The sequence below is a fragment of the uncultured Nitrospira sp. genome (genome assembly GCA_902500695.1).
Lineage (GTDB): Bacteria > Nitrospirota > Nitrospiria > Nitrospirales > UBA8639 > Nitrospira_E.
Genome location: CABVRQ010000009.1, coordinates 1 through 57,671 on the forward strand (window position 1 = coordinate 1; position 57,671 = coordinate 57,671).

Here is a 57,671-nt window from a genome sequence, read left to right on the forward strand (position 1 = left end):
GGGACTTTGGGCCCACCGGAAATATCCTCGTAGGAGAGAATGTGGCGGTGACCTTTCCCGTCATCCTGGATGATCAGTTCCAGAGGCAGATCATTCGAAAGGTTTAACAGTTTTTCCCACTGTTCGGAATCCCGGGGTTGGACGGCTAACATGGCATCCCCGGGAACGAACTTCCATTCGGTTTCGAATAACGGTCTAGCATCCGATCGTTCTTTCCAATTCAACCAAAGTGTTTCGCGGTCCTTTTCGATATAACGCACAGTGCCCCGGACACCCGTGGGTTCAGAGAAATTGGTAATACCTTTTATGAAGGTATCCATCGGGTGAGGTTCGGTTTCGAGCTGAGCATGGGAAATGAAGGCGGTGAAGCTCAATCCCAAACATGCGGCAAAGCTGAAGCAGAGAAGTCTGGAAAACAGTGAGACCGGTGATGTCTGCATGGCTAACCTCACAGGTGAGAGGAAGAATTACATTCTAGGCGATATAATTTAATCATAAGCAGAGACGATTCACAAATGGGAGAATTTTGTGTTTGATTTGAACTGGGATTTTGCTCGAACACGAAGAAGGTTGGATTTAGTAAGAAACGATGCTTGATCATTTTTGATTATGGAATACCAATATGAAATCCAGTCTAGAGTTGAAGCCCTTGCTCAAATTGCAATGACATTTAATTCCGAGACGTCCTCTTTTCTCCTAGATGAGATTTATTTTTCTCTTTGGGATAGGGGTCCGTTTAACGGTAGTAATTTCTGGTTAGCCAAGGTAATTGTTAAGGCAGGAAATAAAAATGAGGCATTTGATTGCTTTAATAAAAAAATGGCAAGAGTGATACCTCAAATAGCTTTTATTTCTCAATGCTACACTGAGTTTGCTTGTCAGCCTTTTTTGGTGAAGAGATTGGACAAAAGTTTTGCCTTTTTTAGATATGTCCAAGAGTCCGAAGGGGTAGGCTTGATGTTCGGAGATAGGGAGAAAAAGGCATTGGAAATACTTCTCATTGATAAGGTAATCCCTGGTGCATTTTATTCCTATTGGAATGATGCAGTTAATACCTTTGGTTATTCCTCTAAAATCCTTTTGCTTTGTGCTGCGTTGGATGCATTGGGTAAAGCCGGTCTATCCAGAGAAGATAAGAAATATAAGGAAAAATTTTACCAGAAAATCGAAGAAATTATCGGTCTAGAACTAAAGCAGGACTTGTGGGGAACCAAAGTGGATCCCAATTCTGGTTTGCGACAAAGATTGGTCCATGGAGACTATCTGGGCCAAGATGATGTTGAGAAGAATTATGCCGACCTGTTGCACAAAAGGATTATCAAGTATTTTAATGAGACAATATTAAAAGAAAAGTTGTTGGAAGAGGATGTTGTTGACCCCCTAAGAAATATTTTGGGTCACAAGGAAGCGTACCAAAATTATATTAGATCTAAGGGAAATAAATCTTTGGATTTAAGAGAGGTTCTATCCGAATTAGAAAAAGTTGGAATAAATTATTTAGAAGATTATGAATGGATGGATAATACTAAATTAACTGAAAACTATTGAGTGCACTTTGCGAGTTTTCTTCCCTAGCATGGAACGAATTTAATTGATTTGGTAAGAATCAAAAAATCTTCATGGATGAAAAGTTCCTTATGTTACTACCCAGCCGTACGCGTGGTGGCTGGGGGATGGGCCTTCTTCCAGGTAGGCGATTTTGATGTGGCTGAGATAATCCTTCGGGACATCCTTCCGTTTGGCTTCGACGTTCACTTTAAATAGTTTAGCCGCATTGAGCCCAAAGACTTTGGATTTGAGATCTTTGGTTAAGGCCGGATAGTGATATTGTTCCTGGAGTTCATCGGGAATCTGAAACCGCCGGAAGGCTTCGATCTGCCATTGAGGTGTGCCATACCAAATGGAATCCGTTCCCCAGAGAAGATGATCTTCACCGAATGCCAGCAGAATTTGTCCGAGCAGGTGGGCACAGACGACCGGTTCGGTGATGACCAGTTGCCCGAAGGTCGAACCCAATTCCATGTACACATTGTTGAGCTTCGGTTGCTTCTGTTTTAAACGGCAAAATTCACTGGTCCAGGGAATCTCACCTTTTTTGGCTTCATCAAGATTAATGCGGGAGGTGCCAAGAAATCCGGAATGGTAAATCAAGAAATTCAGTTTGGGGAAATCTTTCGCAGCCTGGAGGATGTCGCGTGGATGGTTGTATTCGGGCACGTGGCCGAGCGGCAGGCCTTTGTGCGCGCAAATATTGTTGATGCTGAGGGCCTGCGCTTTTTCAAGCATGGGGTAGGCGATTTTTTCATCGCTCAGCCACCAGCCGTGCTCGAAGCCTTTCGGCGGCGAGCCGGTATAACATTTCCAGGCATCCACCTTGAACGTCTCCGCTTGCTGATCCATGTAATCAAGATCGACCTTGCCTAACTGGGGCATGACCAGCCCATGCGCGAGCATTCGCTGGGAAGCGGTGAGACGGTTGATGGCATCACGGATATGCGTCATTTCTTTCGGGGGGACGACGGCTTCCCATGGATAGGGTCCAGGCGGGGTGCTGATGAGGCCGATAGACGTGTCGCTATCCAGAAAGACTTCTTTGATGTAGTTTTCCAGACTCAGGTCTTCCATCGTTCCACGATCGCCGGAGAGCTTGGGATTCAGGCCCATTTCTTTGGCCTGGCGGCGCAATCCCAGGAGTCCGTCTTTCCAGCCCGGCTGTTTGAAGGAGGAACTGACGTAATGCGTTTGGACATCGAAGATAAACGGCGCCGCCCCCTTGCGTTCCTGAACCGCCTGGAGTTCTGCCGCTTCAACATCAAGCACATCAAAGAATTTTCCAAAGACCTGGTTCATGGCCAAAAAAGCCAGAGCCATTCCACCCGTGGTTTTGAGGAAATCCCGCCGATTTATGCCGAGATGGCTACTCAGCCGTTTGCTGCTTTGGTCGATTAGCCACTCGACCTGTTGTTGTTTGATGGACTGTGGAGGCGGGAGAAATTCTTCGCTGGAGACGACCTGAGTGGGAACCGGTGAGGTCGAGGTGTGTCCTTGCTGGATATGGCTGGATGTTCGACGGCTCATAGGCCAATTGTGCGCTATCTGCGCTACCGAGGGCAACAGTGGAGGAGCAAGATGAATAGCGATCCAGGATTTATTTTGAACCGAATTCAAACATCTTAATTAACGGCTTTTCCTCGTGTTCAATCATATCATAGTCCGATGGTTTACCGGACTTGTATCGAGGGAACAGTTCAATGGTTCGTCGGGAGGAGGATGTTTCCGATTCTGTTGCTTGTGGCGCACGCCAGTCTAATGAAGGAGCAGGTGGTGGCAATCGCCACTCCTGTTTCTCCTCCTGGGGAATCCTCCAATTGTTCGATTCCAGGAGTTTTTCCGAGAGAGGAGATCGGTAGGAGCCTTCATCCGGAAGAGACAGATGCGTGCCGGATTTTTCAAGCTCGGCCGCTGCGAGCAGTGCCGGAAGAAGGAGAAGCAACCCCATCAATCCTAGAGAGGAAGTGGGCTGCCCATCTCCAAAAATTGGTTCTGCGGTCGTCATGGGTTCGTGCCCACATCCTTCCTCCACTCGATTCCCTCGAACCAGTATTCGTGAATGGAGCGCAGCCAGGTATCGGCGTTATGGCTGATAATCCATGCGTTAAGGAAGTTAATGAAGTCAGGATCCCCTTTGCGGACGGCAAAGGCCTCTTTTGTCTCGAGCAACGGTTTAGATAAGGGTTCATCCACGGTATCAGGATTATCCAGGGCAACAAATGTGGTAATGGGTTCATGTTCGATGTACCCATGAACCTTTCCACTCGTGACGGCCTGTATGGCCTCCTCACTGGAGGAAAAGGTTTTGATTGTGGCCTCCGGGAACACACGATGGGCAAGGTCTTCGCTAATTGATTTGGTTACTGCTGAAATGATTACTTCCGATCGATTGAGGTCTTTTGGTCCATTAAAGGCTTTCGTTAATGGAATATTGGTGACCAATCCGATCCCGGATGAATTATAGGGCTGACTGAAAGCTACTTTCAGGGCACGTTGGGGAGTAATCACCATGCCTGCTGAGATAATATCAATATCCCCATTCAAAAGGGCCTGCATGATTTTCTCCCATTTGAAGAGATGAAATTCCGGTTGTACCCCGAGGTCCTTTGCCAATTGCCTGGCCACGTCTATTTCAAATCCGACCATTTCGCCATCTTTATTCTTGAAGGTCCAAGGGGTAAATAATGCGATGCCGACTCGTAAGGTTCCCTTCTCCAGAACGCCTTGCAATGCGCTGGATTGGCCTCCAGGAGATGGGCTTGAACGGGATTTTGATGCGACCTCTGCTTGGGCCATGGACAGAAGGACCAAGCCTCCGAAAAGGACTGATGTGAAACATTTGAGAAAGATACGAGTGGACCGATGGGATGTGTTCATAGTTCCGCCATGTTTGTGGTTCGCGTTTAGGAAAGAAGGCACTGTACCATAGGGCTCTTATCCCTGAAAGTAGGTGGATATCAGTTGTAATGTTAAGGAAAGGCAGAAAAAGTATTGATTGCTGGAGGGATCGATGAAATTTAGAGAGTCGATGATCTCGACATTTTTGCTGGTGTTCATCTGTTCGGTCAATGTCGTTGCGGCCGAGCCTGCGCTTCAACCATGGACGAAGAATCCCTGGTATTGGAGTGATCATGGAGAGCCTGTGCTGTTGTTAGGAGGGAGCGATGACGACAGTCTGTTTCAATGGCCGGAAGAAGATCTTCTGGCCCAGCTCGATAGGTTGGTAGCCGCAGGTGGTAATGTTATCCGGAACACGATGAGCAGTCGACAGGATCGGGGTTTTGAGGTCTTCCCGTTTAAACAGGTGAAGGATGGCCAGTATGATTTAGATCAGTGGAATGACGAGTACTGGACACGATTCGAACGGATGCTTCAAGAAACGGCCAAGCGCGGCATCATGGTGCAGATCGAGATTTGGGACCCTTGGGACTATATGGGCGACACCTGGAATCTTCAGCCGTATAACCCGCGCAATAATATTACCTACACATTTCAGGAATCGGGATTCGTCGAACGTTATCCTGATCCAGCCTATCACAACAAGCAACCGTTCTTCTTTACCACGCCCGGGCAGCGAAACAACCATGTGGTCCTGCATTATCAAAAGCGATTTGTGGATAAGATGCTGGAATATACCTTGCGATACCATCATGTGCTCTATTGCATGGACAACGAAACAAATGGTGAGGAAGAATGGGGTCGTTATTGGGCAACATACATCAAGCATCAAGCCGAAAAGGAAGGCAGAAAGATTTTTGTCACGGAAATGTGGGGGGACTGGGATATTACCACTGAAGAGCATAGGCGGACGTTCGATCATTTGGATGTCTATGATTTCGTCGACGTGTCGCAGAACAATCACCAGACTGGACAAAAGCATTGGGACCAATTTCTCCTAGCCCGAAATTACCTGGCGAAGCATCCGCGACCGATCAATATCACAAAGATCTATGGTGCGACCGGCCAGCGATTCGGCAACGACCAGGACGGGATCGAACGCTTCTGGCGGAATCTGTTGGGCGGGGCGGCGTCTATTCGTTTCCATCGTCCCACGGCAGGACTGGGACTTCATGACAAGGCCGTAGCCAGTATTCGCGGGGCAAGAAAGCTGGAGTCGCAGATTCCATTGTGGACCCTGGAACCCGCAGATGATCTGCTCACCGATCACAAGCCGAATCACGTCTATCTGTCAGCCCACAGGGGCCATGCCTTTGCCTTGTACCTACCGGTTGGCGGTGGAGTGCGAATCGATTTGTCCAGCACGAAAAAGCCGTTGGTGGTCCGTTGGATTGACATTGCCACAGGAGAATGGGGACCCGAACAACAGATTCAAGGCGGCGGGCAGGTGTACCTGACGTCTCCCGGATCCGGAAATTGGGCGGCGGCAATCACTGTGCAACGTTCTGAGTGAACTGACTGAGCAAGCTGACTGAGGATACTATTTCCCGAGCGGAGATCTTCATTTTTTACCATGCAGCACACTTGTAGGACATGATTGCAGCCATTTTAAAAGAGAGGGCAGAGATGAAACGGGCATTAGCGATATTGGGAACAGGCTCCGATGTGGGAAAAAGTCTGGTCACGGCCGGCTTATGTCGGCTGTTGCATCGGGCCGGAGTCAGAGTGGCGCCGTTTAAAGCACAAAACATGTCGCTGAATTCTTTCGTCACGATGGATGGAGGAGAGATGGGGCGGGCCCAAGTGCTTCAGGCTCAAGCCTGTGGGTTGGCTCCGCATGTGGACATGAATCCGATTCTGTTGAAGCCGGAAGCCGACGCCAAATCTCAAGTGATTGTTCAAGGAAAAGTCTGGCGAAGTCAGAATGCCCGGGATTATTTCGAGCGGAAATCGCAACTGTTTGAATTTGTGAAGGCGAGTTATGACCGGCTGTCCAAGCAGTATGACGTGATGGTGATTGAAGGGGCGGGCAGTGCTGCTGAAATGAATCTTCGGGATCGGGATATTGTGAATTGGCCGGTGGTTGAGATGGCTGATGCGGCGGTGGTGTTGGCGGCCGATATTGATCGGGGGGGCGTGTTTGCGCAGGTCATTGGCACAATGGATTTGCTGAACCCGGAAGAACGGCAGCGGGTGATCGGGGTCGTCATTAATAAATTTCGAGGGGATCTGACGTTGTTTGAAGATGGTGTCACATTTATAGAAGAACGCACGGGCGTTCCGGTATTAGGCGTATTGCCGTATCTACGAAATCTGGAATTGGATCAGGAGGACAGTGTGGATATTGATCGATTTCGAAAGACGCCTTTTGAAGACGATACCGTCAATATCGCCGTCGTGTTGCTGCCTCATATGAGTAACTTTACGGATTTCAATCAACTTGCTGCGGAACCGGATGTGGCGTTTCGCTATGTGGCTTCGCCCCAAGAACTGGATGGGGCGGATGCTATTGTTCTACCGGGAAGTAAAACAACGATTGCCGATTTGGAATATCTCCGGAAGGTTGGGTTCGAAGAATCGCTGATGACACATGTCAAATGCGGAAGCGAAATTATTGGTGTCTGTGGTGGATTCCAGATGTTAGGGAAAGAAATTACGGATCCACAGCATGTTGAAACTGGTGGTTCGTCGAAAGGGTTCGGGTTACTGGAAGTCGAGACGGAATTGCTTGCTCACAAGAAAACGGAGCAAGTCCGTGCCCGCTCCTTACGGGATTCCTGGGGCCATGAATGTCTGGTTGAAGGGTATGAAATTCATATGGGGGCCACGAAGGGTGCGAAGGACATTCCATCGTGCTTTGGGATTCTTCCTAACCAGGAGAAGCCTTCACTAGAAAAGAAAGACGTACGCTTGGATGGGGCGATGAGTCCGGACGGGCGCGTCTGGGGAACCTACATTCATGGGGTCTTTGATCAACCGGAATTTCGCCGTCGATGGTTGAATCGGGTGCGATTCCGTAAGGGCCTCGCGCCACTTGATTTGGAAATATCAACGGAGGTTTCAAAGCGGATGTCGCAGGCATTGGATCGCTGGGCAGACCATCTAGAAGGCCATCTTGATGTGGGTCGTATTTTCTCGACATTGGGGTTAGGCGGTTCCGCTCCAGATTGGCACCAAAAATCGAAATAAAGAGGCGTTGATTTTTTCAAGAGCCTGCCATATTCAGATCTGATCCGAGTGTGGAGTATGTTATATACCGATGAGAGAGGATCAAAAGTTTTTATGGAAAACTGCGGAGCCGGGGTTGGGCAATCCTAAATCGGCCTGGTCTGGACGGCCAGGGGCATGGTGGGCATTGGCCAAAGAGGTGTGGGCCGCCTCATGCGAGGACGATGTGTTTGGACGGGCCGCGCAGCTCGGGTTTTATTTTTTGTTGGGGTTATTTCCCGCCCTGTTGGGGGTGACGGCGCTCATCGGTATGTTGCCCAAACAGGTGGTTTTGCCCACTGTCATGCCCTACGCGCAGGAAGTTCTTCCTGCCGAATCCCTGATTCTTGTTGAGCGTTATGTCGAACAGATGGTCCAGGGCAGTGGGGGGAGACTGTTTTCCTTGAGTCTCCTAGGCTCTCTTTGGGCGGCTTCCTGGGGCATGATGGCCATTATCAACACCTTAAATGCAGTCTATGGGGTGAGGGAAACTCGACCGCTTTGGAAAGTCGGCCTGACTGCTGTGTTGCTGACGATAGGTGCTGCGGTCTTTTTTATCACCTCGTTAATCTTGATCCTGGCCGGTGGGCATGTGAGTCAATGGGTGGCAGAGGTGACCGGGTCTGTATGGTGGTTGACGCTTGGCTGGCCACTGTTGCAGTGGCCGGTCATCGTTCTTCTCATGTTGGTGGCTAATAACCTGGTCTATTATTGGGCGCCGAACAGTGATCATGAATGGCAGTGGATGAAACCGGGGTCCGTACTCGCCGTATTTCTCTGGATTATTCTCTCCCTGGGGCTTAAGTTTTATGTGGAGAATTTCATCAATTACAATGCTGTCTATGGACCCATTACGGGAGTGATTATCCTGATGATGTGGCTGTATGTCGGCGGGTTGACCCTCTTGCTAGGAGGAGAGCTTAATTTCATCCTCAAACGTCCTCACATCATGGATGAATCTGATTCGTCAGAACTTTGAATGGGAGTGTTGAAAAATGCCGCCAGCGGCGTTCTCGCCCCTTGGCCGTGCTCACGTACTCCTCCGTACGCTCCGCTCGTCCAAGCGGCTGCGGCCTTGCTGGACGGGCCTTTTTGAACACTCCACTATTTTCCCTGGTGAGCTTCGTTGACTCCCTAAGGTGATGAAGCGGGGAATTTTTACAATATTCAACAGTTCCTTGAATGGTGAATCTGTGCATATTTGCATGAAGCATGTCCCGCGCCTCCTCTGCCAATTTCACTAGGGAATGTCCTGATACTGCGTGAGCCGGGGAGCTTCGTTTATGGTGTGGGTGAATGGCGAAGGCCGGTTGGTGAGGTATCTTTTGGAACAGGTAACCCCGTGCCGGCCAACAATACCTGAAAAGCCATTTCTTGACAAAGCGGCTACGTCCCTCCTACATTCTCCAAAAACATACACGGAAAGAATGATGGGAAACGGGTGCAATTCCCGCGCGGTCCCGCCGCTGTAACTGAGGACGAACCCCGCCAGAGCCACTGTCCGGATCTGATTGTAAAATTCGGATGGGAAGGCGCGGAAAGTAGGTTATTTACTCAGGAGCCAGAATACCTCATTCCTTCCAAGACCAATGTTCCCTCGTGGGCTGGGGAAGTGGTGAGGATGAAGAATCGGGTGCAATCCTCAAGGTTGAGTAAGCCTTGGGGATTTTTTATTTTGAGCATTAGTGTACGCCACATGGTCCTTGGAATCGTGGTCTGGTGCGCGATCTTCCAATTCGGGTTTTCGGGTGATGTGGTGTTGGCCTTTGATGGAGAGATGATGAAACGACGCCAACAGGGAATTTTGACCGGTATGCCCTTCATGGCCAATGTGGCTCCCCGCACCTTTGTGGATGATCTTGGCCGCAAGCTCTATCTGGCCAATCCCCCTACGCGCATTGTTTCACTGGCTCCAAGTGTGACTGAAATTCTTTTTGCTATCGGGTTGAATGAGGAAATTGTCGGGGTCACCGAATTTTGCGATTTCCCTCCCGAGGCATTGGGTAAGCCGAAGGTGGGATATGCCACTCCCAATATTGAGATGATTGTGGGACTTCAACCGCAATTGGTGCTGGCGCCCAGGTCGTTCCTGCGTGCCGATCTCCTCAACAAGCTGGAACAATTAAAAATTCCTACCTTTATTCTTGACGCGCATACGGTGGAAGACATTTTCGCTCACATTCAGTTATTGGGGCGTATGGTCGGCCATTCTGAAGAAGCGAATGCCAAAGCGGCTCTTATGCGGAAACAACTTGCCGGCTTGTCGAGCCGGTTGGTGGATCTGCCTCGCCCCTCATTGTTGTATATCTTGAATTCCTCACCATTGATCACGGTCGGGCCCGGGAGTTTTATTCATCGACTGATTGAGATGGCGGGTGGCAGAAATGCTGCTGAGCAAGCGATCGCTCCCTACCCGCGTCTGACAATGGAAGAAGTCTTACGGCAAAATCCGGATATCCTGTTGTTTCCGGTAGGGCGGCAGGAAGGAATTTCACAGGTGGAACAGGATTCATGGAAACGGTGGACGACGCTTGCAGCGGTGCAACACGACAAGCTGTTTCAAGTTGATAGCGATCTTCTCAATCGTCCCGGTCCACGGATTCTTGAAGGGCTGAAATATTTGGTCAAAATTCTGCATCCGGAAGTGAGTCAGGATAACCTTCCCAATTGAGTTACCTTGAGGAGGATCATCCTGATCCGACAATGGCCAATACCCGACCGGTCGGTTCCTGGAGCCTGTTGCACCATCGTGCTCACTGAATCTCAAAGATAAACCTTGTTTGTGAACCCCATGGCAAAAGTTCCGCCACTGACCATTTCCCCATCGACAACAGATTCGACGGAGTGGGTACATGCTTCTCCGCCTTTGCCAATGCCGGCCTCCTCCTTACCGACGCTCACGATCCGTCGGTGGTGTGTGTGGGTGGGCCTATCGTTCTTGTTTGCGGTGGGGGCCCTTTGGGCCTGTCTTGGATTTGGGACCGAGTCTATTGCGTTCTCCCGGATTTGGTCCATTCTGTTTGGAGCATTCATGGGAAGAGAGCCGGTGACTATGGGGACGGATCCGGCATCAGTCATTCTGCTTCAGGTACGATTGCCCCGGCTGATATTGGCCTTTTTCGTTGGCGGCAGTCTGGCCATGGTTGGGGTCGCGCTCCAGGCCTTGTTGCGGAATCCCCTGGCTGATCCCTTTATCATCGGTATTTCCAGCGGCGCGGCGCTGGGCGCCGCTATTGCCATTTTGTTTGGCGTGGGAGTATCCGTGTGGAGCCTGTCGGCCTTGCCCGTGTGCGCCTTTGCGGGAGCCCTTCTGTCTTTGTTGATTATGTATCGTATTTCATCAGCGGGCACTGGATTCTCGATCTACACCCTGTTATTAGCCGGGGTGGTGTTGAATGCGATTTTTTCCGCGTTCATTATGTTCCTGACCAGTGTGGCCGATCCCAATCGGGCCTTCGGGATGTATGCCTGGTTGATGGGATCGTTAACCGGCCCGGATTTCTCCACCCTTGGGATTTTGTCTCTGTATTTAGGGGTGGGGTTGATTGTGTTGGGGACACAAGCCCAGTCTTTAAATCTCTTGACCCTTGGCGAAGAAACAGCCCGATCGTTGGGGGTTGAAGTTGAGCGGGTCAAACAATTGGTGTTTGTCGCGTCAGCACTTTTGACAGGGGCGGTTGTGAGTTTTAGCGGAATTATCGGATTTGTCGGGCTGATCGTGCCACATGCCGTCCGCCTGGTCTTGTGTGCGGATCATCGACTCTTACTCCCGGTTGCCGGATTTGTGGGAGGCATATTTCTGATGCTGGCCGATACGGTGGCGCGAACCGTCTTGAGTCCGGGAGAATTTCCTGTCGGTGTGGTCACGGCGTTGGTGGGCGGTCCCGTATTCTTGTTTCTGCTGATGAATCGAAATATGCGTGTGGGAATGTGATGATGAAATCCGATCCTTTTATTGCCGGGCCGGCCTATGTGCTTCGAGATGTGACGTTTCGCTATGACACTCATTCCCGCGACACATCCGAATCGGTGCTGAAGAATCTCACCTGCTCGATTGATTCGGGGAAGATTCTTGGCATTCTTGGTCCGAACGGGTCCGGGAAAAGTACCTTACTCAAGCTTCTTGCCCGTGTCCTGCGTCAAGGCTCCGGCACGATTGAGTTATTCGGGAATCCCTTTTCCCTTCTATCCCAGGCGGAGGTGGCCAGGCGAGTAGCGTTGGTTCCGCAGGAGACCATGCAGATTTTCCCCTTTACCATCGCAGAAATGGTTCTCATGGGACGCTTTCCTCATCATCGGGGTTGGGGAGGCTGGCATTGGGAGGATTCTGACGACTGGCGAATCGCGCATCAGGCTATGGAAGAGTTGGATGTCACGCACCTGGGATCCAGGCTGGTTACGGATGTGTCGGGAGGGGAACGTCAGCGGGCAGTGATTGCGCGTGCCCTGACTCAGGAGCCACAGATATTACTTTTGGATGAGCCTACCGCTTTTTTGGATTTGCACCATCAGTTGGATATTGCGCGAATTCTTCGGCGGCTGAATAGGGAGCGTGGCCTAACGGTGATTTTGGTGTCTCATGATTTGAATCTGGCTAGTCAATACTGTGATCGCCTGATGTTGTTACACCATGGACAGGTTGTGGAGATGGGATCTCCTTTAGAAGTCCTGCGTCCTGATTTATTGGAATCGGTTTACGGCTGCCCGGTCCTGGTAGATGGTCATCCTCAATCAGGATTACCCCGGGTATCGTTGCCGGTGTAAAAGGGTGAAGCAAGGAAGTGTTCTGGGATGTGTTGGGTGTCGGTATCGGTATTAACCATTTAACAAAGGAGTAGGGTAATTTAAAGGAAAAACGACGGTTGTGACGGGGAAGCTGGTGTAAATCCAGCACGGTGCCGCCACTGTAAGCGGGGAGTAATTCTGCAAGAGTCCATTGTGGACCTGGTGTCCATGAGAAGGCGCAGAAACGCGATGATCCGCAAGTCAGGATACCCGACAGTCGGTCTCTTCCATAAAACCCCTTCGTGCGAAAGGGAGGTGGATCATGTTTTCAGGAATTCTGCGTTCGTGTGTTCTTGTCGTAGGTTTTCGAAATTTGGGATTGCTCGTCATATCCCTATTCTTTCCAACCATTGTTGCGGCAGCGGATCCTCAAGATTCCCAGCCTGTCACGGAATTAGACCCCATGGTCGTCACGGCGACGAAAACTCCTGTGCCTCTGACTCAAACCACGAGTGCAGTTGAAGTCATTACGGAAGAAGATATGCAGCGCCGGCAGAGCCGAACGCTTGTGGATGCAATCAGTTTGAGTCAAGGTGTGGCGACGTTTTCCTCGGGTGGACCGGGTTCCAACAATACGGTTCGGATTCGTGGAGGGAGTTCGGCTCAAACGTTGGTGCTCATTGATGGAGCCATAGTGAACAGTGCGACACTCGGGGAATTTAATTTCGGCACGATGACCACGGACAATATCGAGTCCGTGACTGTCCTCCGTGGGGCGCAGAGCATGCTGTGGGGTTCTGACGCTGCCGGTGGCGTCGTCGACATTCGAACCAAGCGCGGTACCGGTGATCCGGTTGCCAGAATCTTTTCAGAATATGGATCGTTTAATTCGATTCGAGAAGGAGGGAGTTTTGCCGGACAAATGGGACCGGTAGATTTTACTGCCACCTTGACGCGGTGGGATATGACCAAGTTTTCTTCGGTCAATTATCGGCGAGGGGCAACCGAACGGGATGCGTTTCGCAATTGGCAGGCGTCTTCGTTGTTAGGGGTGAAGGGGCCGTGGGACGGGCGGTTGGAATTGGCGTTCCGGTGGATCAATAACGATATCGATCTCGATAATCCCAGTACATTCGGCGGTCCCTTCGATGTGTTCAAAGCGAAGTCCACCGGGGAACAATTTATCTATAGCGGGAGTTATCATCAACCGATCACTGACTGGTGGGACCAGAAGGTGACCCTCGCTCATGCCCAGGAATCGTTAATCACTCAGGCCGGGGATATTCAACGTAGCATTATCACAGGGTTGGAGGATGTACCCGGTGCGTTTAACAATTCAGATATTCGAACAAAGAGTAATCGGATTGAATGGCAGAGTAATTTTAAAATCGGGAAGCCTCTTCTTCTGACCGTTGGCTATCAATTCAGACAACAACGCGGAGAAAATAAAGGCACGTTTTCTGAAAAAACGCTCTCAAGCAATGCCGGATTTGCCCAGCTCCAATTGAACCTGTTTGACCGGTTTTTTGCCACTGGGGGATTCCGACAGGATTCCTATAATTCGTTCGGTGATGCGACGACCTATCGTGTGACGGGAGGGTATCTTCTCAAAGAAACCGGCACGAAACTCCGGACCAGTTATGCCACCGGATTTCGAGCTCCAACGATTAATGAATTGTTTTTTCCCAATTTCGGAAACCCGAATCTTAAGCCCGAAAAAAGTCAAAGCTTCGATATCGGGATTGATCAAACATTTTGGGACAAGCGCGTGGCCTTGAGTGGGGGGTATTTCTGGAACCGCTATCGGCAACTTATTGTCACGGCGTTTGACCCTGCAGGCTGTGCATCATTATCACCTTTCGGGTTTTGCGCGCAGAATCTCGGGTCTGCGAAAAGTCAGGGATGGGAGGGAAGTGCCAAGCTGGTCCTGGCTGAAGGGCTGCCATATATGAAGTTGCTGGATCTTCAGGGACAATATACCTATACAATTACGAGAGACCTGGAGACGGGGGCCCGGCTGCCTCGCTGGCCGGTTCATCAAGGCAGCGTCGTGTTGACCTATCAACCCATCGCTCCGTTGAGTATGACCACGACGTTCCGGTATGTGGGTTCCCGCTATAACACGACCGGCGACCAACAGCGACTCCCGGATTTTTACCTCATCAATCTTGCGGCCTCTTATGACATTACACCGTCCCTACAAGGATATGTGCGGGTGGATAATATTCTGAATCGCCATTATGAAGAAGTGCTGTACTTTGGAACGCCGGTACGGTCGGTATTCGGTGGCATTCGAGTGACGTTTGATCTTCCCGTGTCAAAATCTTCTGATTCCTCGGACAACACATGAGCTATCCTAGATTGGTCATTGCGGGCACGCATAGCGGAGTGGGCAAAACGACGGTGACATTGGCGCTCCTGTCGGCTTTTCGAGCTCAGGGGCGCACGGTTCAACCGTTTAAAGTCGGTCCGGACTTCATTGATCCAGGGCATCATCAATTAGCTTGCGGACGAGAATCCAGAAATGTGGATGGGTGGATGCTCGGACCAGTGGTGAATCGACGCATTTTTCAAGAGGCGGCCTCCGGTGCCGACCTCTCGATTATCGAAGGGATGATGGGGCTGTTTGATGGAAGTTCCCCGGTCAACGCCACGGGAAGTACTGCCGACATGGCTCATCAACTGCATGCGCCGATCCTCCTGGTCGTGGATGGGAGTGCCATGGCCCGCTCGGCCGCTGCGATGGTGTATGGCTATGCCAATTTCGACTCGTCGTTGAATATCGTCGGGGTGATTTTTAATCGTCTGAACAGTGAAGGCCATTACCTGTTATTAAAGGAAGCTGTAGAACAGGGAACCCGTATTCCGGTTGTGGGCTATCTCCGCGCTGATTTGGACGTGACCATTCCTGATCGCCATTTGGGACTACGGACGGCAATGGAAGGATCGGAGACCGAATTATATGCCAGGCTTGGTCAACTGGCTTCCACAACGATCGATTTGGTTTGCGTTGAACAGTTAGCTCAGGCCGGTTCTGAAATGTTCGTCACGAATTCTGGTATTGCGGCTGAGGACCCGAGGCCGTTGACTCGATCCGTGAGAGTCGGGGTAGCTTTTGATCAGGCTTTTTGTTTTTATTATCCGGAGAATCTCCAACTCCTTGAAAAGGCGGGTGGGGAGTTGGTCCGGTTTTCTCCCATGAAGGATTCGTCACTTCCTGATGTGGATCTGGTGTATCTGGGAGGAGGGTATCCGGAAATCTACGCGGAAGTGTTACAACGAAACAGTGCCATGCGTCAGTCCATTCAGGCATTTGCGGCACGGGGTGGAGTGGTCTATGCCGAATGTGGCGGTTTGATGTATCTGGCAAAAACCCTCAGAGATTTTGATGGAAGTGATTATGACATGGTTGGAGTGATCCCGGCTGAAACGGCGATGAGCCGGACAACCATGACCTTGGGGTATCGTGAGTTGACTGTGACTCGCGGAGGACCTCTTGGGGACGAGGGAGTACGGATTCGTGGGCATGAGTTTCACTACTCAACGCTTCACCCCAAGGGAGATCTGGACTATCTCGGCCATCTCACCGATGCGCAGGGACGGGACCGTGGAGGGGATGGCATTACGGTAGGGAATGTCATCGCCCTGTATACGCATTTACATTTTTCCAGTCACCCTCATGTCCCTGCGGCTTTGGTCGAAGCGGCAAGGGGTGAAGCTGCGATGAGAGGGAATAGGCGATGAGCGATCAAATGCATCAGGCTCGCATGGAACGGTTGAAAGCTTCTGTGGATCGACGAATTGCCGCGGCACAGGAAGAAAAGGGTTTATTGATCGTCTACACCGGTGCAGGCAAAGGCAAAACCACTGCGGCATTGGGCATGGCCATCCGATGCCTCGGACATGGCATGAATGTGGCGGTGGTGCAATTTATCAAAGGGGCCATTGATACTGCAGAAGAGCGCATCCTGAAAAGCTTTGGAAGCCAGGTGGTCTTCCTTCGAGTGGGTGAGGGGTATACTTGGGAAACCCAGGATCGTGAACGGGATGCACAGGTGGCTCAAGAGGCTTGGGCGGGAGTTGAAAGAATGCTTCAGGATCCACAGTTTGGCATGGTCATTCTGGACGAATTGAATATCGCGATCCATCATGAATATGTCTCGCTTGAACAAGTCCTGATGGCGGTGGGTCAGCGTCCTCCCGGACTGCATGTGGTCATGACCGGGCGGGGGGCGAAACCGGAACTCATTGAAGCCGCTGACCTGGTTTCGGAAATGAAGATGATTAAGCATCCCTTTCGCAAAGGCATCAAGGCTCAAAAAGGAGTCGAATTTTGAAACAGACGATCTCTCAATCCCCCGGCGACTTTTCCGTTGAAGAGCGGGAAGCCGTCTATCGGGCTATTTTCGAACGGAGAGATGTTCGCAGGGATTTCCTTTCTGATTCGATTCCCGAGGACATTCTTCAACGATTGTTGTTGGCCTCTCATCATGCGGGTTCCGTGGGTTTTATGCAGCCATGGGATTTTTTGGTCATTCGTCACCCCGAGACTAAACAAGCCGTTAAAGACCTCTTTCTTCAGGCAAATGAAGAGGCGGCTCTTCGGTATGAAGGACCGAAAGCCGATCTGTACCGTGGGCTCAAGCTGGAAGGCATTCAGGAAGCTCCCGTCAATATCTGTGTGACCTGTTCCCGTGACCGGGGTGGCCCAGCCGTTTTAGGTCGTGCCACTGCGCCCGAGACCGATTTGTATAGTACATGCTGCGCCATTCAAAACCTCTGGCTTGCGGCACGGGCCGAAGGAATTGGGGTAGGCTGGGTTTCTATTCTCGAATATGATCTCTTGAAGAAGGTCTTAGGCATACCTCAAGACGTATGGGTCGTTGCCTATTTGTGTGTCGGATATGTGAAGGGTTTTGCTCATCAACCGGATCTTGAAAAAGCAGGATGGCGCAAACGCATGCCACTTGAGGAACTTGTGCATTATGAGAGATGGGGAACGCGTAGCAGTGATAAATCCGGCCCGTCCGGTCCTGACCCCAAGACTAATAAGCCTTCTATTCTATCCTTAGAGTCTACGGGGGAATAATGCGGTGAAGACGGTGACCTCTCCACTTCAGATCGATCTACAACCCAATTGTCTGATTGTCCGGTTTCCAGGGATTTTCGATTGCCTGAGTTGGGCGCCTTGGAATGGTGGGGACGTATCTGCTTCTGGCGTTGCCAATGTCCAAGTGGGTCTTAACGGGTCTTCCTCTTCGGCCACGCTGGCAGAAGATTTTGGGCTTTTATTCAAAGCACATTCTCTCATTCCCGAAGAGACCATTGGTTTAATGACCGCTGCCAACGTGAGTGCATTTACCGACTGTTTTCTCCATTCATCGGGTGCCTGGGTACATGTCCTCGTGACGGTCGGATTGTCGAATGCCCGCTCTGTCCTTGACGATGCCGATGTTGAGCTGGGATATCCATGCCGTTCGTCTGGAACGGTGAATGTTGTGGTGACGACCAATGCTCTTCCGACGATTGCCGGGCGTATCGAGGCGGTACATATCGCCTCCTCGGCAAAAACGGCAGCGTTTCGGGATAGCGGTGCAACCAGTCGCAAGTCCAATCATCCTGCAGACTTAACAGGCACCGATTGTCTCGTGGTAGGAGCCAGCGGTGAAATTGAAGAAGATCATTGTGGTCTTCACACGGTTCTTGGAGAAATGATGGGCCGTGCCGTGTATACATCGGTGTCACAAGGCATCGCGGAATACAGGAGGTCTTAAGCCTTGAGGTCCTTTGATGATTAACGATACGATGGTGCCACATTTCTCTTAATCCCTGCTCAATTCAAGAACAAACGAAATATTCAACTTTTTTCTGGAGACTTATACAATGCGGATATCCAAAGTGTATACCCGTACAGGTGATACCGGGAAAACCCGATTGGCTGGCGGACAGGAAGTCTGGAAAGATTCTGTCCGGGTGGAAGCCTATGGCACGGTGGACGAATTGAATTCCATGCTTGGCTTGGCTCGGGTTTCGAACGGACAGACCGGAACGAATGCTGAGGTGTTCGAGCGAATGGGGGACATCTTGAAGTGGACGCAAAATAAGTTATTTGATCTTGGTGGTATTCTCGCAACAGCTCCTGGAGAATCATTTCCGAATATGCCAACCGTGACTCAGGAGGATGTGGCCCACTTGGAACATCTTATTGATGAGTGCCAAAAAGATCTGGCGCCCTTGAAAGAATTTATTTTGCCCGGTGGGGGACAACTTGCCGCTTTGCTGCATGTCGCCCGTACAATTTGTCGTCGTGCCGAACGGTTGTGTGTCACTCTGTCGAGGGAAGAACCCGTCGAGCGGGAATTGGTTATTTTTCTCAATCGGCTGAGTGACGCGTTGTTTGTGTTTGCGCGTTGGGTCACGAAAAAACAGGGAGAAGCTGAATTCCTGTGGGAACGGGAACCAGCAGCCTCCCGAAAGACGTAGCATTGGCCTCGTTCGGTTATTGGTATTCAGTACGTATGTCGCGATCATTTCATAGTTGGTACGAGTAGAGTAGGAGATATTTCATGCGTTCCGTCCGTCCATCACATCAGCGTTTGGTGAGAGATTCGTTCTCTTCGCCGGCCACTGTTCCCGGTCCTCGCGTGGCCCGGAAAAAGCTCCATGTCTCATCAAAGCTGATTTTTGTCCTTGGAGGGGCACGGTCGGGAAAAAGTACGTTTGCGTTACAACAGGGAAAAACGCAATCTCCACGCGCATTCGTCGCAACCGGAGAGCCGTTCGATCAGGAAATGGCCAGTCGAATACAGAAGCATCAGCGGTCGCGGGGCCGCGGGTGGGCGACCATTGAAATTCCTACCAAGATTGCCGAATGGCTGGCCGAGGAAGGATCAGGCTATTCCAGTATTGTCGTAGATTGTCTCACGCTGTGGCTGAATAATCTTTTGCGAGATAAGGTGCGACCTTCGCAAGTCCCGACACATGTCAGGGCATTTCTTCGGTCGGCCCGCGCCTGTCCCGGTCAGGTTGTTGTGGTCAGTAATGAGTTGGGTCTCGGCTTGGTGCCCGGGGATGCGATCAGCCGGTCATTTCGAGATGTGGCGGGCCGGATGAATCAACTGGTTGCGGCTGAAGCTGATGAAGTCTATTTTCTGGTGAGCGGGTTGCCCCTCAGACTGAAGTAACCGATGAGCCATTCTTCTCCGTTCATTCAGGAAACCCTCGCCGCGATTCAACCGGTCTCATCGGCGGGTGTTCGTCGTGCTGAGGTGTTATGGGATCGATTGACGAAACCTCAGGGAAGCCTTGGTCGGCTAGAGTCCTTAGGAACCCAGTACGTCTCGATAACCCAGTCGCTTCCGGTAAAAATTCCGGACGCCATGGTGTTTGTTCTGGCTGCCGATCATGGTGTTGCAAGAGAAGGCGTCAGTGCCTATCCCTCATCAGTCACGGCACAAATGGTCAAAAACTTTTTACAAGGTGGGGCAGCGATCAATGTTCTGGCTCGCCAGATTGGAGCCAAGGTCCGTGTGGTGGATATGGGCGTTCAAGAGGACATGGGTGCACCATCCGGTTTGTGGGTGAGAAAGATCGGGTTGGGGACCAGGAATATGTGTGAAGGCTCTGCCATGAGTCGGAAACAAGCTGTTCAAAGTGTGGAAGAAGGGATCCGTCTTGTCCAGGAAGCTCACGCTGACGGAATCCGGTTAATCGGAACCGGAGAAATGGGTATTGGCAATACCACGGTCAGCAGTGCCATTACTGCGGTCATGACGCGTCATCCTGTGGCTGACGTGACCGGGAAAGGCACAGGAGTGGATGCGCTGCAATTGGCGAAAAAAATTCAGGTGATTGAGCGAGGGATCCAACGAAATACGCCCGACGCTCACGATCCTTTGGATGTGCTGGCGAAGGTCGGGGGATTTGAAATCGGTGGATTGGTCGGAATTCTTTTGGGTGGGGCAGCATGCCGCGTGCCTGTCGTCCTGGATGGATTTATCACCGGGGCCGCCGCCTTGTTGGCCGTCGCCCTGGAGCCCCATTGCCAGGCCTATTTGATTCCTTCCCATGTCTCTGCGGAGCCCGGGCATCGTTTGGCCATGGACTCGTTAGGGTTGCGCCCGCTGTTGGATCTGGATCTTCGGCTCGGGGAAGGTACAGGAGCCTGTTTGGCGATTGGATTGCTTCAATCGAGTTTGGCTTGTCTCACGCAAATGGCCACGTTCGAAAGTGCCGGCGTGGATGAGGCTGTAGTCCCCTTCCCGGAATTGGCATGAGGAGTCTATGGGCCTCGTTTTCTTTGGCGTGGCAACTGTTGACGATCATTCCTCTTCCGGGAGGTTCAGGTTCAAAGATTCATTCCGCGATGTTCGGAGCCTCCCTTCAATGGTTTCCTCTTGTTGGATTTCTGCTTGGCGCGAGCCTTGTTATGATCGATCGATTATTGGGGAGTCTCTTTCCTCCCGTGGTTTTGAATATGGTGATGCTGACTCTCTACGTGCTGGTCACTGGAGGTCTCCATCTTGATGGTTGGGCGGATACGGTTGATGCACTTTCCGGGGGAAGGGATTCTGATCATCGTCTGACGATTCTCCGGGATTCCCGTATCGGGGCCCTTGGGGCCACAGGGTTGATGTTGATTCTTGGGCTTCGCTATGCCGGACTTCTGGCCCTGCCAGTCGGATTTCGAGAGGCCATGTTGTTCTGTATGCCGGCCATTGGGCGATGGGCGATGGTGATCGGTTGTTGGGGTGTTGTCTATCCACGATCGGAAGGGTTGGCTGCACAGTTTATCCGGACGGTGAGGTGGCGGGATGTTCTAGTAGCCACAACGGTTGTGGGGTTGGGGTTGTGGGGAATGTTCAATGCGGTCACAGCGGCTATGCTGATGATAGTCGTGTGCTTCGTCGTTCGATTTGTCGTCTGGTGGATGTCTAAGAAGTTTGGCGGGATTACGGGAGATGTGCTGGGCGCGATGAACGAGGCGGTCGAAGTCCTCTTTTTAATCTTGGGTCCGGTCGTCCTCGTGTTCTCAGAGTTTGGGGAATAATTAACAGGGCCATTCATGAACAGGAGGCCGATTCAGCATGACACGAACTTATCCTAAGCAGTGCGAACGTTGCGGTCGAGCTTTTGAGTGTGGACTCTCCCGATGTTGGTGTAAGGATGTCCCCGTGAGCGATGCCCAATATGACAGTATCGCGAAACGGTATGATGACTGCGTTTGCCCGACCTGTCTTGCAGAATTGACTGGAACCACTTCCGACCCTTCCGTTTCAAAATTCCCGGACTAACGGTGGCGGATGACCTGACAGGGTTCAAATTCCTGGTGGTGTGCATCGTTGATCTGATGGTAGGCGATCCCCGCTGGTTGCCTCATCCTGTCCGCCTGATGGGGTTCCTCATTCACGCGTATGAACGATTGACATTAGAGCGAATTTCGAGCCCATGGGCAAAAAGAATGGCCGGACTGGGATTGGCCGTGGGGCTTCCTTTTGGAGCCTTTTTAGTGACCCAGTGCATCCTGGAATGGGCTGAACTGGTAGATGAACAATTTGGCATGGTGATGTGGGTGGTGCTGGGCTCTACCACGCTTGCCGGTCGGGATTTGTGGGATCATGCCATGCGGGTCCATCGGGCATTGAGAATGGGGTCACTCGTATCGGCTCGGGTTGAGGTCGGCCGGTTAGTTGGCCGGGATACTGCCGACCTTTCAGAAGAAGAGATTGTTCGGGCGACTGTGGAATCCGTATCTGAAAATACCTCCGATGGCATCGTGGCGCCGCTGATCTATCTTGCATTGGGAGGACCTGCCTGTGCCATGGCATATAAAGCCATCAGTACGTTGGACTCAATGGTTGGCTATCGTACCGATCGCTATCGTGATTTTGGCTGGGCATCCGCACGGGCTGATGATCTTGTCAATTGGGTCCCGGCCCGACTTACAGCGGTAGCAATGAGTGTAGCTGCGGCGATGCGATTGGGTACCGGTGGTTCAGCCTGGAGAATTTGCCGGCGGGATGCGCGGTGTCACCCCAGTCCGAATAGTGGGTGGCCCGAAGCGGCCATGGCGGGTGCTCTTGGCGTTCAACTCGGTGGTGGTAATGTGTATGGCGGGGTGCGGGAAGTGCGCGCCAGGTTGGGTGATCCGATCACGACGTGTTCCATGGCACTCATTCCTGTCGCGTTACAAGTCATGGGGATTGCCTATGGGCTACTGATTATGGGGATCCTGGGTTGGGTGATGTGGTGACCCGGCCGGTTGTGCATGGAGGCCAGGTTCATCAGGTCGCGAAGGCGCTCGGACGATCCGTGGACTCCTTTATTGATTTCAGTGCCAGTATTAATCCGTTGGGTCCACCTGCCTCCGTGTTAAGGGCTATGCAGGCAGCTCTACCTGCCTGCGGGCATTATCCCGATCCTTCTGCTGAAGAGTTGCGTATGCGACTGGCCAAAGAGCATGGCATCTCATCGGACTCGATTGCGTTGGGTAACGGGTCGTCCGAATTGATTCGGATTTTACCTCTGGCTCTGTCCCTTCGGCAGGGATATGTGGCAGGTCCTACGTTTATGGAGTATGAGGCATCTCTTCATATAGCGGGTGCGCGTTGTACGCATGTCCTGGCCACATCCGGGGAAAAGTATGCTCCTCCCATGGAAGAGCTTTCGCTTCTCGTGGACGCTATTCACGCAGGTTCTCAGAAGGCCGCGCGCAGGGGTGGGGAATCACATACGGCCGTGTTTGTTTGTAATCCGAATAGTCCAACAGGAAGAGTGGTGACAGCCCGATCCCTTCGAACGCTGTATCGGAAAATTGAAGAAGCCGGGCTTTGGATGGTGGTTGACGAGGCCTTTATCGATTTTTGCCCCTCGCATTCCCTGATCAAGGAGATTTCGAACGCCAGACGATTGCTCATTCTCAGAAGTTTTACGAAATTTTATGGAATGCCGGGAATTCGCCTTGGGTACCTGGTGGGGGCGCCGGAGACGGTTGCCACGATCCGTCGTCTGCTCCCTCCGTGGTCGGTCAGCCATTTTGCACAAGAGGCCGGTGTCGCGGCGGTAGATGACGTCAGGTACCGGCAACGAAGTGTGAAATTTATGCAACAGGAACGACCACGGTTTATAAAGCGGTTGCGCGAAGTCCCTGGACTTCGGATCATTCCCGCATCCGCGAACTTTGTGATGGCGGAGTTACCCTCGACATGTGTGACAGCCGGTCTTGTTTCACGAATGGCACGACAGGGGCTTCTCGTTCGGGATTGTCAGACATTTTCTGGAATGACTCAGCCGGCACTTCGGCTTGCCATTCGCCACCCACGTGATAATAATAGGGTGATTCATGCCCTAAAAAAGGCCTTGCGGGAGGGGGGCTGCGATTAGGAAACGGTAGACGGAAGGTCAGGCACCTAGAGGCACGTAGGAATCATGTGTGCTATAACATCAAAGGGAATCGGGTCCCCATGACCAGATCTTTCTGGTCACGGGATGATCCGCCCTAGGTAGATGAGAGGTTTTTCAGATTACAACAATGGATAAATGGCATGTCGACTCAATTTAAAAAGATCATCGGATATCTTCTCGTTATTTTTCTGGTTATAGGATTTTTTGTGGTGTATCGCTATGTGCAGCCGACAGGGTATCAACTTCCAGATGATCCTCTTGCGTTGGAAGCCTTGGAGTTGGTCAAAAAGCACCGGTCCCGAGAAGGGTATACGCTGGACGAAGCACTTCAGCTGTTGGTCGATGATTTGGTAACCAAGGGCATTCCGTTTCTTGAAGGAGATTGGCAGGTAAAGGCTCAAGGTGAAGATAAATATATGGTGCGTAAAATTGTCCGAGAGAAGGGCTCCGTGGAGTGGATCGAGCGGGAATATGCCTGGAGAGTGGATAGTAAGGAAAAATCAATTCGAGTGATCTCGTTAGCCGCCCAACAATTGATGCCGTTTGAGAATTTGCCGCCACTTCCACATGGCGATCAAATTTCATCCCTTCCGGCCATGATCCTGAAATTACCTGTTTTAAGCAAAATAGAAGCAGGATCGGCTGACGACGTTTTCCCTGCCTAAGCTCCTCATTGTAATTCCCTGTCCGTCTCAGAGTTCTCACGATCTGCGTTGTTGTGATGAGCCAGTGAAAGTTATTGGGATGGAGGGCACTTTCAAGATTGCAGGGTTTTTAACATTCTACTCTTCCCTATTATCAGATGTCGGTTGGGCGACGTGGATGATCCCATCAACCACCTGTACCTCATAGCACGGTACATTCCAGCTCGGGCTCGGATTTTTTTTGCATACTCCGGTTTTGATATGAAACTTCCATCCGTGCCAGGGGCATTCGACGAAATCTCCCTCTACAGTTCCTTCTCCCAGTGGCCCTCCGGCATGGGGACAGGTATTATCAAGGGCATAGATCGCACCATTGAGATTAAATAAGGCAATGCCGTGTTCCTGGAGTTCAATGCTTTGACATGTGCCTGGAGGGAGATCCTGAATCTTGGCAACCGGATGGAAGTTCAAGGGCATGGTCAACTCTAATGGGCCAAAACCCTTAATATATCAACTTCTTCCTGGCGCAACAATAGGCTTATGCCGTCGCTTGATTCTCTGGATTGGTCGGTGATATAGGAACAGAGTTTTATCCAACCTGGCGAGGTCTCTAGAGTACGTTCGTATGGAAATGACCCTGCTACTCAATGCTACCTATGAGCCCTTGCGCGTCGTGCATTGGCAAAAAGCCATTAATTTGTTGTGGCAAGGAAAAGTCGAAGTCCTTGAGGTTTATGATCGGGATATTCGAGGGGTGTCCATTTCCTTTAAATTGCCGTCCGTGATGCGTCTCCTCAACATGGTCAAACTCCGCTCAAATCATCATGCTGTGAAATTTTCTCGTATCAATATTTTTACCCGAGATCGGTATACCTGCCAATATTGCTATACACGTTTTCGCACAGAAGAATTGACCTTTGATCATGTGATGCCAATTGCCAAAGGTGGGAAGAAAACCTGGGAAAACATTGTGACGGCCTGTTGGCGATGTAATAACCGGAAAAGCGGGCGTGTGCCCCATGAGGCAGGGATGAAATTACTCAAGGAGCCCGTCAAACCTAAATGGACTCCACGCCTGACGCTCATGATCGGCATCCGTCATGCCCCGGAGAGTTGGCGGGATTATTTATATTGGAATGTGGAATTGGATGCGGATTCCTAGGAGCCTGTCGGACTTAGGGGATCGAAAGCGAAAAAGCGGATGAGCGAGGCCAGATTTTTGACGATTTCGCTGGCCCATAGTGGGACTATGGTCCAAGAAAGCGGCGAAATATGGACCGCTTAGACACTTTTGCAGCCGATTCATCCTAAGTCCGACAGGCTCCTAAATTCTCCTGTTCTCCTGGTTCCTGATGTTTGTCAGCAGGACCATCGTTCTATGGTTCCCGGTGACGGACGACTAAAGCGGAACTTCATGCCCTCACAAGGAGTGAATCCTACGCGTTGCTTGCACTCGAGCAGGAATATTTCGCGATGAGACGGGTCTTCACTGATCGGTCTCCTTCCTCCCGATCCTGGAAAATTTATTCCAAAGACCTGGACAGGCAGGACGTTCAGATTGTATCTGCCAATCCGGGTCAAGGAATTGAGGAATCAAACGCTAACCTAGGACACTTCGATGAGGGGAATCGGTGCTCGCTCGGCTTGTTTTCGTAGGCCACAATTAATACACCAGAAGACCAGAAGAGACATTCCTGATTCCATGTCGACTTCCCGATCAAGTAACATCGTTCCCTGGCATTTTTCACAGCGATACATAGATGAATCTCCTGTGGTTCTACCGGTCAGGCGTAAGGAGTCATCAGAATCAATATGAAGAGACTTACAGGCGTTTGGCTCAAAATGAATGAAGACCAAAAAAAATGAATGAAGCCTTGGGCACTGATTCTTCAGACGCGCTGACTCGGAGTGTGAATAAAAAACTGCATGGTACTGAATGAAGGATTTCCCAAAAAGAGGGGCAATCTACCATAGGCAAAAAGGTAAAAGCTACGGAATTCAGGGGGGCACGTGAGAATTGGTGAGACATGGCTAAGCTTTTGACTTATCGCGGAAATGGAGTGAAGATTTACACATCATCTGCCGTCTGATGCGTCCCGGTTTGTCAAAGGTTCTAGGCGGATTTCAGTGAAAGCGTATTTAGATGATGATTGAAAACCGGTACTGGTATGGGAGGTCGTGAGTTTGGATCTATTGCCTGATATTCAGCCCCCTGTCCCCGCAGAGCCTGAATGGGTGTCCTGGTCTGATGACCAGCTATTAAATCTCCGGATGTCTGAATTAAAGATCCGTATTTCCGGGACTGAATTGGGTCAGTGCGTCCGTCAGTTATACCGCGAATTGAAACATCAAGGGTTAGTGTTTCGTCCCCACATATGGTTGTCTGACGATTGGTATTCGCCTGATGGCACGCCGGGTCTTGCCGTGCCGTTTTATATGGGGCATCCGCGGTTAGCAAAACTGGAACTCAATCAAATGTTAGAAGTGGAGGGTGGGACCCCGGAATGGTGTATGCGGATTCTTCGACATGAAACGGGCCATGCAATTGAGAATGCCTACCGCTTGCGGCGGCGGCGTAGCCGTCAACAGATGTTCGGGCACACCTCGGTTCCGTATCCCGATTGTTATTTGCCAAAGCCCTACAGTAAAAGTTTTGTGCTGCATCTTGATATGTGGTATGCCCAGAGTCATCCGGACGAGGATTTTGCTGAAACCTTTGCCGTCTGGCTCACGCCGCACTCACATTGGCGTGAACGATATACCGGATGGCCTGCACTCAAAAAATTGGAATACATGGACGGGCTCATGAAGGAGTTAGCGGGGGTGACGCCCATTGTGACGACCAGGGAGCAGGTGGATCCCATTCAGCGTCTTCACAAAACGCTCAGGGAACATTACCAGGGCAAGCGGGAACGGTACGGGCTCGATTACCCCAACTTTTATGATCGGGACTTACGGCGTCTCTTTTCCGGGGATCCGGATCAATCGACCAATCTGTCAGCAGAGAATTTTATTAGGAAATTTAGAAAAGAAGTCCGTCGGAAAGTTGCTGCATGGACGGGAGAGTATCAATATACCATTGATCAAGTTTTGCAGGATATGATGGCACATTGCCGTGAACGGAATTTACGGTTAGCCGTTTCTGAAGAGCAGGCAAAAGTGGATTTTACGATTTTATTGACGGTGCAAACGATGAACTATTTGCATGGTGGACGCCATCGGGTGGTGTTATGAGAAAACTTCGCGTCATGGCCCTCATGCATCAGGATCTCGTGCCCCCGGACGATGTAGAACATGCAGATTTGGCTGAGGTTGAATGGAAAACCGAATTTGATGTGGTCTCCACCCTACGTGATCTTGGTCATGAGGTGATGGCCGTCGGTGTGAGGGATGATTTAAGCGTCATCGATAACCTGGTCACGGATTGGAAGCCCCACATTGCCTTCAATCTTTTGGAAGAATTCAATGGCAATCCGGAGTTCGATCAAAATGTGGTGTCCTATTTGGAGCTCCTGGGAGTTCCTTATACCGGCTGTAATCCCAAGGGGCTCGTGCTTACTCGCGATAAAGGCTGGTCAAAAAAAATTATGGCCTATCATGGCATCCGATGCCCGGAGTTTGTCGTCTATCCTATCGGGCGGGTGATCAAGTGGGCAGAAGAGTTTCCCTTTCCGGTCATTGTCAAATCCATTAGTGAAGAAGCATCCCTCGGTATTTCTCAAGCGTCTATTGTTCATGACGAGGACAAGTTAAAAGAACGTGTTGAATTTGTGCATCAGAGTGTGGGCACGAGCGTCATTGTTGAGCGGTATATTGAAGGACGGGAATTATACGTGGGTGTGTTAGGTAATCGACGCTTGCAAGCCCTGCCGGTTTGGGAGCTCCACCTGAAAAATCTTCCTCCTGATGCTCTGCCGATTGCGACCGCCAGGGTGAAATGGAGCACGAAATATCAAAAAAAATATGGGATCCAATCGGGTGAGGTCGAGGGGTTAAGCCTCAAGCTGGTGCGGCATATTCAACACACGGCCAAACGGGTCTTTCATATTTTGGGATTAAACGGCTATGCCCGAATGGATTTCCGGTTAGATCCTCAGGAGCATCTCTATATTCTGGAAGCCAATCCCAATGCGCAACTGGCTTATGGCGAAGATCTCGCCGAGTCGGCTGAACGAGCAGGTATTTCCTATGAAGCGCTGATTCAACGAATTCTGAACATCGGGCTGAGCTGGAAACCTGAAAGCCAGCGATAACGGAGATTCTGAAACCTGCTCCGAGCGAAGTCGAAGATTCTGGCGGGTAGGACTTTTTGTCCATTGCCTCCTGCTCTTAGCCGTAGACCGCAGACTGCTTTCCCTGAGTTGCGTTTCTGCAAAAAAATGAACCCTGTGTGAATATTACGTGGTTATCAGAGGTGGACTAATTTATTCGAGCGAAAGGAATCGTCATGAGCTCTTTAAGCCTGCTTGCCAAGTGGCAAGGGCCAGCAATGGAAAGTAATGCGAGTACAAATGGTATTTCAAATAGAAAACGTTTGGAAATCCGGTTCCTGTCATGAGTTCTTCGTCCCACCCTCCTTGCTCATTCTGATGGGTAAGTAGCCAGTCGATCCCACGATGAACATATTTTGAAGTTCGATCGCCAGCCGCTTCAAGTGCGAGTAAGCCCCAGGCTGTTTGTGAAGGTGTGCTTGATGCTGGAACAAACTCCTGCTTTTCATAGCTGGCACAGCTCTCCCCCCATCCGCCATCCTGGTTTTGGATTGAGTGCACCCATGTGACAGCACGCTGGATGGCGGAGTTTGCGGTCGGGGAGCCACTTGCGCGAAGGCCACGTAGGGCAAGAAATGTTCCATAAGTATAATTCACGCCCCAGCGTCCATCCCAACTCCCGTTAGCTTGTTGGTGGCCTAAAAGGTATTGGACAGCGCGCGCGATCGCCTGGTCTTGATGTGTGTAACCCCGTCGACAGAGTGCTTCAAGCACCCGCCCCGTGATATCCGGGCAGCTTGGATCAAGCATGGCATTGTGGTCTGCGAATGGGACCTTATTCAGTAAGGCCCAATTATTATCGACATCAAAGGCAGCCCACCCACCGTCTGAGGATTGCATCCCGAATAACCAGTTGATGGCACGACCTTCGGCGCGGGTCTGTCGATCAGGATCCGAGGCCTTGGCATGCTCGAGTGCCAACAAGACCATGGCCGTATCGTCGATATCGGGGTAGAGTTCGTTCGCAAACTGGAAGGGCCATCCTCCGGGCTGCAAGTCCGGACGCTTGACCGACCAGTCTCCTTTGCGGCGAATCTCTTTGCTTAATAACCAGTCAGCCGCCCGCTGCATCGCTTCCGGCTCACCAATTCCAAGTTCCCCCAATGCAAACATTGAAATGGCCGTATCCCATACCGGTGATAAACTTGGCTGAAACTGTAGAGCATCTTCCTTCTCAAGAATGAGTCCTTCGAGTTGGCCAAGAGTTTCAATAAAGTCGGGATGGTCACGTTCATAGCCAAGAGCATCCATTGCCATGAGGGAGTACATCATTCCCGGAAAAATTGCTCCCAATCCGTCCGTGAACCGCATGTGATCCAGCATCCACTTCTCTGCCTCGCGGATCGCTTTAGCGCGAATATCCTTAAAACCCCGCTTTTCCCAAAGTTTTAAAATCTTGTCTACCTGATGAAACATGAGAGAAAATGGGTCTTTTTTTGGAAACGTCAGCTTCCGCTTAGGCACCAATAGTTCGTCAACGGTCCAATTCCCAGGTACCTTCCGCTGGACTCCGGACGCTTGAAGAATAGAGAGGGGGACGACGATAGCTCGACTCCACGATGAAATTTCATACAAGACATTCCCAGGGATAAGGACGAGTTCAGGTGGAACGCTTGGGGTGTATTTCCTTGGGAAGAGACCAAACATACTCAGGTTATTTTTCGTATAGCTATTGGTTGCTTGAAGCCCGCCAAGGGCAAGGATGCATTTACGTGCGCGCTGCATCAGTGGATGTTCAGGATCATATCCGCCAACCCGAAGCGCCACATAGGCGCGGGTTGTGGCGTTTACCTCAGCGGGGCCCTCTGAGTAGATATCCCATCCCCCATCTGAAAGTTGGCGGTCAAGGATGGTGCGCATGGCTTTGTCTATTTTGATCTGAATCTCAGGATTCCAGGCACCGTTCTCCGGTGGATAGAGCCAGAGTAAAAGCAACACGTAATCGGATTCCAATGTCGTGTCGGCGGTTAAATCCCCCTGCCAAAAACCTTGCGGATATTGTTTCGCCAACAGTGAACGCGCAGAAGCTTGTGTCGGTTGATAAGCCTGTTGCTCAAGTTCCTCCACATTTGCCTTAAAGGAGGCAAGCTCCGCGAAGGCGTCTTTAGGCTGCGTGGGTATGATGCTTGCGGACGGTTCTCTCATGGGTTCTCCTGGTTGTGTGTGAGATTGGATCTCCAGAACAAGGGCAGCTCGTTGCTCGCGAGTGGGTGGGGCTAATCCTAGAGCCTCGCTGAACCACAGACCTTCGGCAGCAAGCCGTCCAACGAGGGAGCGGGTCGGATCAACGGTATTAGCCAGAAAAATGCTTTGCCAATTTTGGTATCGCTCGCGAATGGGCTCAAGGAGACGGGGGTTGATCGCAAGGGCGGCCATGAGAATTGAGGCAATTTCATGGCCTTGCAGGGAGCGGTGGTTTGTAGGACTTTCGACAGCATCAGTATCAAGTGCCGTCCAGGAATGCTCTTCATGAATGGAGGTTGTGAGGAAATCTCCAACTTGTTTGCGATCCAGATCCTGTATGAGTAACTCTATGAGTCCTACCAGTAACTGTTCTTTCCCGTCAAAATGATAGAGTAATCCGCCTTTACTTAGTCCGGCTTCTCGAGCGACATGCTCCAGTGTTAACGCACTGGCGCCGTCCCGTCCTAGCAGGTCAATGGCGGTCTCAAGAATTAAATAGCGTGTTGAAGTTAGCATGGCTATGCACTGTACCGTCTGGATGGTTTAGTTTCAATTGGAAAATTCGGTTATACCCTCAAAAAGGTAAGGATGACGAGCGTGGGGTTGGATTAAAGGCAATGCTGCAAAACATCCACGAAATGGCAGCCTACAATTCGGCTCTGGGACTCCATGGAGGCGTATGTCGCCTGTGAGACAGTATTTAGTCGTGACGCAGATGGGGGGGAGAGGGGGCGATAATTTAATTAAAGGCCAGAAAGCGGTCGCACCCGTCGATGATGTTTGAGAGAATCACCAAGCCGCAAAAGGTCACTTCTTTACCATATCCGTCGGTGGAGATATGGTGTTGTTGGCATCCATAGGCGCACACAAATAACTTCAATCCGTCCTTCGCCAACTCGGAAAATCTCCGGTCTTCTAGGTTTTTGACTCCCTCATCGATGAAATACAGATAAGTATCTACCTTATTGGCTAATGCGGTTTTGGAGAGGTGGTAGACGGTCTCTGCATTGGGATGTTCAGGCGAGGTAGAGAGCAGGAGGCCTAACTTTTTATTGGCGAGGGTAGGATTGGCTGTAATGGTAGTGGAGTCCATGGGGAAAATTTCTAAATAATAGGGTATTACCAACTGTTTATAGGTGGAATGAGCTCGGCTGTCAAGGGATTGTCCAGGGGGATGTTTTGCTTGACGTCCTTTTTCCTCTGTCCTTATAATTTACTGATTTTCAAGAGAATTTTTCATCTGTGATTATTTTTGATTATGGCGAATCTTACGCATTTTAATGAATCCGGTCGGGCTCGAATGGTGGATGTAACCGACAAGCGTTCAACCGAGCGAGTAGCGGTGGCCCAGGGGAAGGTGTTTATCTTGCCGGAAACCCTGGAGAAAATTCATGAGGGTCGAATTGCGAAGGGTGATGTGCTGGCCGTAGCTCAAGTGGCCGGGGTTATGGGGGCCAAACGGACTCCCGATCTGATCCCAATGTGTCATCCTCTTCTGCTGACCGGTGTGGATGTGGATTTCAAAGAGGACTCCCAGCCTAATCCTGCTGGAAGGTACGCGATTACCATTGTAGCAACGGTGAAAACCACCGGAAACACCGGAGTGGAAATGGAAGCTATGACAGCAGTTTCCGTGGCCGCTCTGACTATTTATGATATGTGTAAGGCGGTTGATAAGGGCATGGAGTTTGGAGAAATTGCCCTCGTGTCGAAGTCAGGGGGAAAGTCTGGTACGTATGTCCGTGGTCAAAAGGCAAAATAGCGAGGGGTGATGTCCGTTGCCCTCGTCTGGTCGTGGGAGTAGTCAGATTGTGAAGATTAAATTATTCGGGATGTTAAAGGCCATGATTCCTGGAGGAAAGGATCTGGATGTCGTCATTTCTGAAGGTGGACAGGTCAGGGATCTGGTTCATTCCATTCAGATTGAGCATCCACAGGTTGGTGAATTACTCGATAAGAAAAAGGTATTGATATCGGTGAATCAAGAAATCGCACATTGGGACACGGTGCTTAAAGAGGCTGACGAGATAGCATTATTGCCTCCTTTTGCGGGAGGGTCCTGCGTATCATGGGCTAAGGAGAAAGGGTAATCCGATGGCCGTTGACCTTGAAGAAAGCATGTTGGTTCGGGTGCAACTGGAAAATTTTTCAATTGATGAGGAATTGGATCGGGTGCGGTCTCGATCCCGTCGGATCGGGGGCATTGCGATGTTTTTGGGGACGGCCCGCGATCGCTCAAAAGGTCGAGACGTGAGTTCCATGAGTTTTGATCACTACGAAGGGATGGCGCAGAAAAAACTCAAGGAAATTCGCGAACAGGCTCTTCGGGATTTTGACATTATTGAGGCCTTGGTGCTCCATCGCCATGGACCAATTGAAATTGGTGAGAATATTGTGCTGATCATTGTGGGGGCCGAACATCGCGCCGATGCCTTCAAGGCCTGCCAATGGTGTATTGATGAACTCAAAAAAATCACTCCGATCTGGAAAATGGAAACAACGCCGGAAGGCGAGGTGTGGGTGGAGGAACACCCATAATGGAGGCGGGTGAAGCTGTGACTCTGCCGGATGCGGTTAAAGATACCTTGGGGCGTCCATTGCGATCCTTGCGGGTGTCCGTGACCGATCGATGCAATTTACGGTGTCAGTACTGTATGCCTGAGGAAAATTATGTGTGGCTTCCTCGGGAAAACCTCTTGACGTTTGAAGAAATCGCCTTGCTCACAAATTTGTTTTCCGATCGGGGAATTGATCGAGTGCGTATTACCGGGGGTGAGCCGCTATTACGCAATAATGTGGCGGAACTCATCAGAATGCTTCGTCAGAACTCTCGCATTCACGATATTGCGATGACTACCAATGGGGTGTTGTTGAGTGAACAGGCTCAGGCTCTTTTCGATGCCGGGCTCCATCGGGTCACCGTGAGTCTGGATACGTTGAAGCCAGAGCGGTTTAAGGCGTTGACTCGACGCGATACGTTGGATCGGGTATTTGAGGGAATAGCCTCTGTGGGGCGGGTCGGATTTACAGGATTAAAGTTGGATACGGTGGCCATGAAGGGGTACAACGAAGATGAAGTCCTGCCCTTGATTGAATACGGCAAGCAGGTCAACGGAGAGGTTCGTTTTATCGAATATATGGATGTTGGCGGAGCCAATGACTGGTCAGCCGATAAAGTTCTTTCCCGGAAAGAGATTTTAAAGATGGTCGGAGATTATTATGGGACAGTCGAACCGGTAGAGGAGGTCAGTTCGGCTCCTGCACAGCGATTTCGGCTACCGGATGGCACGACATTTGGTATTATTTCCTCCACCACCGTGCCTTTCTGTTCGACCTGTGACAGGAGTCGGTTGACGGCTGATGGGATGTGGTATTTATGCTTGTATGCCAAAACAGGTCTTGACCTTCGCAAGCTTCTTCGAATGGACCGATCACGAGAAGATATTCTTTCCATCATTCAGTCTGTCTGGGAATCTCGAAAAGATCGTGGGGCGGAAGAACGAAAAGAGCTTGAACAGGTCAGCGGTCGTGGCCGGTACATTGACATTGAACGGTTGCGCCAAGATCCACATTTGGAAATGCATGCAAGGGGTGGTTGACCCCCGTATCTTCTCCCTGTTTCCTCTCGTGTCCTCACTCTGCTGATACTCCGGAATCGTCTGCGGGGTAGGCACCTCCTCCGAGGGATTCTTGCCGGTTCAACCTCCCTATGGTAATGTCGTGTCGTGAGTGAAGACTGTGTCGGAGTATATGTTTTCTTGTTGTGTCCTTTCCCTGCCTTTCTCAAATTTTCTTTTTCTCAGCCAGAGCTAGATGTAGGTACGCGTGCATTGCGTTCATGAGAGAAGCTTAAGGATAGACTGATCTATGGGATGGTTTAAACGGAATAAAAACACGGATACTGAAGGCACATCCATTAAAATCGTGGAAGGGATGTGGGTCAAATGCGCAGTATGTCGCACCATTATTTTTAAACGCGAGGTTGAACGAAATTTAAAAGTCTGCCCGAAATGTCAATACCATTTTCCCCTGTCGGTTAGTGAACGATTGGAGTTGATCGTCGATCCCGGTTCATTCGAGGAATGGGATGGAGAATTAGTTCCAGGGGATCCCTTGCAGTTTGTTGATACCCTGCCGTATCGCAAGCGCATTCAAAAGGCACAAGAAAAAACAGGGAAAAAAGAAGCGATCCTGACTGGGCGATGTCAAATTGGCGGGAAGCCCGTTGCCCTTGGAATCTTTGATTTTTCATTTATGGGTGGCAGTATGGGATCGGTGGTTGGCGAGAAAATCTGCCGAGCAATTGATCAGGCGTTGATCGGCCATATGCCATTTTTGTTAGTCACCACTTCCGGTGGAGCACGGATGCAGGAGGGGACCTTGTCACTCATGCAAATGGCGAAAACGGCATCAGCCTTGGCAAAATTGCAAGAAGCTCGAATTCCCTTTATTGTCCTGTTAACGGATCCGACATTTGGAGGGGTGACCGCCAGTGTCGCGATGTTGGGGGATATCATTCTGGCGGAACCAAAGGCGTTGATCGGTTTTGCCGGCCCACGGGTCATTGAACAAACGATCAAAGAACATTTGCCGGAAGGCTTCCAACGTGCTGAGTTTTTGTTGGAACATGGCATGGTTGATCATATCGTGGAACGAAAAATCCTCAAGGCAACGCTGGAAACGTTGCTTGCACATTGTGTGACAACAGTCTCTTCCACTTCGGTGTAACCGCCGAATGGTCCGGCTCACCTTGTATCCCTGTGGATCTCAAGAGGCTTGACGATGGGCTCGATAATGGTGAGAGCCATACACTGTAGTTATTCTTGATACGAAATCTCCTTCCCTTTATTGTCCCCCGCCGAGTTTTGATTCCCGTGGCTACGTATCCAGAAACGCTTGACTTTCTCTTTTCCTTGCACCGGTTTGGTATCAAGCTGGGATTGGAGGCCATTACCGATATCCTTGACCGGTTGGACAATCCTCAGCACGGGTACGCTACGCTTCATGTTGCCGGCACGAACGGGAAGGGGTCTTCATCGGCCATGGTGGCTGCAATCCTTCAAGCATGCGGCTATCGGGTCGGACTGTATACCTCACCGCATTTGATTGATTTCCGCGAGCGCATTCGGGTTCAGGGAGCAGACATTTCTGAAGAGGCTGTCTGTGGCTTGATCGCACAGATTCGGCGCAGGGCCAATTCCCTCACCGCACTCACTTTTTTTGAGTTCACGACCGCACTGGCCTTTTTGCATTTTAGGAATGAACAAGTCGATATTGCTGTGGTAGAGGTCGGCATGGGAGGGCGCTTTGATGCGACTAATGTATTAAACCCCATTGGTGTCCTAATTACGGGAATTGGCTTCGATCATGAAGCGTATCTAGGGGATTCCCTTCAGATGATTGCGCAGGAGAAAGCCGGGATTATCAAGCAAAAGGGTCCCATCGTGTTGGGTCCGATGCCGGAAGATATTACCCAGATATTTGAGACTCGGGCCTTGAAGTGGTTGGCGCCATGCTTTCGGATGGGACAGGAGTTTTCCTTCCTGGAAACCAGTGCGACGACATTTACCTATCAAGGGCTGGAGTGGACGATTCCGGAAATACAGACGAATTTGCTCGGCCGTCATCAGATGGTCAATGCCACAAATGCGCTCGCGGTATTGGAGGCTGCCGTCGATGACATCTTCCCTGTTTCGCAGACGGCCATCCGGATTGGTTTGCAGGGTGTCAAATGGAGGGGTCGGTTAGAGGTCGTGAATCAAAATCCTCTTTTGATTGTGGATGGTGCGCACAATCTTGCCGGTGCCCACGTGTTATTTGACTTTCTCCACTCACAAATTCATGATGGCGCGGGACGAAAACTCATTTTGGTGGTTGGGATGATGCGTGACAAAAACCTTCAAGGATTTTTGCGTGTTCTTCTTCCTCTTGTTGACCACCTGATTCTCACCCAGCCACGGATGGAAAGGGCGGCATCGGTGGAGGAACTCCAGCACGCTGTCAATCGAGAAGATCTCGTTCCGTGTCTACTTGCCGATTCATGGGAGGCTGTTTGTCAAGCCAAGGAAATGGCGAATCCCTCAGATGTCATTTGTGTCACCGGGTCGTTATTTCTGGTTGGGGAGGTACTCAATCGGCTCACTCCGCCGGGTTTCCCAACGTGACTGTTGCAGGCGTGGGTGGCGGCCGATATGTTCACTCGCGCCGATCTCCTGGGTTGTTGGTCGGTCTATTCATTTTTTTTACGATGTTGGCAGCCGGAGAAGCCGTGTTCGGACAACCGGACTCTCAGCCTGGAGAATCCGGGGGACTCTCCGCCGATACCTCGTCTGATGAGGTGCCTCCCGAACCAACTTCACAGGGGGTCCCCGTCGCCATTAATGCCGACCGGATTGACTACAATCGGGATCGGGAAGAATATCATGCTATCGGGGCTGTGGATGTGACCCGTGGTCCCATTCATCTTAATGCGGATGAAGCCACCCTTCAAAAACTCACGGGTCGTTTGACGGCTCGGGGGCATGTGCATTTGCGAGATATCCAAACCGATATTTGGTCGGAAACGCTTGAGCTCGATCTTAATACCGAAGCTGGGGTGATCACCAATGGAAATATTTTTTGGAAGAAACAAAATTCCTTTGTAACGGGGCGACGGCTTCAGCGGTTTTCCGAAACCCATTATCGGGTCAAGGAGGGCTCCTTTACCAATTGCGATGCCCAGGATGGCGAGATTCCGGCCTGGCGATTTAACTTTCATGATATGGATGTGGAATATGAGGACAGTTTGTTTGGAAAAGGTGTGTGGTTCAATGTGAACGATGTGCCGGTGATCCCGCTTCCCACCTTTCGATATCCGCTGGGCGCTTCTCGAAAAAGCGGATTCTTGTTTCCGACAACCGGATACAATACTAATTTCGGGTACCAGTATCGGCAGGGGTATTTTTGGGCCATCAATCCAAGTAGTGATTTAACCGTTTCCCCGCAAATATTAACGGAGCGTGGAGCAGGTGCGGATCTTCAATATCGCTATGTGTGGAATCGGCTCACAAAGGGAGAATGGTTGATACGCTCGCTCTATGATACCCAGCAAAATCGTGGACGAGCCGAAGTCCGGGGGGCTCATGTTCAGCAATTCAATCCTGATTTGTCTTTGCGCATGCGGGCCAACTTTTCAAGTGATCGAACGGTCCTGCAAAATTTCAGCAGTTCCGGGACTCAACGGGCTTTACCCAGTCAAGAATCGAATCTCCATATTTTGCAACGACTTGATCATGGAGCGGTGTATTTCTCAGGTCAATATATTCAGCCGTTAAGTACGGGCGGTAATACGACCTTTCAGCGTTTACCTGAAATCGGACATCGCTTTGTGAATCCCAGTGTCTTGGGCAGTCCCATATCGCTGACGGCGGAAACGACCGCCGTGCAATTTTACAGGGAGACGGGGTTCAATGTTGGTCGTCTCGATGTGTTGCCGGGACTTTCGATGGAAGGACTCCATCTAGGAAACACGTTGGGATTTCGTCCTCAGGTCAAATTTCGTGAAGTGGGCTATACCCGAGGTCTCACTAGCAAATCAGCACAACATCGTGAAACCTTTTGGGTTGGCGCTGAATTATTCTCCAATATGTCGAAACGGTTTTCCCTCGGCGAGGGGAATTGGATCCGGCATTCTATTCAACCGAATGTGATTTATGAGTATGTGCCACAGACAAAACAAGCGGAATTAGTTCAGGTCGATGCGGTGGATGATTTGATTCAAAAGAGTCTGGTCACCTATTCCTTGAAAAATCGTCTGAGCCAAATCGGTGACGGGACATCCAATTCCTGGTTGGATCTGTTATTTGCCCAAAGTTATCATGTGGCCAATCCGTCGCCCTTGGCCTCCAAATTTTCGGATATCTGGACACGGGGGCACTTTCATTCACCGGTGAATTCTTCAGCATTCATCTCGGCATTCGATCTGAGGGTGGATGCCTTCTACGATCCGAACAGGAAATATTTTTCTCAGATGAACACCGACGTGCTCCTCCAAAGCCAACAGACGTGGTATGTGACCGTTGGGCAACGGTACGCGAGAGAAGGGTCGAGAGTCCGCAGGGGAGATATTTGGAATCCCGTGTCGTTTAATGAGGTCTTAGCTCCGGCCCAGGAAATCCTCTATTTGACGACTGGGGGTGGAGTGCGGCTGCCACATGGTGTGACCTTGGGCACCAAATGGTATCATGACTTCCGGACAGGGCAGACGGCTGAATGGGATGTGGTAGGGCTATACCAAAATCCTTGTCGATGTTTTTCACTCGGGCTTACGTATACACGGCTTCCTGACCGCTCTCAATTCGAATTTCTCATCAGCTTGACGGGGTTGTGGGGAACCCAAGGGCATGGAACACAATTAATGAAGTTGATTCTGGGTCCACTCATGGCAGGAGAGCGTGGAATTCCTTGGGACTACCGGTAACCGTCATGCGGACTCTGTCTGTGCATCTGTGGATTGTACCTGTGATGGTTCTATGGAGCCTGGCCGGCTGGCCGCTTCATGTCTGGTCCCAAGAAATCGTCACTGATCAGGTCACCATCACGTCGGCAAGGGGACAGCTGTTTGGTATCACTTCCGGCGAGGGGATTGCCAGAAAGGTCTTATCCTCGGGAGAAGAGGTGCTGGTGATTGAAACCAAAGGCGTGACGGGATATGTTCAGACAACCTCAAGGTTGCTGGGGTTTTCAGGTCGGTTACAACGGTGGGTGGAGATGAACCTTTCCTCGGCGGAGGAGGTGGTAACCGCAACGGTCACTCCCAGTATGATTATCGTTCAAGGTCGACAGGCGGCCTATGGTTTTCAAAGTGATCTTGGTCGTTGGAAACGAGACTCTTGGGGGGCCGGAGAGTTGTTGGTGGAGAGTATCGTGAATGACTATGTGGCTGTTCTCATTACCAACCGACGGGCATTAGGATTTTCTGCGTTAACCGGAGGGTTTTTCCCGCAGGACCTTCCATCCGGCAATGCGATTGGACAGACGGAATCCAATGCAAACGTTGTGGTCATCCACCTGTCAGGACTGATGTGGGTTTTCCGGTCCGGCTTAGCAATTTGGACGGTGTTGCCTTGATTAATTAGAGGAAAGATTGCTGGCCATTTGCGGGTGTTTGGTCACGCCTGGGTAATCCACTCCAATAGGGGTGTTCGAACAATAGTGGCTCCACCAGTCAATGACTTCCTGCAAAAATGGATCTTCCGCCCCTGTGGCAAAGAGGTGACCATAGAGGTAGCCCGTTTGGGTATCAAAGAGCATGAAAATCGGCATGGGAGCGGGCTGTGGAATATGGGGCGTTTCCATGGGTGGTCGAGTCCGTGCGTCAGAGGTTCCTCTTGTTTTTGCCTACATATTCCTATCGGAACGTATTTTATTTTTCTTAAATAGACCTTTTGCTCAAACGGCTCTGACCGTCTATTTGAGATTCAGGGTTCATTCAAGGGTTTCAGGGAGATCGGAGAGGGGACTCAGCAACGATTGGGTCAAATTAGAAGACAACCCTTGACCTTCCTCGTCAAATGGGGTAGCTATGTTCCTTCACCGCACAACCGGGTCAACGGGATGTGCCTTTACATGGGTTGAGAGGGAGGCCATTCATGGAAGTGTTTGATTCTGCTGAATCAGTTCTCGCGAAGCAGGCTGCCCGGATCCTGCTGGTTGAAGATGAGGTGGATGTGAGGGAGTCCATCAAGTTGCAGCTTGAGGATGAAGGGCATCAGGTCGTGGACACGGAATCAGGGAGCGATGCCTTGGTTCTGGCCGAATCCTCCAGGTTCGATATTGTCTTGACCGACGTCATGATTCCCGACATCAACGGAATTGAGTTGGTTCAGCGCATTATGCAGCTTCCGAATCATCCTGTGACGGTTGTCATGACGGGATATGGGTCGGTAGAGATGGCGGTGAAAGCTATTAAGGCCGGCGCCTTTGATTTCCTCTCTAAACCCTTTTCCATTGATGTCCTGAGCGCCACCATTGCCAGTGCCCTTCGGGTTAAGTGTCTTCAGGACGAGAATGTCGAACTGAAGAAAACCGTCAAGGGGCAATTTAGTTTAGGAAAACTCATTAGCTCCAGTCAGGTGATGCAAGAGGTGTTTCAGTTGATTGATTGCGTCGCGGATACCGATAGTACCGTGCTGATTTTAGGGGAAAGTGGAACGGGCAAAGAATTAATTGCCCAAACTATTCATTGTCATAGCACGCGACACAGGGGAAATCTGATTCCAGTCAATTGCGGAGCGATTCCCGAGGCATTATTGGAAAGTGAATTGTTCGGTCATGAAAAAGGCGCGTTTACCGGAGCGGTGGCGTCACGAGTCGGACGATTTGAGCTGGCGACCGGAGGAACAATTTTCCTTGATGAAATCGGTGATCTGAGTCCACCGCTCCAGGTCAAACTTCTTCGCGTCCTTCAGGAGCGAACGTTTGAACGAGTCGGGGGTACTCGAACCTATAAATCGGATGCCCGTGTCATTGCCGCCACCAATCAGGATCTTGAAACCCTGGTCGCGGCTAAACAATTTCGGGAAGATCTGTTTTATCGGTTAAATGTGGTGCCGGTTCTTGTTCCTCCTCTCCGGCAACGCGTGGAAGATATCCCGTTGTTACTCCAGCATTTCATGACGATGTTCAATGATCGGCGGAAAGCGGAACTCACCGGTGTGGCTGAGGACGCAATGAGCCTCTTATGTGATTATCCCTGGCCGGGAAACGTTCGTGAACTCGGGAATATTGTTGAGCGGATTGCTATTTTAAAACGCCGCGGGTTGATTGTCCCGGAAGATTTGCCGGAAAAAATCCGGCGACTCCCACCTTCCCATCTCCCCACCATGCCGGCGGCGATTCCAGTGGCCGGGATGGATCTCTCCAGAACAGTTGAGGAATTTGAAAACCGGCTGATTCTTGAGGCTCTCGAGCGAACCAATTGGGTCAAAAGTAAAGCGGCTCGTCTTCTGCAAATTAATCGCACCACCCTTATTGAAAAGTTAAAAAAGAAATCCCTGGCCGAAGTGGTCGCACAACGTGCGGCGCCATCGGAAGATCTGGCTGACGTGTAACGATACAAGGCCCCTGGCCATTCCTCCCCCGTTCTCGCCTTCCCTTTCCGAACCAGCCTGAGGTTCTGACCATCCCGTCAACTCCTTGACGGCGGCAATATTGTCCGCTCGTCGTAGTTCTTAGAAAACTTCCTGGTTTATCAACGAAAAGCCTGTGATCAATTTTTGCCCTCGGCAAGAATAACTCCGGTCTAATTTTTGCTGAATACGTTCAGCAGGTTGGAGCAGAAACCAAAAGTGAGGAAATTTACTTGGATTGCCCTGTCGTGTGTTATCTGGCCCAGCACGGTTCTGGGAGGCCCCTGTTCTGAGTTTTCCTGGTACGTTTCCCGCGACATGGTCATGCCAGAGATGATTCAACACGGACAAGATGCTATGCGGGCGGGACAACTCTTGGAAGCGCGAGACATGTTTGCCACCTATCTGAAAGAACAGGAAGATGGAAAGTTTGCAGAAGGGAGCCGTTGGATCATGGCCTCTCTTCCTGATCCTTCGGATGAACCAGGCAGAGAAAGTTTTCAACGCATTGAGCGGTTACAGGCCATGAAATCCAGTCATCCGGCAAGTGCGTATGCCCCATGGGCTCTTTGTGCCATGGGAGAAGTGTATTGGGAGGCTGGATGGTTTTCAGAAGCCAGCGGGATTTTCGAAGAGTTCCTCCGGTCCTATCCTGAACACCCATTAGCGGGAGGAGTCATGGTTGAAGCCGGTCTGGGGTATCTGAGTAATAAGCAATATTTGGAGGCAGCTCTGATCCTCAGGCGAGTGGTGGAAGAACCTAAGTGGAGTGCCCATCGCGTAAAGGGTGCATTGGGGTTGGCCGATGCCACGGCCATGGCGAAGGCGTGGAAGCAAGCCTACTATTGGTATCGGGTGGTGGAAGCCGAAAGGCCTGAACTCATTCGCCAGTCTGTGGAGTCATCGTACCAATATGGACTGACGGAAGTTGCCGTAGGAAATCCCGCCATGGCGATATCCAGATTTTTGGTGACTGTCAATCTCCATCCGCATCAGGAAGCAGCCGGGAGGGCTCTCAACCACATATCAGAAAAATTACGAACGGAGGGGCATGATTACCTCGCCTTGTATTTTGCGGATTATGCCCGACAACAATTTCCGGATCAGGAGCCCGGTCGACGTGGACAGGCTGCACTCACCAGATGGGTCGTGGCGTTTGTTTCCCAGGAGCATGCCAAGGAGGACTGGACCAAGATCTACCATCGGTTTGAAGATTTGGAAATATACCTTTCGCTCTCATGGGATTATGTTCTGGAAACTGCCGATGCGTTAAGTCATGCTCCTGAAAGCGACGTGGCTGATGAAAGCCTGCTGTGGATGGGGCAAGCTTATCAGGCGTTAGGGGATTACTCTGATGCCGTTCAGACTTTCACCCGCCTCATTGTCGTGGCCTCGTCGGATGTAAGGCGTCTGGGGGCGCAAGAACGACTCGCGTCGTTGTTACAGGATCAGATTCGCTGGTTCTATGACCGGAAAGCCTGGGTGCCATTACTCAAGTTTCACGCCGACCATCAGGACGCGTTTCACCTGGTGCCATTGGAACGGGAGCGTCTCTTGATGGTTGCGCAAGCCTATCAGCAGGTGAATCTTCCGGCAGAAGCCTGGCATTGGTATGACCAACTTATACAGGAGTACCCCAGCAGTCCGCTCAGGGAAGAGATTCGCCTTCAGCAGGTTGTGGTCGCTCAAGAGCAAGGCAACGGTTCATTGGTGCGAGACGCGGGTGCGTCGTACCTCCAGGAGTTTCCCAAGGGCCGGGGGCGAGGGCAGGTGGAGACCGCCCTTGGCATGGAAGCCTTCGCTGACAAACGGTATGCGGAAGCTATTCGGGATTTCTCCGCAGCCCTACAGCATGTGGATGGAGAAACGGGACAACGCTATGTGCTCAGGAATCGGGCACGCGCCTATCGAGCCCTCGGGCAGATGGAATTAGTGGTTCAAGACCTGCGACAGGTGGTGTCTATCGAACCCACTCAGGCTTCCGATGTTCTCCGCTTGGGAGATGCCATGTTTGATCAAGGTGACTATGTCGAAGCCCAGAGTCTGTACGATCAAGTCCTGGCATTCGATGTGCCAGCGGCTTTGCACACCTGGGCCAAGTATCGGTTAGCGGTCTCGCTCGAACATATGGGGAAGTCCGGTGAAGCCGCCACACTACTTACCGAAATCCGGGAACTAAAAACCCGTTCTCCAGAATTGGAACATACGATTCGTTCAGCCGCCACAGCGGTGTTGGATGAAATGTCATTGAATGAAACGCCACCAACCAGGATACCCGATGCCCCCATTAAATCCTAAACCGATGATCGCGCTCAGTTCCAAGAGAAACGGGGGAACGTCCTGGCCGACGCTCGACCCTATCACGGAGCCATCAATCTCCAGTGAAACCCTCAGTCTGGCGCTGGAGGCCAAATATGCGGAAACGCAACGACTGCATCATCACCTTCATCGTTTGGTGAAAAGCCTTCCATTACCCGCCTTGCTCTATAACCGCAAAGGCCGGATTGTCACTGCCAATCACGAGGCTCATGTGCTGATGGGAGGAGTCGATTGGAAGAAGATGAATTGGCAAATTCAGGATCTCTGGACATCGCTGGTGTGGCCAACGGTTCCCTTCACAGACTGGAAGTGGAAAGCAGGCCGGGTGTCCTGTTGGGATTGTCCGTTGGGGGGGGTGGATCAACCCTCAAGTCTCACGGTTCGTTACTTCAAATACGAAGAGGAGCCGCTCAGTGCACGGACGGAGCAGATCCCACGCTTGGCGGCCATAGGAGAACAGGTCGGGCGGCTGGCACATGATATTCGCAATCCACTGGCGAGTATTGAATGGTTTGCCACACTATTGGGGCGTGACCGTCAGTCCGGCATGGAACGCCGGGAGCTTGGGGATCAATTACTTCAGGCCATCCGTTCCTTGGATGTGCTGGTTTCGAATCTCTTAACGTCGAGCACGCCATTGAAGCGGGACCGGCAGTGCGTGAACCTCTCGAGACTGTTGGATGATGTGGAGCTGTTAGCCATTTATCCCCTCAGAATAAAACGGCTGACCATCCATCGGCAGAGGGAAGCGTCGCTTCTCGAAATCTTGGGGCATGAGCAGTTATTAAAGCAGGCCCTGTTGAATCTGCTCCTGAATGCGATTCAGGCCTCCCGGCCTGATGGTCATATTGAAATTCAGTGCCGGAGGACGTCCCTGCCGGCCATTGGAGATGCCCTCTCTCCTGGAATCAATGGTGTGGCATTAAGTATTCGAGACGAAGGATGTGGGATGTCCAAAGAAGAACTCTCCAGGGTTTTTCAGCCATTTTATTCGAAGCGTCAGGGCGGGACCGGCCTTGGGCTCCCGATTGTAAAAGACATTGTTCAGGTGCATCAAGGCATCATTGAGATGGAGAGTCGGGCAAACAAAGGAACAACGGTCAAACTATTTCTTCCCCAATAAAGGAGATTGGCATGATAGACACTGAGGGTGGAGCGAGCCGTGGCATCCTGGTCGTTGAAGATGATGAACAGCTGCAATCGGCTCTGACTCATGCATTAAGTCAACATGGTTATGCCGTCACGGTTGCCAGAGATGGCTATGAAGGGTTGGAGCGGATGGAACGCGATGCCCCATGGCTAGTGTTGACTGATCTGAATTTGCCGGGCAAAGGGGGAATGGAATTTTTACGGGAGGTCCGAAGCCAGGGCTACCATATGCCGGTGGTCGTCATGACGGCTTATGGTGGAGTGGATGCAGCCGTCGAGGCGCTCAAATATGGGGCAACCGATTTTCTTCAAAAGCCGTTTCCCCTGGAGCGTCTTGAAAAATTAATTGACCAGTTAAAAGATGAGCAGCCTGTCTCAGGACTGGATGTTTTGAGGGAACAGGAAAGAAGCCGTCGTGAGGAGCCGCGTGAAGGATTTCTGACCAGGGATCCGAAAGTCTTGCAGACCATTAGTATGTTGGAGATGGTGGCAGGTAGCCCGGCGACTATTTTGATTCAAGGCGAAAGCGGGACGGGAAAAGAAGTGCTGGCGCGGCATGTTCATCGTCATAGTCCCCGCGCCTCTCAACCCTTTGTGGCGATCAATTGTGCCGCCCTGCCGGAAGGACTTTTGGAAAGTGAATTGTTCGGCTATGAGAAAGGAGCCTTTACCGGTGCGCTCGCGAGGCGATGCGGCAAGTTTGAGTTAGCCCACCAGGGAACCTTGTTGTTGGATGAAATCGGGGAAATGAGTTTGGGATTACAGGCCAAATTACTCAGGGTCCTCCAAGAGCGTGAAGTGGATCGTCTTGGCTCCCGGCAGCCGGTGCAGGTGGATGTGCGGGTGATTGCCACCACCAATCGGAATCTGGCGCAGGAAGTTCAGGCTGGGCGTTTTCGTGAGGATGTGTATTACCGGCTGAGTGTCATGCCGTTCACCATCCCCCCGTTGCGTGATCGTCCGGAGGACGTTCAATTGTTGGCGGAATATTTTGCCAATCGGTCATTGCGGCGAAACCGGCGTACACCGTGCGAGATTTCTGAAGAGGCGATGTCGCATTTGAAGCGGAGGCCGTGGCGGGGAAACGTGAGGGAACTGGAAAATGTAATTGAACGAGGCGTGTTGTTAGCCGGCAACGGCCCATTACGGATGGAGCATTTTCAGTTTGAGGAACCCGTGTTGACGGCGAATCATGCCAGTGCGCCAAGTGGAACTATCTGGGAAATGGAACGGGAACTTATTTTGAGAACCCTGGAGCGTCATGATGGAAATCGGACACATGCCGCCAGAACCCTGGGAATCAGTATTCGTACCTTACGGAATAAATTGCGGGAATATCGACAGTTAAACGGTGGGCTTTCCTTGAGTATGTAAAATGATGCGATCGGAGAACACTTGAAGGTCTCGCTTCTATCTGTTGCGAGGAATGGCAGGCGAAGAGGGGAAAAAAATGCCGGTGCGGGCAAAAGTTTCCCTAAGACCAGACCAGAGAGACGTGAGGATCTCTTTTTTCTCCTTACCGTGCACTCCTTACTGATGATTTCTGGCATTGGTGTTGCTGACTTACATGACGACGTCAGGGATTTCGTGGTCAGGGAGGCAGGTATAGAGGTGAAGACACATGAGAACATGGGAACCGGAGAGGAGAAAATGCCATGATGATTTCCCCTTGGGATGAAGGCACGCGACTTTTTGAGCGGTCACTGGATGTCCGGAGCGGGATTCAGGAAACGATTGCCTCTAACATGGCCAACGAAGAAACACCGGGCTACAAATCCAGGATCCTGCCATTTCAGGAAACGTTCAATGCCGTTCTTCGAGGGGACGGCCCATTGGAGTCAGTCGTCACCAATCCGAAGCATGTGCCCACTGGATCAGAGGATTCCCGGATATTTGAGCACACCATTAAACAGGATGCCGGAGCCGGGTTAGACGAAAATACCGTGAATTTGGAAAAGGAAATGACCCTGATGGCGGAAAACACCTTGATGTATATGGCGGTCAGTCAATTCTTAAAGGGTCGTTTCGATGGATGGAATGCGGCAATTGATGGAGGGAGTGGCGGTAGGTAAAAGACATATGAGCTGATAGCCGTCATCACGGTGATCCCAGGAACGCAACAGGAACGAGCGAATCTGACTGGTGTTGAAGATGGGAAGGATTGGAAGATCTGAATTGGGTGTCGGAAAAAGGAGGCTGAAATGAATATTGATCGCGTGTTTGCCGTCGTGGGGTCTGCCTTGGATGCACAACGGCAGCGGCTAAACATTATTGCCAGCAATCTGGCCAATGCGGAATCCACCCGGACGCCGGAAGGGGGACCCTACATCAGACGGGATGTCGTGTTTCAAGCCTCACCGGCCGGGCGGCAGTTTTCCAATGTATTTGCCAATGCCTTTGGCGATCAGTCCGGGCCATCCGGCGTTCGGGTGACGGATGTGATTCAAGACGATCGACCGTTGAGGACCGTGTACGATCCCAGTCATCCCGATGCAGATGAACAAGGGTATTTACACCTTCCGAATGTGAATCCAATCGAGGAAATGGTGAATCTCATGTCCGCGACTCGTGCCTACGAGGCCAATTTAGCGGTGATGGAAACCGGCAAGACCATGACCCTTCGTGCATTAGAAATGGGTCGTTAAGGTTCTTCGATCTTGAAGGAAGGAGGACGAGGAAATGGAATATCTCCCGATAAAAAGCATTGAGGGCATTTCGGAGCCGTTTGGGGTTACGCCGCTCAAAGGACCAGGGGGCCAGGACAAGGGATTCGGGGATCTCTTGAAAAAAGCGGTGGAGTCCGTCAATACCATGCAACATGAGGCCGGGCGTTTAGAGGAAGCCGTCGCCCATGGAGAAAACGTCAATATTCATCAAGCGGTCATTGCCGGTGAAAAAGCCGGCTTATCATTCAAACTCTTGATGCAGGTGAGAAACAAGGTGATTGATGCGTATCAGGAAGTTATGCGGATGCAGGTGTAAGAAATGGTTGAGTTGACGATGATGCCGATCCTGGTCGAGGCCCGAATGCAAGAGACCCCCACCGGTCTCATTGGGCACGACTCATCAGTATAAGAATGATGCCCACAATTTTTCAATCCTAAGAGTTGGGCGGAACCCATTAATCCTATGGACAGTCTCCTTGGTAATTTTCAAGCCTTAACCCTAACCCAACGGATCGGTGTGGTTGTCGTGGTGGCGTTAGCTTTGGCGACTATTCCGATGTTGATGATGGTAGGTAAGGCCCCGGAATTGGTGGTCCTGTTCTCTCAGCTCAATCCCGACGATACGCGAGCGATTATCCAGGAGCTTGGCAAGCAAGGCGCCGTCTATGAGGTAGGTGACAGCGGAAATACGATTAAAGTTCCGGCCGAACGGGTGCATGAGTTGCGACTCCAGTTAGCCTCGTTAGGACTTCCGGAGTCGGCTGGAGTGGGATTTGAAATATTCGATCGAACCGGGTTGGGCGTGACCCCTTTTACGCAGCAAATGAATTACAGGCGAGCGCTTCAAGGAGAGCTGGCTCGAACCATCGGTCAATTATCTCAAGTCGAGCGGGTACGCGTGCATTTGGTGATGCCCGAGAAACGTCTGTTTGCGACGGAACAAAAACCAGCTCAGGCCGCGGTCGTCCTGACTCTCAAGCGCGGGGCTCCTCTTGGTGGCACTCAGGTCCAGGGAATCGTGCATTTAGTAGCCAGTAGTGTCGAAGGATTAGAGCCCAGCCAGGTGACGGTCGTGGACAATCATGGTCAGGTATTGAGTCAAAACTCTGCGGATAGTGACGCCCAACTGACGGCCTCTCAAATTGAAACCCAACGACGGGTGGAACGGGACCTGGAACAACGGGTGCAGACGATGTTGGACCAAGTCTTGGGCCGGGACAAGTCTGTGATTCGGGTCACCGCGCCGTTGGAGTTTCGGCAAGTCGAAATCACCGAAGAAAGCTTCGATCCCAATAGCCAGGTGGTGCGAAGCGAAAACCGGAGTCAAGAAAAGGTGCTGGAATCCGGTTCGACCAACGGAGGGCCTGGTGTTCCCGGTGTCAGGAGCAATGTGCCAAGTGAGCTCAAGGCAGGAAACGGAACAGAGCAAAAAGAAGCCAAACGAAAAAATGAAACATTGAATTATGAAGTCAATCGTAAAGTGAGCAAAATTATTGAACCGACCGGTGCCATTAAGCGGTTAAGCGTGGCGGTCTTAGTGGATGGGACCTATGAAGCCGCTCAGGGCGCTGAGGGACAAGCGGCTGAGAATGCGGCCGAAAAGAAATATGTGCCACGGCCGGAACAGGAAATTCAGAATCTGGTTCAAATTGTGAAAAAAGCCGTCGGATTTTCCGAAGAACGCGGGGATCAAATTGAAGTCATCAATGTCCCGTTTGAATCTCCCGTCATCCTTGAGGGTGAGGAGAGTATGACGGCGGGGGTGCAATCGTTTCTTGCCGTCTGGGGTGGATTCCTCAAGCCGGTACTCTTTTTCTTCCTTGGGGCCATGGTGTTGTGGTTTGTCGTTCGACCAATGGCGCTGAATCTTACCAAACCCGCAGCGGCAGCAGTGGTCTTGCCACAGAAGGGATTGCCCGCCACCGTCACCGAGTATGAAGCGGAAATTTCAGAGACCCCTCAGGAGCAAGCCATTAAGCTTGCAGCAGACAATCCAGCTTCCGCCGCTCAAGTGATTCGAACCTGGATTAAAGAAGAACAAGGAGAAAAGGTCTAATCCGTGGACAATCGATTATCCGGGTACGAAAAGGCTGCCATCTTATTGCTGGCCATCGGGGAAACTGCGGCGGTTGAAGTATTAAAAGTCCTGGACCAAAAAGATATCCGCCAAATTGGGGCGTATCTGGGAGCTTTGGTCAATGTCGGGCAGGACGAACATCGCCTCGTGTTGAAGGAATTCCGGGAATTGGCCGGGACAGCCGGTCTTTCCGTAGAAGGGAAAACCTATCTTTCCAAAATTCTCAATGCGGCTTTGGGCAAGGATAAAGCCCGCCGTATTCTGAGTTCCTTGAATACTTCTGAAAATGCGGGGTTTGAAACCTTGAAATCGCTCGATGCGGCGTCGATTGCCAATCTGCTGGCTATTGAACACCCTCAAACGGGCGCCTTGATCCTGGCCAACCTAGAATCCGATCACGCGGCTCAGATTTTGTCATTGCTCCCCGCACATAAACGGGATGCCATCGTCTACCGGTTAGCCACGACGGAAGAGGTGTCACCCCACATGTTGGATGAATTGAATTGTGTCCTGCAGGACGAATTGCGTCTGGGGTCTTCCAAAAATGCGGTGGCAATCGGCGGAACTGGGCTGGTCGCCGAAATCCTGAATTCTGTGAAACGCAATGTGGAAGGGGAAATTCTGACAGCCCTGGAAACGAAAGACCCGGAGATCGCTGAAGAAATCCGTGGGAAGATGTTTGTGTTTGAAGATTTGGAAAATGTCGATGATCGTGGGATGCAGGAAGTATTGCGAGAAGTGAGCAAGGAAGAATTGCTTCTGGCTCTGAAACCGATCGATGGTCCGCTCAGGGATAAATTCTTCAAGAACATGTCCAGTCGCGCGGCGGAATCCCTCAAGGAAGATATGGAAACTCGAGGACCGGTCAAGCTCAGTGATGTGGAAGCCTCTCAGCAGAACATTATTAAAACCGTTCAACGCCTGGCTGGTGAAGGCCGCGTAGCCTTGGGAGGAAAAGGTGAGGAGCAAATGGTCTAAGAGGAGTGTTGAAAAATGCCGCCAGCGGCGTTCTCGCCTTTTGGCCGTGCTCACGTACTCCTCCGTATGCTCCACTCGTCCAAACGGCTGCGGCCTTTCCTTCGAGAAGCCTCAGGATAGGAGTGGACAAGCCTTTTTGAACCGTCCACTATTTTTCTCTGCTGGGTCTGGGTCACTCATATGCTGATGGAATGGCAAAAATTTTGAACTATTCAACAGCCCCTAAGGTACGGCCGCTTATGGAACAGGATGACACGGTCAAATGTTTTCAGATGGTCGAATTAGTTCACAAAAGTGCGAAACAACGCGCCGAAGAGGCCCAACCGCATGATTGTACCGAACTGCAACGTGATGCGTTTGAGCGGGGACGACAGGACGGGATCGCCGAGGGACGTGCCCAGTGCAAAGCCCAAGTAGAGGAGGAAGTCAAAAAGGCGCTTCGGTTGGCCAATCAGATTGGTCGGGCCAGGGTGCTCGCATTGGAAGAACATGAACGGGATATTGTGGAGGTCGCATTGGCCATTACCAAAAAAATCCTGTTACGGGAATGTGAGATCGATAAAGAACTTGTGGTTCGGCAAGTGCGTCAGGTTCTTGGGCTGCTCCCCGCCCAAACGCTGGTGACGCTGAAAGTCCATCCGCAAGATTTCATGATCTTAGAACCCCTTCAGCACACCTTACGGCCGGAGTGGGCGGATGGCGACCATCTCGTGCTTGAAGCCTATGAGGACGTGGATCCGGGTGGATGCCTGGTTGAACAGGCCGGCCTACTATTCGATGCCAGGCTGACTCAACAACTGGCACTTGTGGCCAGCGAATTCGGCTTGGAGGCACCCCGGATATGAGCCTCGCCGCGATTCAACAGCGTTTGGACGACATTGCGCCTGTGACGATTACCGGGCGCGTCGTCAAAGCCGTGGGGCTGACTCTGGAAGGCACCGGCTTGGGGGCCTCGGTTGGTCAGCGATGTCATATCTTCAGCACACGAGGGAAGTCGATGATGGAGGGAGAAGTCATCGGGTTTCGGGAGCAACGTGTGGTGGTCATGCCGTTCGGGGCTGTGCGCGGCATCGCCGCCGGAAATCTCATTCGCTACGATCCGACCTCTCCACGATTATTAGTCGGGCCTCAAATGTTGGGACGAGTCGTGGATGGACTCGGGAATCCGTTAGATGAAAAAGGGCCGCTGTCTCGCAGCCGCCGCTATGCCCTCTATGCACCTGCGCCTGCGCCCATGCTCCGGGAGCGAATTCGCACGCCAATGGATTTGGGCGTACGAGCCATTAATGCCATGCTGACCTGCGGGGTCGGACAAAAACTCGGGATTTTTGCCGGGAGCGGAGTCGGGAAAAGTGTCTTGATGGGAACGATGTGCCGTCACACGTCTGCGGATGTGAATGTGATCGCGCTGGTGGGAGAGCGAGGCCGGGAGGTGAAGGAATTTTTGGAACGGGATTTAGGGCGGGAAGGACTTCGTCGTTCGGTGGTTGTGGTCGCCACGTCTGATCAATCTCCGTTAGTCCGGGTCCGGGCGGCTTTTGTGGCGACAGCCATAGCCGAGTTTTTTCGGGATCAGGGCAATCAGGTCCTGCTCCTGGTCGATTCCTTAACCCGGTTGGCTCATGCACAACGGGAGGTGGGGCTGGCCGCCGGGGAACCGCCTACCACCAAAGGGTATCCGCCTTCGGTCTTTACGCTCTTTCCTCAAGTCCTAGAGCGGGTGGGGCCGATGGGCACGGGATCCATTACCGGTCTGTATACGGTACTCGTTGACGGGGACGATTTAAATGATCCCATTGCCGATTCCATCCGCTCCATTTTAGACGGACATATTGTGTTGTCCCGGCGCTTGGCGATGCAAGGACACTTTCCCGCGATCGATGTTCTGCAAAGTGTGAGTCGGGTAATGTCGGATATTGCCTCGACCGCCCATCAGGATGCTGCCAGGTTCCTGGTGCAGATGATGGCGGAATATCGCAATGCGGAAGACCTGATCAATCTAGGAGCGTATCAATTAGGGACCAATCCTCGACTTGATGTGGCGATCCACATGAAAGGGCTGATCGATGCCTTTCTCCGGCAAACCCGTGAGGAAGGGGTGGGTATACCAGAAAGTTGCCAAGGCCTTGAAGCGTTGGCACAACAGGGCCGGCGTCTTCTTGAGAGAAAGGGAAAGACCCCATGAATTGGACCACATTACTCCGATTTCGCAAGCAAGTGGAAGATCTCGCCCGTGAAGAAGTCGTCTTGGCGGAGTGGAGAAAAAGTCAGATCCGGTCGAAGCGGGATGACCTCATGATCGAAATGGAAGCGGTGGCCACTGAATTAGAACAGCGGATACGAGTGGGTATCGACAACATGATTGCCGAGCAACGCTACCAGTGGATGGATCAAATCAGCACGGCCATAGAACAACAGAGCAGACAAATTCAGGATGTGGAAGATAAGCTGGCCGATTTACGGGCCACATTAAAAAAGGCCCACCATGCCAGACGTGTGGTGGAATTGGTTATCGCCAAAAAGGAGGAAGAGGTCATGCAGAAAGTCGCGACCCAGGAACAACAGATGCAAGAAGATGTGACGGCTCATGCCTATGCCACCTCTCACCTTGAAGAAATGACCCAGTAGGGAGTGGAATATGTCAATTCTTTCACCTTTCCATCAGCATATGCGAAATGTAGGGCCTAGACCAAATAATGGAGTGTTCAAAAAGGCCTTTCCAGCAAGTTCCCAGCCGCTCGGGCGGGCAGAGCATACGGAGGAGTACGTGAGCACGGCCAAGTGGCGAGAATACGGTTGGCGGCATTTTTCAACACTCCTGAGTAGAACAATGTTGCCTAGTCGACCACTCATTGTGTGGTGGGTGCTGGCCATGATTTTGTGGGCCACCACAGTCGGGTCTGTTCAGGAAACGCCGGAGGTGGAAAAGACGGATTCATTTGAAAATCAACCAGTTGAAGATGGACTGGTGGAGGAAGTGCCCAGTGCAGAAATCACATTATTGGAACAGCTGCAAGCGCGTCTCAAAGAGGTGGAAGAGCGGGAACGTGGTTTGCAACAACGTGAAGAGCGGATCACCGCACTCCAGCAGGACTTAGAGGCGTTGGCTGCACGACAAACCAAAGAGGGTAAACGCTTAGTAGGGGAAGCCTCTTCGCTCGCAGAAGAACAACGGCGATATGTGGAACAGGATCCGGCGTTAATCCATTTAATCAAAATTTATGAATCCATGGATCCCGAAGAAGCGGCGTTGCGAATCGCAGAAATGCGAGAAGGACTAGCCTTGGATATTTTGGCATCAATCAAAGATAAAAAAGCCGCAGGGGTGTTAGCGGGAGTCGAACCGGCAAAAGCCGCCAGGTTGTCGGAGGGTCTCCGGCGATATCGGGACATTAAGTTACAACAAGGCAACGATTCCAAGACCCGGTAATACAGAATGGTCAATACACTTTCACTCTTTTCCACTGCTCCTGGAAGTTCAACCCAAGGGACCAGTCAAACTGTCATCACCGGTCCCGATCAATCGAAGACGACAGGAAATCCTTCCAATAACCCGTTTTTGAAAATCTTTCGTGATCAGTCGGTGGTGATTTCTCCTCTGACCCGTTCCGCAGAGAGGACTCCAACCGGAGATCCGTTGCCATTGTCCGATCTTGAGGCTCTTCTGGGCAATCTGTTGCTTTCGGATCACGCTCAACCGTATCCGTATCAGGTGACGCCGATAGAGTCGAATGGGATTTTGCCTGAGGATGCGTCCCCGAACCTCACCAATATCGCTGCCGTTGAGGCTCTTCAAGGCATTCTCGCCGTAGAACCAGGATTCGATGGCGTGCCAGTCATACTTCCAGTCAATCAGCCGGGCTTGCAATTCCCTGTGGAGGGATCAAACCAGGCACTACCTGTTGGAAGCCGTCCTGGTGGCCAGCCTGTGCCGGACTTGTCGATCAAGACAGATCCTCAACAGGTTCTTCTTAATGCGGTCGAAGCGCTGCATGGAAAATCTCAATCAGAATCCGTTGGAGATCCTGGAAAGACTGACGTGAAAACGTTGAATCCTGTTCAGGCTCCAGACAAGAATGGGTTTCAACTCTCTTCGCTTCCCATTGAAAATCATTCGGAAGTACTCAAGCCGGCAGTCAATCCTGCTGTGAACCCGGTAGTCCAGGTCCCATTGCCCTTTGATGAAACGCCGGCGGGTCTGGCCACAACGGTTCAATTGAATCAAGACCGCTTGAAGTCCGTGAGTGGGCAGTCCCCCGCGCTGAGCGAATCGTCGGTGAACGGGAAAGAGTCTGCACTGGGCATTCCACTGGATCTTCTTGGCGAGGGCAATGGGTCGTTGACCGGTGACCGTTCCAGAGAAGGTCTTGAGGTCACATCAAAAACTGGGGGAATCGATCCGAACGGAGGGCAGGCGCTCAGTGGGGGCATGGGCGGTTCTCCTCATTCTCAATCAGGATTTTTTCCTCAGTCCTCGTCTCCTTCCCCTTCAGGTCAGGCTGTGCGAATAGCGGAGGAGCGTGTGCAAGATCTTCCGGGGCCGGCGCTTCAACGCCTCCAAATGGAAGTACAGCTTTCCGAAAATAATCGAGTGCAGATTGATGTGGGGGTGCAGCACCGTCAGGTCTATGCCAGTTTGCTCATGGATCAGGCCACCTTAAAAAATCTGGCTGTCCAATATGTTCCACAATTGGAAGAGCAACTGACCCAGGGCGATATGGAGTTACAGGAATTTTCTGCAGAAGTCCGTGATCACCTCGGTGAGAAAGAGTCCAACACACAATCACATGGGCAGGGTATGCAGGCGAGTCAACGGAGAACCACATATCCTCATCAGGGAACGGGAGCGCTTTCCTCTGTTGCGGTTCGTGCCGGTGACCATGGATTGCACTTGGTGGCATGAAATTGAACAGTGCTCTTGTGGATGAATGACGGGATAAGGAAGGAGTCTTGAGCCATGGATTCGATTACCCCAACGCAATCCGGGACGAACGTCACAGCCAATGCCGGTGTTCAAGAGGCGGTATCGACGCTCGGGTCTGATGTTTTTCTTCGCTTGTTAGTCACGCAGTTGCAAAGTCAGGATCCCACTAACCCGCTTCAAAATGAGGATTTTGTGGCGCAGTTGGCGCAGTTTACCACGTTGGAGCAAACCACGAGTACCAATAAACTCTTGGAAAAGTTGATCGCTCAGGATACACAACGGACACAACTGGATCTGGTGAATTTGATTGGGAGGACCGTGGTCAGCGAAGGCGATACGGTGAGTCTTGGAAAGGACGATGAGGCCACTCTGGCCTATGCGCTGAGTGGAACGGCCACCCGTGTGAACATTGAAGTCCTTGGTCCGGATCAAGAAATCATCAGAAAACTCACATCGACGGACTTTGAAACTCCAGGTGCGCATCAGGTTCAATGGGATGGGTTAAATGAGTCGGGAGACCGGGTCCCGGAGGGCGTATATCAGTTCCGGGTCAAAGCCGAAGACAACAATAAACAGCCAGTTTCGAACTTTACGTTCGCGCGTGAACGGGTCGCGAATATTGTTTTTGGGACGGAGAGTCCGGTGGTTCTGCAAAGCGGAAAAACCTTACACACCGAAGACATTATCTCCATATTATAAAAGGGACCGTCGTGGACGACGGATAATAGGTCTTAGACATATGACACAGAAGGAGTAAACGCCAATGGGAATCACCTCAGCATTTTTTTCAGCCACGAGTGGAATTAACGCGACCAGCCGGGCGCTCACTGAAATCGGCAACAATATCGCGAATGCCCAAACCATAGGATTCAAGACCCGGACCGTATCCTTCGGTGATTTGTTTGGGGCGAGTTTGGGTCTTGGAGGGGCATCTAGTGCATTAGTGGAAGGGCGAGGAGTGCGGGTTTTGGGTGTTGATCCGAGTTTTACCCAGGGGTCGCTTCAAACAACTTCAAACGCGTTGGATTTGGCTATCGATGGTGATGGGTTTTTTCAGCTGAGTGATGCCTCGGGTAATCCATTTTTTTCTCGTGCAGGGCAATTCAATGTTGACGCGAACGGGAACCTTGTAAACCCGGCCGGATTTCGGCTTCAAGGATACCAGGCTGATGCTGTAGGAAATATTAATGTAGGAAGCCTTGGGGATTTGGTCCTTACGACAACGCAGCAACCAGGGATAGTCACCACGTCAGTGAATATGAGTGGAAATTTGTTTGCGGGTGCCCTAGCGAGTACTCCCACGACAGCGCAGCTTTTGGCTGATCCTTCTAATTCGGCCAATTCCCAATTTAGTACTGGCGTGCGAGTCTATGATTCCCAAGGATTTGGCCATGATTTGACGGTGTATTTTACCAAAACTGCGGCGAACACTTGGGACTATAGCGTCATTGCCAGTAATAATGAGGTGACAGTGACAGCAGGGAATTTTGATGCCGCCTCAGGCAATGCCCTGGTTGCACAAGGAACTCTTGGGTATTCCAGTACCGGGTTATTGGATACGGAAAGC

Annotated in this window: 56 protein-coding genes and 2 riboswitches (1 of these 58 running past the window's edge); of the genes, 47 read left to right on the forward strand and 9 right to left on the reverse strand. The window is 51.3% G+C overall.

Annotation, left to right across the window (positions count from 1 at the left end):
- Positions 1–440: hypothetical protein (locus AAH187_RS03620; protein WP_342347071.1), on the reverse strand; the 440-nt coding region annotated here is incomplete at its 3' end.
- A 169-nt stretch (positions 441–609) separates the two neighbouring features.
- Here AAH187_RS03620 and AAH187_RS03625 point away from each other — a divergent pair.
- Complete coding sequence (locus AAH187_RS03625) at positions 610–1,548, forward strand: hypothetical protein (protein ID WP_342347072.1); 939 nt, start codon at positions 610–612, stop codon at positions 1,546–1,548.
- Positions 1,549–1,635: 87 nt separating this feature from the next.
- On the opposite strand, the gene AAH187_RS03630 is transcribed toward AAH187_RS03625, so the two are convergent.
- The 3 genes from AAH187_RS03630 to AAH187_RS03640 form a co-directional block, all read right to left on the reverse strand.
- Positions 1,636–3,078: an amidohydrolase family protein gene (locus tag AAH187_RS03630; protein ID WP_342347073.1), complete on the reverse strand. Its 1,443-nt coding sequence runs from the start codon at positions 3,076–3,078 to the stop codon at positions 1,636–1,638.
- A 70-nt stretch (positions 3,079–3,148) separates the two neighbouring features.
- The gene (locus AAH187_RS03635; protein ID WP_342347074.1) at positions 3,149–3,556 is read right to left on the reverse strand and encodes a hypothetical protein; all 408 of its coding nucleotides are present in this window, start codon (positions 3,554–3,556) and stop codon (positions 3,149–3,151) included.
- Positions 3,553–4,347, reverse strand: a complete 795-nt coding sequence (locus tag AAH187_RS03640; protein ID WP_342347075.1) for a transporter substrate-binding domain-containing protein — start codon at positions 4,345–4,347, stop codon at positions 3,553–3,555. Before AAH187_RS03640 ends, AAH187_RS03635 begins: the two co-directional genes overlap by 4 nt.
- 214 nt (positions 4,348–4,561) lie before the next feature.
- Between AAH187_RS03640 and AAH187_RS03645 the strand changes: the two genes are divergently transcribed.
- The 19 genes from AAH187_RS03645 to AAH187_RS03735 all read left to right on the forward strand — a co-directional run bounded on the left by AAH187_RS03645 (position 4,562) and on the right by AAH187_RS03735 (position 24,449).
- Positions 4,562–5,962 (forward strand): hypothetical protein, encoded by a 1,401-nt coding sequence (locus tag AAH187_RS03645; protein ID WP_342347076.1) that lies wholly within the window; start codon positions 4,562–4,564, stop codon positions 5,960–5,962.
- An 80-nt stretch (positions 5,963–6,042) separates the two neighbouring features.
- Entirely contained in the window at positions 6,043–7,638 is a 1,596-nt protein-coding gene (locus tag AAH187_RS03650) for a cobyric acid synthase (protein ID WP_342347077.1), read from the forward strand.
- A 70-nt stretch (positions 7,639–7,708) separates the two neighbouring features.
- On the forward strand, positions 7,709–8,635 hold the full coding sequence (locus AAH187_RS03655) for a YihY/virulence factor BrkB family protein (RefSeq protein ID WP_342347078.1): 927 nt from the start codon (positions 7,709–7,711) through the stop codon (positions 8,633–8,635).
- A 453-nt stretch (positions 8,636–9,088) separates the two neighbouring features.
- Positions 9,089–9,227, forward strand: a riboswitch (cobalamin riboswitch).
- Positions 9,228–9,277: 50 nt separating this feature from the next.
- Entirely contained in the window at positions 9,278–10,327 is a 1,050-nt protein-coding gene (locus AAH187_RS03660; RefSeq protein ID WP_342347079.1) for a cobalamin-binding protein, read from the forward strand.
- 120 nt (positions 10,328–10,447) lie between these two features.
- Complete coding sequence (locus AAH187_RS03665) at positions 10,448–11,590, forward strand: iron ABC transporter permease (RefSeq protein WP_342347080.1); 1,143 nt, start codon at positions 10,448–10,450, stop codon at positions 11,588–11,590.
- On the forward strand, positions 11,590–12,420 hold the full coding sequence (locus AAH187_RS03670; RefSeq protein ID WP_342347081.1) for an ABC transporter ATP-binding protein: 831 nt from the start codon (positions 11,590–11,592) through the stop codon (positions 12,418–12,420). The genes AAH187_RS03665 and AAH187_RS03670 overlap by 1 nt, the downstream gene beginning before the upstream one ends.
- Positions 12,421–12,480: 60 nt before the next feature.
- Positions 12,481–12,674, forward strand: a riboswitch (cobalamin riboswitch).
- A 29-nt stretch (positions 12,675–12,703) separates the two neighbouring features.
- Positions 12,704–14,731: a TonB-dependent receptor gene (locus tag AAH187_RS03675; RefSeq protein WP_342347082.1), complete on the forward strand. Its 2,028-nt coding sequence runs from the start codon at positions 12,704–12,706 to the stop codon at positions 14,729–14,731.
- Entirely contained in the window at positions 14,728–16,125 is a 1,398-nt protein-coding gene (locus AAH187_RS03680; protein ID WP_342347083.1) for a cobyrinate a,c-diamide synthase, read from the forward strand. Before AAH187_RS03675 ends, AAH187_RS03680 begins: the two co-directional genes overlap by 4 nt.
- Positions 16,122–16,718: a cob(I)yrinic acid a,c-diamide adenosyltransferase gene (gene cobO / locus AAH187_RS03685; protein WP_342347084.1), complete on the forward strand. Its 597-nt coding sequence runs from the start codon at positions 16,122–16,124 to the stop codon at positions 16,716–16,718. Before AAH187_RS03680 ends, cobO begins: the two co-directional genes overlap by 4 nt.
- Complete coding sequence (bluB, locus tag AAH187_RS03690; protein ID WP_342347085.1) at positions 16,715–17,470, forward strand: 5,6-dimethylbenzimidazole synthase; 756 nt, start codon at positions 16,715–16,717, stop codon at positions 17,468–17,470. The genes cobO and bluB overlap by 4 nt, the downstream gene beginning before the upstream one ends.
- Positions 17,471–17,474: 4 nt before the next feature.
- Positions 17,475–18,155 (forward strand): adenosylcobinamide amidohydrolase, encoded by a 681-nt coding sequence (locus tag AAH187_RS03695; protein WP_342347086.1) that lies wholly within the window; start codon positions 17,475–17,477, stop codon positions 18,153–18,155.
- Between the two features lie 109 nt (positions 18,156–18,264).
- On the forward strand, positions 18,265–18,864 hold the full coding sequence (locus tag AAH187_RS03700) for a cob(I)yrinic acid a,c-diamide adenosyltransferase (RefSeq protein WP_342347087.1): 600 nt from the start codon (positions 18,265–18,267) through the stop codon (positions 18,862–18,864).
- Between the two features lie 83 nt (positions 18,865–18,947).
- A complete protein-coding gene (cobU, locus tag AAH187_RS03705; RefSeq protein ID WP_342347088.1) occupies positions 18,948–19,565 on the forward strand; it encodes a bifunctional adenosylcobinamide kinase/adenosylcobinamide-phosphate guanylyltransferase in 618 nt (205 codons plus the stop codon).
- 3 nt (positions 19,566–19,568) lie between these two features.
- Positions 19,569–20,657 (forward strand): nicotinate-nucleotide--dimethylbenzimidazole phosphoribosyltransferase, encoded by a 1,089-nt coding sequence (gene cobT / locus AAH187_RS03710; protein ID WP_342347089.1) that lies wholly within the window; start codon positions 19,569–19,571, stop codon positions 20,655–20,657.
- Entirely contained in the window at positions 20,654–21,430 is a 777-nt protein-coding gene (cobS, locus tag AAH187_RS03715) for an adenosylcobinamide-GDP ribazoletransferase (protein ID WP_342347090.1), read from the forward strand. The genes cobT and cobS overlap by 4 nt, the downstream gene beginning before the upstream one ends.
- A gap of 37 nt (positions 21,431–21,467) precedes the next feature.
- Entirely contained in the window at positions 21,468–21,674 is a 207-nt protein-coding gene (locus tag AAH187_RS03720; RefSeq protein ID WP_342347091.1) for a cysteine-rich CWC family protein, read from the forward strand.
- Between the two features lie 2 nt (positions 21,675–21,676).
- Positions 21,677–22,633, forward strand: coding sequence for an adenosylcobinamide-phosphate synthase CbiB (gene cbiB / locus AAH187_RS03725; RefSeq protein WP_342347092.1), 957 nt, complete (start codon positions 21,677–21,679; stop codon positions 22,631–22,633).
- Positions 22,627–23,763 (forward strand): threonine-phosphate decarboxylase CobD, encoded by a 1,137-nt coding sequence (gene cobD / locus AAH187_RS03730; RefSeq protein WP_342347145.1) that lies wholly within the window; start codon positions 22,627–22,629, stop codon positions 23,761–23,763. The genes cbiB and cobD overlap by 7 nt, the downstream gene beginning before the upstream one ends.
- A gap of 161 nt (positions 23,764–23,924) precedes the next feature.
- A complete protein-coding gene (locus tag AAH187_RS03735) occupies positions 23,925–24,449 on the forward strand; it encodes a hypothetical protein (protein ID WP_342347093.1) in 525 nt (174 codons plus the stop codon).
- Between the two features lie 117 nt (positions 24,450–24,566).
- Here the strand turns inward: AAH187_RS03735 and AAH187_RS03740 are convergent, their stop codons facing one another.
- On the reverse strand, positions 24,567–24,905 hold the full coding sequence (locus AAH187_RS03740; protein WP_342347094.1) for a Rieske 2Fe-2S domain-containing protein: 339 nt from the start codon (positions 24,903–24,905) through the stop codon (positions 24,567–24,569).
- 148 nt (positions 24,906–25,053) lie between these two features.
- On the opposite strand from AAH187_RS03740, the gene AAH187_RS03745 reads away from it, so the two are divergent.
- Positions 25,054–25,590 (forward strand): HNH endonuclease, encoded by a 537-nt coding sequence (locus tag AAH187_RS03745; RefSeq protein WP_342347095.1) that lies wholly within the window; start codon positions 25,054–25,056, stop codon positions 25,588–25,590.
- A 443-nt stretch (positions 25,591–26,033) separates the two neighbouring features.
- Here AAH187_RS03745 and AAH187_RS03750 read toward each other — a convergent pair whose 3' ends face one another.
- Positions 26,034–26,186, reverse strand: coding sequence for a hypothetical protein (locus AAH187_RS03750; protein ID WP_312640453.1), 153 nt, complete (start codon positions 26,184–26,186; stop codon positions 26,034–26,036).
- 426 nt (positions 26,187–26,612) lie between these two features.
- On the opposite strand from AAH187_RS03750, the gene AAH187_RS03755 reads away from it, so the two are divergent.
- Both AAH187_RS03755 and AAH187_RS03760 read left to right on the forward strand, forming a co-directional pair.
- On the forward strand, positions 26,613–27,662 hold the full coding sequence (locus AAH187_RS03755; protein WP_342347096.1) for a hypothetical protein: 1,050 nt from the start codon (positions 26,613–26,615) through the stop codon (positions 27,660–27,662).
- On the forward strand, positions 27,659–28,681 hold the full coding sequence (locus AAH187_RS03760; protein ID WP_342347097.1) for an ATP-grasp domain-containing protein: 1,023 nt from the start codon (positions 27,659–27,661) through the stop codon (positions 28,679–28,681). The genes AAH187_RS03755 and AAH187_RS03760 overlap by 4 nt, the downstream gene beginning before the upstream one ends.
- A 192-nt stretch (positions 28,682–28,873) precedes the next feature.
- Here AAH187_RS03760 and shc read toward each other — a convergent pair whose 3' ends face one another.
- Both shc and AAH187_RS03770 read right to left on the reverse strand, forming a co-directional pair.
- Positions 28,874–31,399: a squalene--hopene cyclase gene (gene shc / locus AAH187_RS03765; protein WP_342347098.1), complete on the reverse strand. Its 2,526-nt coding sequence runs from the start codon at positions 31,397–31,399 to the stop codon at positions 28,874–28,876.
- A gap of 223 nt (positions 31,400–31,622) precedes the next feature.
- Positions 31,623–31,976 (reverse strand): DsrE family protein, encoded by a 354-nt coding sequence (locus tag AAH187_RS03770; protein WP_342347099.1) that lies wholly within the window; start codon positions 31,974–31,976, stop codon positions 31,623–31,625.
- 165 nt (positions 31,977–32,141) lie between these two features.
- On the opposite strand from AAH187_RS03770, the gene moaC reads away from it, so the two are divergent.
- From moaC to AAH187_RS03810, 8 genes are all read left to right on the forward strand, one after another.
- Positions 32,142–32,645, forward strand: coding sequence for a cyclic pyranopterin monophosphate synthase MoaC (gene moaC, locus AAH187_RS03775; protein ID WP_342347100.1), 504 nt, complete (start codon positions 32,142–32,144; stop codon positions 32,643–32,645).
- Between the two features lie 49 nt (positions 32,646–32,694).
- A complete protein-coding gene (locus AAH187_RS03780) occupies positions 32,695–32,973 on the forward strand; it encodes a MoaD/ThiS family protein (RefSeq protein WP_342347101.1) in 279 nt (92 codons plus the stop codon).
- Between the two features lie 4 nt (positions 32,974–32,977).
- Positions 32,978–33,421, forward strand: coding sequence for a molybdenum cofactor biosynthesis protein MoaE (locus tag AAH187_RS03785; protein WP_342347102.1), 444 nt, complete (start codon positions 32,978–32,980; stop codon positions 33,419–33,421).
- The gene (gene moaA, locus AAH187_RS03790) at positions 33,421–34,482 is read left to right on the forward strand and encodes a GTP 3',8-cyclase MoaA (RefSeq protein WP_342347103.1); all 1,062 of its coding nucleotides are present in this window, start codon (positions 33,421–33,423) and stop codon (positions 34,480–34,482) included. Before AAH187_RS03785 ends, moaA begins: the two co-directional genes overlap by 1 nt.
- Before the next feature lie 268 nt (positions 34,483–34,750).
- Positions 34,751–35,611 carry an acetyl-CoA carboxylase, carboxyltransferase subunit beta gene (gene accD, locus AAH187_RS03795; RefSeq protein ID WP_342347104.1) on the forward strand — a complete coding sequence of 287 codons (861 nt, stop codon included), beginning with the start codon at positions 34,751–34,753 and terminating at the stop codon, positions 35,609–35,611.
- 146 nt (positions 35,612–35,757) lie between these two features.
- Positions 35,758–37,047 (forward strand): folylpolyglutamate synthase/dihydrofolate synthase family protein, encoded by a 1,290-nt coding sequence (locus AAH187_RS03800; protein WP_342347105.1) that lies wholly within the window; start codon positions 35,758–35,760, stop codon positions 37,045–37,047.
- Complete coding sequence (gene lptD / locus AAH187_RS03805) at positions 37,044–39,341, forward strand: LPS assembly protein LptD (protein WP_342347106.1); 2,298 nt, start codon at positions 37,044–37,046, stop codon at positions 39,339–39,341. Before AAH187_RS03800 ends, lptD begins: the two co-directional genes overlap by 4 nt.
- A complete protein-coding gene (locus AAH187_RS03810; protein ID WP_342347107.1) occupies positions 39,326–39,991 on the forward strand; it encodes a hypothetical protein in 666 nt (221 codons plus the stop codon). The genes lptD and AAH187_RS03810 overlap by 16 nt, the downstream gene beginning before the upstream one ends.
- On the opposite strand, the gene AAH187_RS03815 is transcribed toward AAH187_RS03810, so the two are convergent.
- Positions 39,992–40,219 (reverse strand): hypothetical protein, encoded by a 228-nt coding sequence (locus tag AAH187_RS03815; RefSeq protein WP_342347108.1) that lies wholly within the window; start codon positions 40,217–40,219, stop codon positions 39,992–39,994.
- Between the two features lie 293 nt (positions 40,220–40,512).
- Here AAH187_RS03815 and AAH187_RS03820 point away from each other — a divergent pair, with 293 nt between their 5' ends.
- The 16 genes from AAH187_RS03820 to AAH187_RS03895 all read left to right on the forward strand — a co-directional run.
- Positions 40,513–41,973, forward strand: coding sequence for a sigma-54 dependent transcriptional regulator (locus AAH187_RS03820; protein WP_342347109.1), 1,461 nt, complete (start codon positions 40,513–40,515; stop codon positions 41,971–41,973).
- Between the two features lie 342 nt (positions 41,974–42,315).
- Positions 42,316–44,289 (forward strand): tetratricopeptide repeat protein, encoded by a 1,974-nt coding sequence (locus AAH187_RS03825; RefSeq protein ID WP_342347110.1) that lies wholly within the window; start codon positions 42,316–42,318, stop codon positions 44,287–44,289.
- Positions 44,270–45,433, forward strand: coding sequence for an ATP-binding protein (locus tag AAH187_RS03830; protein ID WP_342347111.1), 1,164 nt, complete (start codon positions 44,270–44,272; stop codon positions 45,431–45,433). Before AAH187_RS03825 ends, AAH187_RS03830 begins: the two co-directional genes overlap by 20 nt.
- An 11-nt stretch (positions 45,434–45,444) precedes the next feature.
- Positions 45,445–46,833 (forward strand): sigma-54 dependent transcriptional regulator, encoded by a 1,389-nt coding sequence (locus AAH187_RS03835; RefSeq protein ID WP_342347112.1) that lies wholly within the window; start codon positions 45,445–45,447, stop codon positions 46,831–46,833.
- A gap of 281 nt (positions 46,834–47,114) precedes the next feature.
- Positions 47,115–47,531 (forward strand): flagellar basal body rod protein FlgB, encoded by a 417-nt coding sequence (gene flgB, locus AAH187_RS03840; protein ID WP_342347113.1) that lies wholly within the window; start codon positions 47,115–47,117, stop codon positions 47,529–47,531.
- Between the two features lie 129 nt (positions 47,532–47,660).
- The gene (gene flgC / locus AAH187_RS03845; protein WP_342347114.1) at positions 47,661–48,104 is read left to right on the forward strand and encodes a flagellar basal body rod protein FlgC; all 444 of its coding nucleotides are present in this window, start codon (positions 47,661–47,663) and stop codon (positions 48,102–48,104) included.
- A 34-nt stretch (positions 48,105–48,138) separates the two neighbouring features.
- Positions 48,139–48,441 carry a flagellar hook-basal body complex protein FliE gene (fliE, locus tag AAH187_RS03850; protein ID WP_342347115.1) on the forward strand — a complete coding sequence of 101 codons (303 nt, stop codon included), beginning with the start codon at positions 48,139–48,141 and terminating at the stop codon, positions 48,439–48,441.
- A 147-nt stretch (positions 48,442–48,588) separates the two neighbouring features.
- On the forward strand, positions 48,589–50,181 hold the full coding sequence (gene fliF, locus AAH187_RS03855) for a flagellar basal-body MS-ring/collar protein FliF (RefSeq protein ID WP_342347116.1): 1,593 nt from the start codon (positions 48,589–48,591) through the stop codon (positions 50,179–50,181).
- Positions 50,182–50,184: 3 nt separating this feature from the next.
- Positions 50,185–51,180, forward strand: a complete 996-nt coding sequence (gene fliG, locus AAH187_RS03860) for a flagellar motor switch protein FliG (RefSeq protein WP_342347117.1) — start codon at positions 50,185–50,187, stop codon at positions 51,178–51,180.
- 239 nt (positions 51,181–51,419) lie between these two features.
- Positions 51,420–52,025: a FliH/SctL family protein gene (locus AAH187_RS03865; protein WP_342347118.1), complete on the forward strand. Its 606-nt coding sequence runs from the start codon at positions 51,420–51,422 to the stop codon at positions 52,023–52,025.
- Positions 52,022–53,365 carry a FliI/YscN family ATPase gene (locus AAH187_RS03870; protein ID WP_342347119.1) on the forward strand — a complete coding sequence of 448 codons (1,344 nt, stop codon included), beginning with the start codon at positions 52,022–52,024 and terminating at the stop codon, positions 53,363–53,365. Before AAH187_RS03865 ends, AAH187_RS03870 begins: the two co-directional genes overlap by 4 nt.
- On the forward strand, positions 53,362–53,808 hold the full coding sequence (locus tag AAH187_RS03875; RefSeq protein WP_342347120.1) for a flagellar FliJ family protein: 447 nt from the start codon (positions 53,362–53,364) through the stop codon (positions 53,806–53,808). The genes AAH187_RS03870 and AAH187_RS03875 overlap by 4 nt, the downstream gene beginning before the upstream one ends.
- Positions 53,809–53,947: 139 nt before the next feature.
- A complete protein-coding gene (locus tag AAH187_RS03880) occupies positions 53,948–54,610 on the forward strand; it encodes a hypothetical protein (protein WP_342347121.1) in 663 nt (220 codons plus the stop codon).
- Positions 54,611–54,616: 6 nt separating this feature from the next.
- Positions 54,617–56,083: a hypothetical protein gene (locus AAH187_RS03885; protein WP_342347122.1), complete on the forward strand. Its 1,467-nt coding sequence runs from the start codon at positions 54,617–54,619 to the stop codon at positions 56,081–56,083.
- 54 nt (positions 56,084–56,137) lie between these two features.
- On the forward strand, positions 56,138–56,803 hold the full coding sequence (locus AAH187_RS03890; protein ID WP_342347123.1) for a flagellar hook assembly protein FlgD: 666 nt from the start codon (positions 56,138–56,140) through the stop codon (positions 56,801–56,803).
- A gap of 64 nt (positions 56,804–56,867) precedes the next feature.
- Positions 56,868–57,671 carry the 5' portion of a flagellar hook protein FlgE gene (locus AAH187_RS03895; RefSeq protein ID WP_342347124.1) on the forward strand. It continues 567 nt past the right edge of the window, so only the first 804 of its 1,371 coding nucleotides appear in the window; the start codon lies at positions 56,868–56,870; its stop codon lies off the right edge, out of view.

Bases quoted from the DNA above. Each gene is read 5' to 3' on its own strand.
- AAH187_RS03625 (WP_342347072.1), top strand. From the start codon at position 610: ATGGAATACCAATATGAAATCCAGTCTAGAGTTGAAGCCCTTGCTCAA.
- AAH187_RS03630 (WP_342347073.1), bottom strand. From the start codon at position 3,078: ATGAGCCGTCGAACATCCAGCCATATCCAGCAAGGACACACCTCGACC.
- AAH187_RS03635 (WP_342347074.1), bottom strand. From the start codon at position 3,556: ATGACGACCGCAGAACCAATTTTTGGAGATGGGCAGCCCACTTCCTCT.
- AAH187_RS03640 (WP_342347075.1), bottom strand. From the start codon at position 4,347: ATGGCCCAAGCAGAGGTCGCATCAAAATCCCGTTCAAGCCCATCTCCT.
- AAH187_RS03645 (WP_342347076.1), top strand. From the start codon at position 4,562: ATGAAATTTAGAGAGTCGATGATCTCGACATTTTTGCTGGTGTTCATC.
- AAH187_RS03650 (WP_342347077.1), top strand. From the start codon at position 6,043: ATGATTGCAGCCATTTTAAAAGAGAGGGCAGAGATGAAACGGGCATTA.
- AAH187_RS03655 (WP_342347078.1), top strand. From the start codon at position 7,709: ATGAGAGAGGATCAAAAGTTTTTATGGAAAACTGCGGAGCCGGGGTTG.
- AAH187_RS03660 (WP_342347079.1), top strand. From the start codon at position 9,278: ATGAAGAATCGGGTGCAATCCTCAAGGTTGAGTAAGCCTTGGGGATTT.
- AAH187_RS03665 (WP_342347080.1), top strand. From the start codon at position 10,448: ATGGCAAAAGTTCCGCCACTGACCATTTCCCCATCGACAACAGATTCG.
- AAH187_RS03670 (WP_342347081.1), top strand. From the start codon at position 11,590: ATGATGAAATCCGATCCTTTTATTGCCGGGCCGGCCTATGTGCTTCGA.
- AAH187_RS03675 (WP_342347082.1), top strand. From the start codon at position 12,704: ATGTTTTCAGGAATTCTGCGTTCGTGTGTTCTTGTCGTAGGTTTTCGA.
- AAH187_RS03680 (WP_342347083.1), top strand. From the start codon at position 14,728: ATGAGCTATCCTAGATTGGTCATTGCGGGCACGCATAGCGGAGTGGGC.
- cobO (WP_342347084.1), top strand. From the start codon at position 16,122: ATGAGCGATCAAATGCATCAGGCTCGCATGGAACGGTTGAAAGCTTCT.
- AAH187_RS03700 (WP_342347087.1), top strand. From the start codon at position 18,265: ATGCGGATATCCAAAGTGTATACCCGTACAGGTGATACCGGGAAAACC.
- cobU (WP_342347088.1), top strand. From the start codon at position 18,948: ATGCGTTCCGTCCGTCCATCACATCAGCGTTTGGTGAGAGATTCGTTC.
- cobT (WP_342347089.1), top strand. From the start codon at position 19,569: ATGAGCCATTCTTCTCCGTTCATTCAGGAAACCCTCGCCGCGATTCAA.
- cobS (WP_342347090.1), top strand. From the start codon at position 20,654: ATGAGGAGTCTATGGGCCTCGTTTTCTTTGGCGTGGCAACTGTTGACG.
- AAH187_RS03720 (WP_342347091.1), top strand. From the start codon at position 21,468: ATGACACGAACTTATCCTAAGCAGTGCGAACGTTGCGGTCGAGCTTTT.
- AAH187_RS03735 (WP_342347093.1), top strand. From the start codon at position 23,925: ATGTCGACTCAATTTAAAAAGATCATCGGATATCTTCTCGTTATTTTT.
- AAH187_RS03740 (WP_342347094.1), bottom strand. From the start codon at position 24,905: ATGCCCTTGAACTTCCATCCGGTTGCCAAGATTCAGGATCTCCCTCCA.
- AAH187_RS03745 (WP_342347095.1), top strand. From the start codon at position 25,054: ATGGAAATGACCCTGCTACTCAATGCTACCTATGAGCCCTTGCGCGTC.
- AAH187_RS03750 (WP_312640453.1), bottom strand. From the start codon at position 26,186: ATGTATCGCTGTGAAAAATGCCAGGGAACGATGTTACTTGATCGGGAA.
- AAH187_RS03760 (WP_342347097.1), top strand. From the start codon at position 27,659: ATGAGAAAACTTCGCGTCATGGCCCTCATGCATCAGGATCTCGTGCCC.
- shc (WP_342347098.1), bottom strand. From the start codon at position 31,399: ATGCTAACTTCAACACGCTATTTAATTCTTGAGACCGCCATTGACCTG.
- AAH187_RS03770 (WP_342347099.1), bottom strand. From the start codon at position 31,976: ATGGACTCCACTACCATTACAGCCAATCCTACCCTCGCCAATAAAAAG.
- moaC (WP_342347100.1), top strand. From the start codon at position 32,142: ATGGCGAATCTTACGCATTTTAATGAATCCGGTCGGGCTCGAATGGTG.
- AAH187_RS03785 (WP_342347102.1), top strand. From the start codon at position 32,978: ATGGCCGTTGACCTTGAAGAAAGCATGTTGGTTCGGGTGCAACTGGAA.
- moaA (WP_342347103.1), top strand. From the start codon at position 33,421: ATGGAGGCGGGTGAAGCTGTGACTCTGCCGGATGCGGTTAAAGATACC.
- accD (WP_342347104.1), top strand. From the start codon at position 34,751: ATGGGATGGTTTAAACGGAATAAAAACACGGATACTGAAGGCACATCC.
- AAH187_RS03815 (WP_342347108.1), bottom strand. From the start codon at position 40,219: ATGGAAACGCCCCATATTCCACAGCCCGCTCCCATGCCGATTTTCATG.
- AAH187_RS03820 (WP_342347109.1), top strand. From the start codon at position 40,513: ATGGAAGTGTTTGATTCTGCTGAATCAGTTCTCGCGAAGCAGGCTGCC.
- AAH187_RS03825 (WP_342347110.1), top strand. From the start codon at position 42,316: ATGCCAGAGATGATTCAACACGGACAAGATGCTATGCGGGCGGGACAA.
- AAH187_RS03830 (WP_342347111.1), top strand. From the start codon at position 44,270: ATGCCCCCATTAAATCCTAAACCGATGATCGCGCTCAGTTCCAAGAGA.
- AAH187_RS03835 (WP_342347112.1), top strand. From the start codon at position 45,445: ATGATAGACACTGAGGGTGGAGCGAGCCGTGGCATCCTGGTCGTTGAA.
- flgB (WP_342347113.1), top strand. From the start codon at position 47,115: ATGATGATTTCCCCTTGGGATGAAGGCACGCGACTTTTTGAGCGGTCA.
- flgC (WP_342347114.1), top strand. From the start codon at position 47,661: ATGAATATTGATCGCGTGTTTGCCGTCGTGGGGTCTGCCTTGGATGCA.
- fliE (WP_342347115.1), top strand. From the start codon at position 48,139: ATGGAATATCTCCCGATAAAAAGCATTGAGGGCATTTCGGAGCCGTTT.
- fliF (WP_342347116.1), top strand. From the start codon at position 48,589: ATGGACAGTCTCCTTGGTAATTTTCAAGCCTTAACCCTAACCCAACGG.
- AAH187_RS03865 (WP_342347118.1), top strand. From the start codon at position 51,420: ATGGAACAGGATGACACGGTCAAATGTTTTCAGATGGTCGAATTAGTT.
- AAH187_RS03870 (WP_342347119.1), top strand. From the start codon at position 52,022: ATGAGCCTCGCCGCGATTCAACAGCGTTTGGACGACATTGCGCCTGTG.
- AAH187_RS03875 (WP_342347120.1), top strand. From the start codon at position 53,362: ATGAATTGGACCACATTACTCCGATTTCGCAAGCAAGTGGAAGATCTC.
- AAH187_RS03885 (WP_342347122.1), top strand. From the start codon at position 54,617: ATGGTCAATACACTTTCACTCTTTTCCACTGCTCCTGGAAGTTCAACC.
- AAH187_RS03890 (WP_342347123.1), top strand. From the start codon at position 56,138: ATGGATTCGATTACCCCAACGCAATCCGGGACGAACGTCACAGCCAAT.